Origin of the sequence: Citrobacter sp. BIDMC107 (genome assembly GCF_001037575.1) — a bacterium.
In the GTDB taxonomy this organism is placed as follows: domain Bacteria; phylum Pseudomonadota; class Gammaproteobacteria; order Enterobacterales; family Enterobacteriaceae; genus Citrobacter; species Citrobacter freundii.
Genome location: NZ_KQ089848.1, coordinates 2,635,127 through 2,692,797, shown reverse-complemented (window position 1 = coordinate 2,692,797; position 57,671 = coordinate 2,635,127). Strand labels below are relative to the sequence as shown.

Sequence of the window (57,671 nt, the reverse complement as noted above, 5' to 3'; positions counted from 1 at the left end):
CATCCCGCCATCGGCGCCGGTAAACAGACTACGCTTACCCTGAAGCAGGGATACGGATTTATCCGCGAGCATGACGACGATAAGGTGATGGTGGTGTGGGCCGGCCAGCCCTGATCCCAACAGGCTTCCCGCTGTGCATACGGCGGGAAGCCCAACACAAAATAAAAAACCAGCAAGGCAAACATCTGCAGCACAAAACATCAATCCGGTCCGCTTCCCCTGATTTGCACCCTGCCATGGGTAGCGCTATGGTTAGCCACTTTACTACTCAGTTCGACAGACCCCCTGCTATGACATTCTCACTTTTTGGCGACAAATTTACCCGCCATTCAGGCATCACCCGCCTGATGGAGGACCTCAACGACGGTTTACGCACCCCAGGCGCCATCATGCTCGGCGGTGGTAATCCGGCGCAAATTCCAGAGATGCAAAATTACTTCCAGTCTCTGCTGACAGATATGCTGGCAAACGGCAAAGCCACTGATGCGCTTTGCAATTATGACGGTCCGCAAGGGAAAACCGAGCTCCTGTCTGAGCTGGCGAAACTGCTACGTGAGAAGCAGGGTTGGGATATCGAGCCACAAAATATTGCACTGACAAATGGCAGTCAGAGCGCGTTTTTCTACTTATTCAATCTGTTCGCCGGACGCCGCGCTGACGGAACAACGCAAAAAGTGTTATTCCCATTAGCCCCGGAATACATTGGCTATGCCGATTCCGGGCTAGAAGAAGATCTTTTCGTCTCCGCACGTCCGAACATCGAACTGTTACCGGAAGGCCAGTTTAAGTATCACGTTGATTTTGAACACCTGCACATCGGTGAAGAGACGGGGATGATCTGCGTGTCACGCCCGACTAACCCGACAGGCAATGTGATCACAGACGACGAGCTGATGAAGCTGGACCGGCTGGCCAACCAGCATGGGATCCCGCTGGTGATTGATAACGCCTATGGCGTACCATTCCCTGGCATCATCTTTAGCGAAGCGCGTCCGCTGTGGAACCCCAACATTGTGCTGTGCATGAGCCTTTCCAAACTGGGTCTGCCAGGTTCCCGCTGCGGCATCATTATCGCCAATGAAAAAATCATCACTGCGATTACCAATATGAACGGCATCATCAGCCTTGCTCCTGGCGGGATGGGACCGGCGATGATGTGCGAGATGATTAAACGTAACGATCTACTGCGCCTGTCCGAAACGGTAATTAAACCGTTTTACTATCAGCGCGTTCAGGAGACGATTGCGATTATTCGCCGCTACTTGTCAGAAGATCGCTGCCTTATCCATAAACCAGAGGGCGCGATTTTTCTTTGGCTGTGGTTCAAAGATTTGCCCATCACGACTGAACTGCTGTATCAGCGCCTGAAAGCGCGTGGCGTACTGATGGTTCCCGGTGACTACTTCTTCCCGGGGCTGGATAAACCCTGGCCGCATACCCATCAGTGCATGCGGATGAACTACGTGCCAGAACCAGAGAAAATCGAAGCTGGTGTGAAGATTCTGGCTGAAGAGATCGAACTCGCCTGGCTGGAAGGCTAACGCAAACCCGACCCAAGTGCGGGTCGGGCTCACTTCACAACGGTTGTGAACGCAGACGCTGTCGCTGAATACTGACGGCATCAATACACTGCAACGCGCTGGTCGGGCAGGCTTCTACACACGCTGGCCCCGTCTCACGATGCCAGCACAAATCGCATTTTATCGCCTGCACCCGCGACGAACGGGCAACGACATTCATTGCCCCAAACGGGCAGGCCAGCATACAGCTTTTACAACCAATACAACGTGTCTGTTCAACGAAGATATGCCCATGTTCACGACGAATGGCGTGCGTTGGGCAAACATTCGCACAGGGAGCGTCTTCGCATTGATGGCAGGCGACCGCCGTTGTAAAGGCGTCATCTTTGATTACCCGAATCCGCGGTATAAACGCAGAAGAAGAGACCGACACACAGTCCTGGTTTTGCTGGTGCGCGACGACGCAGGCAACTTCGCAGGTACGACACCCAATACATTTTGCCGCATCCGCCATAATAAACGCGTTCATTGTCCCCTCCCTCTGCGTGAAAACCACAGAGTGCCAGAGAGGTCGCCCTTGTCGCTTTGATCGGACAGGGGAAACGGTTAAATATTGTCAGGTGCCTGAATAACTATGGATCTCTGCCTAATCGCGAACGGTAAAACCCAGCTCATTTGAAATCGCCTGCGCGGTTTCCCGTAGTGGCTTGAGTAGATTTTTTTCCCCTATCTGCTTAAGTCGCGAGGTAGAGAGTGAAATTGACACCGCGTACGGCACCCGACCATGAATATCAAACACCGGCACGGCAATACAGGAAACGCCCAGTTCGTTCTCTTCCCGATCCATCGCCATACTGCTTTCGCGGATCTGCGCCAATTCGTCGTACATCGCCGGTAAACCGGTAATGGTATTGCGGGTCAGGGGCTGAATAAGATCCTGATGGCTCTCCCAGTAGGCTTCCACATAATCCGCATGCCCAAACGCCATGTAAATTTTACCCATCGCCGAGCAATACAGCGGCATATGCTGACCGATATAAGCGCGGGTACGCAGCATGCCCGTCGTCGGTTCCAGCTTATAAATCAGAATCGCGTGGTCATCTTCACGGCTTGAGAAGTTGATGGTTTCACCGGTGGCGATATTCAGCGCTTCGAGGTGCGGCGCAGCAACATGGATGATGTTCAGTGACGACAACGCCTTCTGACCCACGGCAATAAATTTGGTGGTCAGGCGATAACTCCCTGCCGCTGGCGCGGGGGTGACATACCCACAGGATTGCAGCCCTTGCAGCAGTCGATGCACAGTACTTTTGTTCAGCCCTGCCAGTTCAGACAAATGCGCCAACGGGCAACCATTCGGATAGTTGCTCAGAATCTCAATCAACATCAAACCACGGAACAGGCTCTGACTTCCGGCCGGCCTCTCTTTGTCTTGCGTCATTTCACTCTCTTTTGTGCCCATCGCTTCCGCTCCCCTTTTCGTCGCGCTCTGATGGTAGCGCAAAGTGTGTTTCAGTTCACGATCTGAACCGAAAAAACACAACTATTTGATTTTGATGATTTTAAAAAATAGACCACCCCGTTGATCTGTCAAAATTTGATCGCTATATTTGAAATCAGATTTCGCATAGTGAAATTTAGAGATAAAAAAGCGATCAAATTTAAACAAGGAAACAGGAATGAAAGTCACTTTTGAGCAGTTGAAAGATGCGTTCAATCGGGTACTACTGGCACGCGGTATCGCCGTTGAAACCGCCGATGCCTGTGCCGAAATGTTTGCGCGCACCACCGAGTCCGGCGTGTATTCGCACGGCGTGAATCGTTTTCCTCGTTTTATTCAGCAATTAGATAACGGCGACATCATTCCTGAGGCCAAACCGCAACGCATTACTAGCCTGGGAGCGATTGAACAATGGGATGCCCAGCGTTCGATCGGGAATCTAACGGCGAAAAAGATGATGGACAGAGCCATTGAGCTGGCCTCCGATCACGGTATTGGCCTGGTCGCACTGCGTAACGCCAACCACTGGATGCGCGGCGGCAGCTATGGCTGGCAAGCAGCGGAGAAAGGCTACATTGGTATCTGCTGGACCAACTCGATTGCCGTCATGCCGCCGTGGGGTTCGAAAGAGTGTCGCATTGGTACTAACCCGTTGATCGTCGCCATCCCCTCATCGCCAATCACCATGGTTGATATGTCGATGTCGATGTTCTCCTACGGCATGCTGGAAGTGAATCGCCTGGCCGGTCGCGAACTGCCGGTAGATGGTGGCTTTGATGATGAAGGCAATCTCACTAAAGAGCCGGGCGTTATCGAAAAAAACCGCCGCATTTTACCAATGGGTTACTGGAAAGGTTCAGGTCTGTCGATTGTGCTGGATATGATCGCCACCCTGCTTTCAGACGGTTCTTCCGTGGCCGAGGTCACCCAGGACAACAGCGATGAATATGGCGTTTCACAGATTTTCATCGCCATTGAAGTAGACAAGCTGATCGATGGCGCCACCCGTGATGCCAAGCTACAGCGGATTATGGATTTCATCACCTCCGCCGAACGCGCCGATGAAAACACACCTGTCCGCCTGCCGGGCCACGAGTTTACAAAGCTGCTGGAAGAAAACCGCCGCAACGGTATCACCGTTGACGACAGCGTCTGGGCAAAAATTCAGGCGTTGTAAGGAGTCAGAGTATGATCTTTGGACATATCGCTCAGCCTAACCCATGTCGTTTACCCGCGGCGATTGAAAGGGCACTCGACTTTCTGCGCAGCACAGACTTCCGCAATCTGGAACCGGGCGTGGTAGAAATCGACGGTAAAAATATCTTCGCGCAGGTTATCGATTTAACCACGCGTGACGTTGCCGAAAATCGCCCGGAGGTGCATCGCCGCTACCTGGATATTCAATTTCTGGCCTGGGGCGAAGAGAAAATCGGGATCGCGATTGATACCGGGAATAACCAAATCAGCGAATCATTATTAGAACAGCGCGATATTATTTTTTATCACGCCAGCGAACATGAATCTTTCATTGAAATGATTCCGGGAAGCTACGCCATATTTTTCCCGCAGGATGTTCATCGCCCTGCATGTCATAAAACTGTCGCCACGCCGATCCGCAAAATAGTTGTGAAGGTTGCTATTTCAGTTTTATAAAAGGAGCACAACATGAGCGTTAATAATGCCGGTTATATTATCGGTGCGTACCCCTGTGCACCCTCATTTCACCAAAAGAGTGAAGAGGAAGAGAAGGAATTCTGGCGACAGCTCGCCGATACTCCGGATATTCTCGGTCTGGAGCAGCCCTGCCTTGAACATCTTCACCCGTTAGGCGACGAATGGTTATTACGTCATACGCCGGGCGACTGGCAAATCGTAGTCACCGCCATTATGGAAACCATGCGCCGTCGCGGCGCAAACCGCGCTTTTGGGCTGGCCTCCAGCGACGAAGAACAGCGTAAAGCCTGCGTGGCGTATTACCGTCATCTGCAGCAGAAAATCAACCATATCAATACGGCACACGCCGGAAAAGTGATTGCGTTGGAACTGCATGCCGCCCCCAATGCCAGCAACCCAAATGTTGCACAGGCCACCGACGCGTTTGCCCGTTCGCTGAAAGAAATTACCTCCTGGGACTGGTCCTGCGATCTGGTGCTGGAACATTGCGACGCCATGACCGGCATTGCGCCGCGCAAAGGCTTTCTGCCGTTAGACAATGTGCTGGAGGTCATTGCCGGGTATGACATCAGCGTGTGCATTAACTGGGCGCGATCGACCATTGAAGGGCAGAATCCCGCCCTGGCGCTGGCCCACACGCAGCAGGCCAAACGGGCTGGAAAACTGGGCGCGCTGATGTTCTCCGGTACCACGCTTGCGGGGGAATACGGCGAATGGCAGGACTTACACGCGCCGTTTGCCCCATTCTGCCCACAAAGCCTGATGACCACCGACCATGCCCGCGAACTATTCGCCTGCGCAGAAGCCGAACCATTGCAATTTGCCGGTATTAAATTGCTGGAAATAAATGCCAATGCAGATGTGAACCATCGCGTAGCAATATTGCGCGACGGTATCGCCGCATTAAATAAAGCAAAACTATAAAAATAAAATACTACTCTACGAGAATATTAATATGAACATGACCTCTCGCCCTACACTCAAAGATATACCCCGTCAGCGCTGGCTGCGGATTATTCCACCTATTCTCATCGCCTGTATTATTTCTTATATGGACCGCGTCAATATCGCTTTCGCGATGCCGGGCGGAATGGATGAGGAATTAGGTATTTCCGCCACCATGGCAGGACTGGCTGGCGGTATTTTCTTTATCGGTTATCTGTTTTTACAGGTTCCCGGCGGAAAAATTGCCGTTCACGGCAGCGGCAAGAAATTTATCGGCTGGTCGCTGGTTGCCTGGGCGGTTATTTCCGTCCTCACGGGGTTAATCACTAATCAGTACCAACTGCTGGTTCTGCGCTTTTTACTCGGCGTTGCCGAAGGCGGCATGCTGCCGGTGGTGCTGACGATGATCAGTAACTGGTTCCCCGACGCCGAGCGTGGTCGCGCCAATGCGATTGTGATTATGTTTGTGCCGATTGCCGGGATCATTACCGCCCCGCTCTCGGGCTGGATTATCACCGTTCTCGACTGGCGCTGGCTGTTCATCATTGAAGGTTTGCTTTCCGTCGTTGTACTGGTGTTGTGGGCCTATACCGTTTACGACCGTCCGCAGGAGGCGCGCTGGATCTCTGAGGCCGAGAAAAATTACCTGGTCGAAACGCTGGCCGCCGAGCAAAAAGCCATTGCCGGAACGGAAGTCAAAAATGCCTCTCTGGGCGCGGTGCTTTCCGATAAAACCATGTGGCAGCTCATCGCGCTGAACTTCTTCTATCAGACCGGGATTTACGGTTACACCCTGTGGCTGCCGACCATCCTCAAAGAGTTGACGCACAGCAGTATGGGACAGGTCGGTATGCTCGCCATTCTGCCGTACGTCGGGGCCATTGCCGGGATGTTCCTGTTCTCTTCTCTCTCTGACCGCACCGGCAAACGCAAGCTGTTCGTCTGCCTGCCGTTGATTGGCTTTGCCCTGTGCATGTTCCTTTCCGTGGCGCTGAAAAATAACGTCTGGCTGGCTTATGCCGCGCTGGTCGGCTGCGGCTTCTTCCTGCAATCGGCAGCGGGCGTGTTCTGGACCATTCCGGCGCGTTTGTTCAGTGCGGAAATGGCCGGTGGCGCGCGTGGAGTCATCAACGCGCTGGGCAACCTCGGCGGCTTCTGCGGTCCTTATGCGGTCGGCGTACTCATCACCCTGTATAGCAAAGATGCGGGGGTTTACTGCCTGGCTATCTCACTGGCTCTGGCCGCGCTGATGGCACTGCTGCTGCCAGCCAAATGCGACGCCGGTGCCGCTCCGCTAAAGACACTGAATCCACATAAACGTACAGCGTAAAACAATGCCCGGTGGCGCTGCGCTTACCGGGCCTACAGGTAGCAACCGTCGTAGGCCGGATAAGCGCAGCGCCATCCGGCAAAAATGAGATAACAAGATGAGTGAGAAAGAGACCTTCTGGCTGGGTATTGATTGTGGCGGTACGTATCTGAAAGCCGGGTTGTATGACGCCAAAGGTCATGAACATGGCATTAACCGGCAATCGTTGCAGACCGCATCGCCATTGCCCGGTTACGCCGAACGCGATATGCACCAGTTGTGGCAACAGTGTGTAGCCACGATCGCCGGGCTGTTAGCGCGCACCGGCGTCTGCGGCGATCAAATCAAAGGCGTCGGTATTTCCGCTCAGGGCAAAGGCCTGTTCCTTCTCGATAAGCAGGATAAACCGCTGGGCAATGCCATCCTCTCTTCCGACCGCCGGGCGATGGATATCGTTCAGCGCTGGCAGCAGGATGGGATCCCTGAGCAGCTCTACCCGGTCACCCGCCAGACATTGTGGACCGGGCATCCGGCATCATTGCTGCGCTGGGTGAAAGAGAATCAACCTCACCGTTACGCGCAAATTGGCTGCGTCATGATGGGCCATGACTATCTGCGCTGGTGCTTAACCGGCGTCAAAGGCTGTGAAGAGAGCAATATCTCCGAGTCGAACCTCTACAACATGACTTCGGGTCAGTACGACTCGCGCCTGACCCAGTGGCTGGGCATCAGTGAGATCGACAATGCGCTACCGCCGATTGTCGGCTCAGCAGAAATATGCGGGGAAATCACCGCTCAGACAGCCGCCATAACCGGTCTGGCGGCGGGCACGCCCGTCGTCGGCGGACTGTTTGATGTGGTTTCCACCGCACTCTGCGCCGGTATCGAAGATGAATACACCCTCAACGCGGTGATGGGTACCTGGGCCGTCACCAGCGGGATCGCTCACGGTCTGCGCGACCACGAGGCCCATCCCTATGTTTATGGGCGCTATGTCAACGACGGGCAGTACATCGTTCACGAAGCCAGCCCGACCTCTTCCGGCAATCTGGAATGGTTTACCGCCCAGTGGGGCGAACTCTCTTTTGCTGAGATCAATCAGGCCGTCGCCAGCTTACCGAAAGCCAGTAGCGAGCTTTTCTTCCTGCCCTTTTTGTACGGCAGCAACGCCGGGCTGGAGATGACCAGCGGCTTTTATGGCATGCAGGCAATACACACTCGCGCCCACTTATTACAGGCCATCTACGAAGGCGTGGTTTTTAGCCACATGACCCACCTCAACCGCATGCGCGAACGTTTTACGAAGGCGCATACCCTGCGCGTCACCGGCGGTCCGGCGCACTCCGACATCTGGATGCAAATGCTGGCAGACGTCAGCGGTTTACGTATCGAATTGCCACAGATTGAAGAGACCGGTTGCTTTGGCGCTGCGCTTGCCGCCCGCGTCGGCACCGGCGTTTATTCCAACTTCAGCGACGCCCAGCGCAGCCTACAGCACCCGGTACGCACGCTATTGCCGGACGCCGCCGCGCAGGCGAGCTACCAGCGTAAATACCGCCAATACCTGGATTTAATTACCGCACTACAGGGCTACCACGCCCGCATTAAGGAGCACGAATGATGAGTCGACCATTACTGCAACTGGCGCTCGACCACACCAGCCTTGAAGCCGCACAACGCGACGTCGCGCTGCTACAAGAGAACGTCGATATCGTTGAAGCGGGGACGATTCTCTGCTTAACCGAAGGGCTGAGCGCCGTGAAAGCACTGCGTGCCCAGTGCCCGAATAAAATCATCGTCGCCGACTGGAAAGTGGCCGATGCGGGCGAAACCCTCGCGCAGCAAGCCTTTGGAGCAGGTGCCAACTGGATGACCATTATCTGTGCTGCGCCGCTGGCGACGGTAGAGAAAGGTCATGGCATCGCGCAGTCCTGCGGCGGCGAAATTCAGATGGAGCTGTTCGGCAACTGGACGCTGGATGATGCCCGCGACTGGTATCGCGTTGGCGTTCGCCAGGCGATTTACCATCGTGGCCGCGATGCTCAGGCCAGCGGACAACAGTGGGGAGAAGCAGACCTGGCGCGTATGAAGGCGCTTTCTGATATTGGTCTGGAACTGTCGATTACCGGTGGGATCACGCCCGCCGATCTGTCGTTGTTTCGCGATATTAACGTCAAAGCTTTTATTGCCGGGCGCGCGCTGGCGGGAGCGCAAAACCCAGCGCAGGTTGCTGGCGAATTCCATGCGCAAATCGACGCCATCTGGGGAACACAGCATGCGTAATCATCCATTAGGTATCTATGAAAAAGCGCTGGCGAAAGACCTCTCCTGGCCGGAACGGCTGGTGCTGGCAAAAAGCTGCGGTTTTGATTTCGTCGAGATGTCGGTGGATGAAACCGATGAACGTCTGTCGCGTCTCGACTGGAGTCCGGCTCAGCGCGCATCGCTGGTGAGCGCGATGCTGGAAACCGGCGTGGCGATCCCATCAATGTGCTTGTCCGCCCACCGTCGTTTTCCCTTTGGCAGCCGCGATGAAGCCGTGCGTGAGCGGGCGCGAGAAATAATGACCAAAGCCATTCGTCTGGCGCGCGATCTGGGTATCCGCACTATTCAACTGGCAGGCTACGACGTCTATTACGAAGAACATGACGCAGGAACGCAGCAGCGCTTTGCCGAAGGACTGGCATGGGCAGTCGAGCAAGCCGCTGCCGCGCAGGTGATGCTGGCGGTAGAAATCATGGATACCGCATTTATGAACTCGATCAGCAAGTGGAAAAAGTGGGATGAAATGCTGTCATCGCCGTGGTTCACCGTTTATCCGGACGTGGGCAACCTCAGCGCCTGGGGGAATGACGTCACTGCCGAATTGACGCTCGGCATTGACCGCATCGCTGCTATCCACCTGAAAGACACGCTGCCGGTAACCGAAACTCATCCGGGCCAGTTTCGCGATGTGCCGTTTGGCGAAGGGTGCGTGGACTTTGTTGGCATCTTCAAAACGCTGCATCAGCTGAACTATCGCGGGTCGTTTCTGATTGAAATGTGGACTGAAAAAGCGAAAGAGCCGGTACTGGAAATTATCCAGGCACGGCGCTGGATAGAAGCACGCATGCAGGAAGGAGGATTTCCATGTTAGAACAACTGAAAGCCGAGGTGCTGGCGGCAAACCTGGAGCTCCCGGCTCATGGCTTAGTCACCTTTACCTGGGGCAACGTCAGCGCAGTGGATGAAACACGTAAACTGATGGTGATTAAGCCATCCGGCGTGGAATATGAGGTGATGACCGCCGACGACATGGTGGTAGTGGATATTGCCAGCGGCAACGTAGTGGAAGGCAACAAAAAACCGTCGTCCGACACACCAACCCATCTGGCACTGTATCGTCGTTATCCACAGATCGGCGGGATCGTCCATACCCATTCTCGCCACGCGACGATCTGGTCGCAGGCGGGTCTGGATCTCCCGGCATGGGGCACCACGCATGCCGATTATTTCTATGGTTCTATTCCGTGTACGCGTCTGATGACCGCTGAAGAGATCAACGGCGAATATGAATATCAAACCGGAGAGGTGATCATTCAGACCTTCGAGCAGCGCGATCTCAATCCGCTGCAGGTTCCAGCGGTATTGGTGCACTCCCACGGACCGTTCGCCTGGGGTAAAGACGCCGCAGACGCGGTGCATAACGCTGTGGTGCTCGAAGAGTGCGCCTACATGGGGCTGTTCTCTCGCCAGTTAGCCCCGCAATTGCCGGATATGCAGTCTGAGTTGCTGGATAAACATTATCTGCGCAAACACGGGGCAAATGCGTATTACGGACAATAACGGGTCAGGCGCTATTGATATGTTCTTTGCAATAGCGCCGTTTCCACGCCGCGGGCGTCAGGCTGGTGTGCTTGTGGAATATTTTGCGAAAATACCCCACATCATTAAATCCACATTTCATCGCCACTTCGGTTAGCGACAGCGAATCGCTGATTAACAGTTTTTCTGCCGCCCTTACCCGCTGACGGTGCAACGCTTCGGTTAGCGTCAGCCGGAAAGCCCCACGGAAAACACGCCCCAGATAGTCCGCATTGCAATGCAGCTCTTTCGCCAGAGTTGAAGCACTAATCGGCAGGTGGAACCGGGTGTGAATGATTTGCTGCGCTTTCCAGGCTAGCGCATTACCGGGGCTTTCGGCGAGGTGCTCGCTGGCAGCCGCAGAAATTTGCTGCAAAATTAGCAGCAGGATCAGTTCCAGCGCCATGCTGCGATGAATATTTTCCTGCTCGCGTAAGAACTGGCGAAACAGCGAAATAATATATTGGGGCTCGCCCACCTGGGTATGCTGAGGTATAGCAAGTAACGATCCTGCTATTGATGCTTCATTTTCTGCTGTCACCTCAAAGTGCAACCAGTAAAATTTCAAATCAGCCGGAAATTGCCCAACGCCAATATGCAAGCGCTGCGGCCACAGCAGCAAACTTTCTCCGGCATTCACGCAAAAAACTGTCTGACCTTCGCGAATTGTTAATGTCCCTTTTTCAACAAAGATAATTTCCCAGGATTGCAATCGTCGCGCAGGATGACTGCCCACGCCCCGGGAAATAAATAGCCCACCATTTTGCACTTTAATCGGAAGAGACATGGATAATTCGAGCATATATATTCAAATTCCCGCTTTCTACATTATTTAAACCGCTCTTTATCATTGATTATTTACGATAAATCCGCTTTCCGCCGGATCGAAATCACATTTTTATAATGAAGTCGGAATTGTCATCTTTTTATACTTTTCTCTTCCCTTGTTGACCCAAACATTTCGTGCAGAATAAATAACGTATTTTGCAAATTACAAACAAATAACCCGCAGCGTAGCGGGATACTTTCTGAACATCCTCTCCGGGAGTTATTTATGACTTCGGCTCCGATTACAACATCTGATTTGGCACAGCGCGCCCAGGACGACAAATTATCCCTGCGTGAAAAAATTGGTTATGGACTAGGCGATGCTGGCGGGACAGTAATTACCTGCCTGATCATGAACTTCCTGACATTTTTCTACACCGATGTCTTCGGGTTAACGCCTGCGCTGGTCGGCACATTATTTATTGCCCTGCGTGTATTTGACGCCATTTCCGACCCCATCATGGGTGTGCTAGCCGACCGTACGCAAAGCCGCTGGGGGCGCTTTCGCCCGTGGCAACTGTGGGTTGCGATTCCGATCGGTATTATTGGCGTGCTCACTTTTACCGTCCCGGACGCCAGCATGGGGGTCAAGATCGCCTGGGCATTCGGCACCTATCTCCTGCTCTCTGTCGGCTATACCGCCATCAACGTACCGTATTGTGCGCTGATCAACACCATGACGACCCGCCATAACGAGGTGATCGCCTGTCAGTCCTGGCGCTTTGTGCTGTGCGGCGTGGCGGGATTCCTGGTTTCCGTTGGTCTGCCGTGGATGGTGGATATTCTGGGTCAGGGCAATGCCGCACAGGGTTATCAGTTTGGCGTGGGCATCCTGTGTGCCATCGCGGTGGTGATGTTCCTGTGCTGTTTCTTCTGGGTTCGCGAGCGTGTACCGCTGGCGATGATGGGGAAATTTACCCTGCGTGAACACATTGGAGGGCTGCGCAAAAACGATCAGCTATTGTTGATGCTGGTAATGTCTTTCCTGCTGATCAACGTCTTTAATATTCGCGGCGGCGGGTACATGTATTTTATTACCTACGTGCTGGAAGGCAGCACCGCCTATACGTCGCTGTTTTTCACCATGGTCACTTTCGCGTCCATCATCGGTTCAGTGATCGTCAGCCCCCTGACCCGTCGCATCGATACCGTCAAACTCTATTACTACACCAATCTGGTGCTGACGGCCCTGGCGATACTGATGTGGTTCCTGCCAACCGGCCCGGCTTATCAGACGCTGTGGCTGGCAGTCATCCTCGGTAACGGCATTATTTTAGGCTTCACGCTGCCGTTGCACTTCTCACTGATGGCCTTCGCCGACGATTACGGCGAGTGGAAAACCGGCGTACGTTCCTCCGGCATGAATTTCGCCTTCAATCTGTTCTTCATCAAGCTGGCCTGGGCCTCAAGTGCGGGGATCATCAGCCTGCTGTTTATTTTTGTCGCCTATCAGCCAGGCGCTGGTAACCAAACCGCCAGCTCGCTGCAAGGAATTACCGCGATGGAGACGCTGCTTCCCGCGCTGTTCCACCTGCTGTTGGCGCTGTCTATCCGCATCTGCAAACTCAATAATCCGATGATGTCGCGCATTGCCACCGATCTGCGTCAGCGTCATGTACAGCCTTAAGGAGCACGAAATGAACGTACTGGAAGTCGACCTGCATAAGCTCACCGTCAGCGATCCGTTCCTCGGACAATATCAGCAGTTGGTGCGTGACGTGGTGATCCCCTATCAATGGGATGCGCTCAATGACCGCATTGCAGAGGCGGAACCAAGTCATGCGATAGAGAATTTCCGTATCGCCGCGGGCCTGCAGGATGGCGAATTTTACGGCATGGTTTTTCAGGATAGCGACGTAGCAAAGTGGCTGGAGGCCGTTGCCTGGTCCCTGTGCCAGAAACCCGATGCGGAACTTGAAAAAACGGCCGATGAAGTCATTGAACTGGTGGCGGCCGCCCAGTGTGAAGATGGCTATCTCAATACGTACTTCACAGTGAAAGCACCGGATGAACGCTGGACCAACCTCGCCGAGTGTCATGAGTTGTACTGTGCAGGTCATTTGATCGAAGCAGGCGTCGCGTTCTTTCAGGCGACGGGTAAACGCCGTCTGTTAGAGGTGGTGTGTCGCCTGGCAGATCACATCGACAGCGTATTTGGACTCAGGGAGAATCAACTGCGAGGCTACCCAGGACACCCGGAAATCGAACTGGCTTTAATGCGCTTATACGAAGTGACCCAGCAACCACGCTATATGGCGCTGGTAAATTACTTTGTGGAACAGCGCGGCGCACAGCCCCATTTCTATGACGAAGAGTACGAAAAGCGCGGCCAAACCTCTTACTGGCATACTTACGGTCCGGCATGGATGGTGAAGGATAAACCCTATAGCCAGGCTCATCAGCCCATTTCAGAACAGCAAACGGCGATCGGGCATGCGGTGCGCTTTGTCTACCTGATGACCGGCGTCGCTCATCTGGCACGCTTAAGCCAGGACGAAGGCAAGCGTCAGGATTGCCTGCGTCTGTGGAAAAACATGGCCCAGCGCCAGTTGTACATTACCGGCGGGATCGGTTCACAAAGCAGCGGCGAGGCGTTTAGCAGCGATTACGATCTGCCCAACGACTCCGTGTATGCGGAAAGCTGCGCCTCTATCGGCCTGATGATGTTCGCCCGCAGAATGCTGGAAATGGAAGCCGACAGCCAGTATGCCGACGTGATGGAGCGCGCCCTGTATAATACCGTATTGGGCGGGATGGCGCTCGATGGCAAGCACTTCTTCTATGTGAACCCGCTGGAAGTACATCCTAAATCATTAAAATTCAATCATATTTATGACCACGTGAAACCCGTTCGTCAGCGCTGGTTTGGCTGCGCCTGTTGCCCGCCGAATATCGCCCGCGTGCTAACCTCAATTGGCCACTACATCTATACACCGCGTCAGGACGCGCTGTATATCAATATGTACGTGGGCAATAGCATGGAGGTCCCTGTTGTAAACGGCTCGCTTAAACTGCGTATTAGCGGAGATTACCCATGGCATGAGCAGGTAAAAATCACCATCGAATCACCGCGGTCGGTTTATCACACTCTGGCTCTGCGCCTGCCAGACTGGTGCTCCGCGCCGCAGGTTTTGTTGAATGGTCAGCCGGTTGAGCAGGATATTCGCAAAGGCTATTTGCACATCAGTCGAATCTGGCAGGAAGGCGATACGCTCAGTTTGACCCTGCCAATGCCGGTGCGTCGGGTATACGGAAATCCATTAGTGCGTCATGTTGCCGGTAAGGTCGCCATTCAGCGTGGGCCACTGGTATATTGCCTGGAGCAGGCCGACAACGGCGAGGAATTGCATAATCTGTGGTTGCCAAAAGAGAGTGAGTTCAGAGTATTCGAAGGTAAGGGATTGTTCAGCCATAAAATGTTAATTCAGGCTGAAGGTGTGAAGCAAAGTGCAGTCGATGCAGCACAACAATCGTTGTGGCACTACGATGTTTCCCCAACTTCGCGTCATGCGCATACATTGACGTTTATTCCGTGGTTTAGCTGGGCAAACCGTGGTGAAGGCGAAATGCGTATCTGGATAAACGAGCAGTAATAATAAGGCGGATGGCGGCGGTTAGCCCCCATCCGTCAATGTCTCATGAAAAGATTGCCCTCCTCCCTGAGGACAAACGGGTGAGAATCAGAAACGCCAAGTCAGACCGGACATAAAGGTAAAGCTGTCATCGCGATCAACCATTGGGCTATTTTTAATGTCATCCGGCAGTGCGCTATAATTGGCGCTTGCCAGCAGCGTCAGGTTAGTGGTCAATGCGTATTTAGCGGACAGGCCAACATACGGTGTCCAGCTATCGCCTGGGGAATAGCTTGATAAGCCACTACGACGGGACTCATTACCCGATATGCCGTAGTAGTATTCATTGAAGTTTTCGTCATAGTAGAGCACGCCAATCGATGGCGTCAGCGTCAGCTTGCCCATCGGCATTGGACGGAACAGTGAAACTTCCCCTACCCAGCCATTACTGTTGTCCAGCACATCCGCAGCGGCGGAGACTTTCACGCTACCCCATCTTTCATGGTGATACCACGCGGCACCCGCCATTGCAGTTGCGTCACGCTTATCCAGCTTTTTCATCGCATGATCGTCATTATCGCCGGGATCAAACTCAAGCGGCATATAAGAGGCAGTAATACTAAATTCATTACTTTCACTCTTAGACAAAATATAACCTAGCGTTGTTTGCCTAAAATAAAATGATTCACTTTCGTAACTGACTAGCGGTACTGCGTGAACATTATCATTATACCCGCGATAAGGTGATTCATTATATACAGCACCAGCGCCAATAGAAAACTCTGCGGCAGTTGCACTCGCCATAAAAGAAAAGGCGAGCAGCGCCACAATATTGTGTTTAATTAACATGCCAACATTCCATTTTAAAATAAGCTACAAAACTGGTGCATAATAATGCTTACAATTTCATCGGTGCAAGGTTCATATTTATATAGTAATATATAAAAAATTATATATATTGGGCTTGGCGATGAATAAATTACAACTTAAACACCGGGAGTTGAAGATTATTTCGGTAATCGCTGCCAGTGAAAATATCAGTCATGCCGCGACTGTTCTCGGCATCGCACAGGCCAACGTCAGTAAATATCTTGCTGATTTTGAATCAAAAGTTGGATTAAAGGTGTTTGACCGCACCACCCGGCAACTGACCCTCACACCGTTTGGTATAGCGTTACTCCCTTACATCAATGACATGTTAGACAGAAACGAGCAGTTAAATAATTTCATTGCTGATTATAAGCACGAGAAACGTGGAAAAGTAACGGTATATGCACCAACCGGAATTATCGCTTACTTATCGCAACATGTTATTGCAAAAATTATGGATATTGGCGATATCAGTCTGGTGCTAAAAACCTATAACCTGGAACGTAAAGCCTTTTATGAAGGAGTCGAATTTCCAGATGACTGTGATGTTTTAATTACTTATGCACATCCAAAAGATGAATCTTTGGTCGCCAGTTTTATTACCAAATATGTGGTTACCGCTTTCGCCAGTAATCAATACCTGGCCCAACATCCCATCAGCACTCCTGAAGAACTTGAGCATCACTCCTGTATTCTGATTGATTCCATGATGATTGATGATGCTAACATTTGGCGATTCTCCTCCCCCGGAGGTAAAGAGATGCATGACTATCGCGTAACGGGTAATTATGTTTGCGACAATACGCAATCTGCGCTGTCGTTGGCGCGAAACCATCTGGGCATTGTTTTTGCACCGAAGGCGAGCGTACAAAAAGAAAGTCAGCCTAACGGGCTGGTTCCGTGTTTCTCCGGACAGCATGAATGGTGGCTGGATCTGGTGGCGATTTTCCGCAAACGTGAATATCAGCCATGGCGGGTACAGTTTATTCTTGATGAGATGTTGGCGGAGATTCGCCGGCAGCTTGCTCAGTCTCTGGATCAGCAGACTGAGCAAGCAAAATAGCCTGAGTTTAATGATCGAGATACAAGTAATGCACCCAACTGGTCATGCGCAACAAGACTTTGCGCATGACGGACACATGTTCGAAGTGGTCAGAATAAACCGCGACCTGCGCGTAGATCCCGTCAGGTAACGCGCTAACCTCCGCATTATCATTCAGCTCAATCGTGGCGATCACCCCTTCCGAACCGGGCGTAGAATTTAAGGATTGCAGCGCCCCATTCGACTGGTATGTCCCGCCCGGCACTGCCGGACTAATTGCAGCCAGTTTACCGCTGAATACCTTACCCGGCAGCGCGTTAAATACCACTTCCGCTTCATCGCCAGGTTCCAGACGCAGCAGCGAGTTCTGACGGAACTGGGCGATAATTTGCCTTTTTTGATCCGGGATGAATACCATCACCGGACGCATCGGCAGCGCGGCGGCATAGGTTCCCGGGCGCATCAGCACCTGCGTCACATAGCCATCGCTGGGCGCGCGAACCACCGTCTGGTCCAGGTTGAACTCCGCTTCTGCTAACTGCGCTTTCAGGCTGGCAATTTGCGAATTCTCGCCCAGTATCAGGCTGTCTAACTGACTCTGGATTTGCTGCTGCTCCGCGACGGAAGATTTCACCGACGCTTCCTGCGCCAGATAGTTTTGCCGCGCCGCATCGATATCGCGTTCAGAAAAAGGATTCACCTTCGCCTGACTACCCTGTGCATAGCGCTGGTAATCTTTTGCCAGTTTGTCACGCGTGGCCTTTGCCCGCTGCGTGTTGGCTATCATTTCGTCTAACTGCGCAACCAGAGCCTGCTCTTTATGCTGTGCGGTGACAATATAAGCTTTCAGGCGATCGACCCGTGCCTGATAACGCCCTGGATTAAGCTTAAACAGAACCTCGCCTTTTTTGATTAGCGTATTCTTCTTATCCGTCACTTCTGTCACTACACCCGTTACCTGCGGCACCACGGGAATAGAAATTACCGCCTTTTGTGCCTTAAATGTATACGGATGGTTATAATTCATCAGTAATATAAGCCCGCAAACAATGAATATACCGCCTAATGCTGCGGTAGGAACTGTCCATTTATTTACAGGAATTTTAAAAATTTTAAATATTGACCATGCACACGCCACATAGGTAAGAACAATTAGTAAATCCATCGATATTACTCCGCCGGAGAGGTCTTGGCCTCACCCAGTTTCTTTTCCAGATCCGCAACCCTTGCCTGAAGCTGGATCAGGGAAGAATCCGCGCTCTGCATACCCCATCCGCGCTCCGGACGATAAAGCGTTGCCCAGATCCATAAAAAGGGCCAAATAACATGTAAGGTAAACAAACTAACCCAACCCGCAACATGTATTGCGTCGGCATGAGGATGGTTACGTTTCTTTGCAATTAGATAGGGAATATCATGCAGAATAATAATCCCGTAAAAAATGACCAGGAATACAAAAATAAGCACTCCTAATGCAAAATAATTAAGGAACATATTTGCCTCAGGGATTTAAATTAAGGAATTCAGATGCAATTTGATTTAAACAATAGAGTTGATAATAGTATTGGAATGACCAGAGTGGATGCAATTTTCTTATTTATATAACGATATATGGGTTTCTATATAACTGCAGAATAAAGATTTGCCCGGTGCAAAACCGGGCAATCAGTGACGTGAAATTAAAACAGCCCCAGTGGTTTATCAGAGTAGCTCACCAGCAGGCACTTGGTTTGCTGATAATGTTCAAGCATCATCTTATGCGTCTCGCGCCCGATGCCCGACTGCTTATAGCCACCAAACGCCGCATGTGCCGGATACGCATGGTAACAGTTGGTCCAAACTCGCCCCGCCTGAATCCCACGTCCCATTTTGTACGCCAGATTTCCATTACGACTCCAGACGCCAGCGCCAAGCCCATATTGGGTGTCATTAGCGATTTCCAGCGCCTCTTCCATGGTTTTAAACGTTGTGACAGCCAGCACCGGCCCGAAGATCTCCTCCTGGAAAACCCGCATGTTGTTCTTACCAAACAGAATGGTTGGTTCGAGGTAGTACCCCTCTTTTAACTCGCCATCCAGCTGCTTGCGCCGCCCGCCGGTGAGAACATCTGCTCCTTCTTTCTTACCAATGTCGATGTAATTCAGAATAGTTTCCAGTTGACCATGCGACACCTGCGCGCCCATTTGCGTCACGCTGTCTAACGGGTTGCCGCTACGGATACTTTCCACCCGACGAATGGCTCTTTCCATAAAACGTTCATAAATGGATTCCTGAACCAGCGCACGACTCGGACAGGTACACACTTCGCCCTGGTTGAAGGCAAACAATGCAAAACCTTCCAGCGCTTTGTCAAAGAACGCATCTTCTTCATCCATCACGTCCGCGAAGAAGATATTGGGTGATTTCCCGCCCAGTTCCAGCGTGACAGGAATAATGTTCTGCGTGGCGTACTGCATGATCTGCTGCCCAACTTCCGTTGAGCCGGTAAACGCCACTTTCGCAATACGTTTTGACGTCGCCAGATACTCACCGATCTCCCCACCCGCGCCGTTTACCACGTTCACCACGCCAGGCGGGAGCAGATCGCCGATGACTTCCATCAGCAACAGCACGGACAGCGGCGTCAGGCGCGCGGGTTTCAGCACCACGCAGTTACCCGCCGCCAGCGCGGGTGCCATCTTCCAGCTGGCCATCAGCAGCGGGAAGTTCCACGGGATAATTTGCCCTACCACGCCAAGAGGTTCATGGAAGTGATAAGCCACGGTTTCGCTATCAACCTCGCTGATTCCCCCTTCCTGCGCACGAATACAGGAGGCAAAATAGCGGAAATGGTCAATTGCCAGCGGCACATCGGCCGCGCTGGTTTCGCGGATGGGTTTACCGTTATCCCAGGTTTCAGCCGTTGCCAGCAGCTCCAGATTTTGCTCCATACGATCGGCAATTTTGAACAAAATCGCCGCCCTGTCCTGCACGGAAGTCTGCGCCCATTTATCTTTTACTTTATGCGCGGCATCCAGTGCCAAATCGATGTCCTTTTTGCCGGAAGAGGCCACTTCGCACAGTAATTGCCCGGTTACCGGCGTCAGGTTTTGGTAATACTCGCCGTCCACCGGGGCGACCCAGTCACCACCGATAAAGTTATCGTATCGGGCTTTTAACTTCAGGGGGTAACCATACTCGCCGGGGTAAATACGCGTTGAAGGGGGGTTATTGGTCATGACCGTCTCCTTGCTGTAGGGGTACTACAAGGGTAGACGGGACTGGCGAATTATTCGCCAGCCTTTTACTGCTTTACGACAGGTATCACGAATTACATGGCAGCACGATAAATCGCCATGATTTCTTCATGTGTCGCCTGAATAGGGTTAGTGAAACCACAGGCATCTTTCAGGGCATTAGTCGCCAGAACGGCAAAATCTTCTTCCTTCACGTTCAGCTCACGCAGACCGGCCGGAATATTCACTTTCTGCGCCAGTTCGCGGATCGCTGCGATGCAGGCTTCTGCCCCTTGCTCTTCGTTGAGATCAGCAACGTTCACACCCATTGCCGAGGCGCAATCGCGCAGGCGGGCGGCAGCAACTTTACTATTAAATACCTGTACATGCGGCAGCAGTACGGCATTACATACTCCGTGTGGCAGATCGTAGAAGCCACCCAGTTGGTGCGCCATTGCATGCACGTAGCCAAGAGAGGCATTGTTAAAGGCCATACCTGCGAGGAACTGCGCATAGGCCATGGCTTCGCGCGCCTGAGCATTACTGCCCTCTTCAACGGCGACCGGCAGGTTTTGCGCAATCATGGTGACCGCTTTCAGCGCACATGCATCGGTAATCGGCGTGGCAGCAATCGACACGTAAGCTTCGATAGCGTGGGTTAACGCATCCATACCGGTAGCCGCCGTCAGAGACTTCGGCATGCCGACCATCAGCGAGGAGTCGTTAACCGACAGCAGCGGCGTAACGTGCTTATCGACAATCGCCATTTTAATGTGGCGTACTTCATCGGTGATGATGCAGAAGCGGGTCATTTCAGATGCTGTACCCGCCGTGGTGTTGATGGCGATCATCGGCAGCTGCGGTTTTGCAGAACGGTCTACACCTTCGTAATCGCGAATATCGCCACCGTTAGCCGCCACCAGCGCAATACCTTTTGCACAATCGTGTGGAGAACCGCCACCGAGAGAAATAACGCTATCACAGTCGTTTTCAGTCAACATTTGCAGGCCAGCGGCAACGTTGCTGGTCGTGGGATTAGGATGCGTACCGTCGTAAATTACGCTGAAAATATCACGTTCCTGTAATGCTTTTTGAATCTCGCCAGCCATACCTAATTTCGTTAGCATGGCATCCGTGACAATCAGCGTACGACGAAAACCATATTCCGCCATTGTATTCATTGCGTCTTTTAATGAATCAGCGCCGATTACATTCACGGAGGGAATAAAAAATGTTGAAGCAGCCATTGTACGATCCTTAATTACTCTAAAAGAGTCAGGAAGCATACGAGTGAAATATCCAACAGAATATGATCATGGTTGTTATTTTAATAACAACCACAATTAAAAAGCACATTAGGTTCATAATCTAATGTGCTTATTTCAATCAATATCTATTTTGTATTAATTCATTTAATTCCTGAATTAATTGTTTCATTACTTTTCGGGGAACAGCAATGCATCGCGTAATAAATGATCATTTCCCCGACGGCGAGTAAAACCAATGCGGTCAAAATATTCCAGAATCTGAATAGCCAATTTGCGCCCGATGTTAAGCCTGTCGCGAAAATCAGCGGCACATGTCGATCCCCTTTCCTGATCCAGTTCGCGGATCATATTGGCAAAGGCCACTATCCGATCGTTACGGTAATAACGATCTTTCACGATCGCGGTGATGATGCCTTGCTGCGCCGCTTGTCGTAACACCACACGCATCATTTGCTCATCCGTGCCCGTCTGTTTTGCCAGGTCGCGCACCCACCACGGCTCATCGCCAAAAAGCGGTTCTGCTTTTTGCCAGATAGCCTGCTGCTCATCGCTGAAACCGGCCTTGTGATCGGGCAAATGCAGCCAGCCATGATGACTATGGATGACGCCGCTCTCGCGCATCTTTTCAATCAGCAGCAGAACCAGCGCTTCATCTTCCATCGGCAAAGCCATCCGGCGCAGGCGTTCGCGCCCAGGTCCAGGCTCATCGCGGTGCTGGTCGTGGTAAGTCGCCAGCGTATCGAGGATTTTGCGCTGCCAGCGCGCTGCAACAGTGGCATCCAACAGACTGTATCCCGCCTGAATAAAACCATGCTGCTCGATCAACGGACGCATGCCGTTACCGTTGAGCTGACGCGCCCAGGCGAAGTCGGGAATATTTACCGCTCCACGCGTCAGGTGCAGCGCCAGAGCGTCACCATCACTCTGTGCGTTTTCCAACGCCGACAGCCACTGCAAATATTCCGGCTTACGCTTCCCGCGACGCGGCGGATTGAGCGTGACTACGCGCGCACCGGCCAGCGTCGTGCGAGCCGAAATATCACGCAGCACCAGACGGTCGTTATCGGCGAGCCAGAGTGGTGTATCAAACACCAGTTCCGCCAGCGTCCCTTCGAGCAGGGAAATACGCCCGGTGACGTGGCTGGCCGCGTGGTGAATATGCAACGGTTGCCACTGCATCAGCGGCGCGGCATGTTCTAAAGAAACAATCACGCGGGTAAACGCCTCTGGCGGCGCATCAGCAAGCAGCCAGTCGCCGCGGTTAAGTTCTTCTTTTTGCGCATCACCGGCAATATTTAGCGCAATACGTTGTCCCGCCTGCGCGCGATCGGTGGCCTGATTTTGTGCATGCAGGCTACGTACGCGCATCGGTTTGTTGACGCCCGTGAGCCACAGTGTGTCACCGACATTCACTTCACCGCTGAGCGCCGTCCCGGTCACCACCAGTCCCGCGCCTTTGACCGTAAAGGCACGGTCAATCGCCAGGCGGAAGCTGTGATCGCGGGCATGCTCACGCGACGTTAATTGCAGCAAATGTTCGCGCAGTTCCTCGATGCCACGGCCTTCACTGGCGGCAGTGACGAAAAGCACCGACTCCGCGAAACCATAATTCCCCAGCGCGGCCTGAATCTCCGCACGCACCTCTTCAATTCTTGCTTCGTCCACGCGGTCGGCTTTCGTAAGTGCCACGGTGATCTGCGGATTACCCGTCAGTTGCAGAATTTGCAAGTGCTCACGCGTTTGCGCCATCACGCCGTCATCACACGCCACCACCAGCAGCGCGTGATCAATCCCGCCAACACCCGCCAGCATGTTAGACAGAAACTTTTCGTGTCCGGGTACATCGATAAATCCCAGTATCCGCCCGTCCGGCTGCGGCCAGTAGGCATAGCCGAGATCGATGGTCATGCCGCGCTTTTTTTCTTCCGGCAGACGGTCGGCATTCACGCCGGTAATCGCCTGTAATAACGTTGTTTTTCCGTGGTCAACGTGTCCGGCGGTTGCAATAATCATTTCAGCATCATCTCCATAAACCGGGTCTCGTCTTCAAGGCAGCGCAGATCCAGCCACATGCGGCCATCATAAATCCGGCCAATGATCGGCACGGGCAGTGCACGCCAACGGGCGGCCAGTGCCTCGAGGCGGCTACCGCGCCCGTCATGGGGGGTAAAGGTTAATGCCGCGCTGGGCAGCCTATCAACCGGCAGCGAGCCGCTGCCAATTTGCGACAGGCAAGGCATGACGTTCAGGGCGAATTCGTCACCGTAATGCTCGGCAAGCCGTGCCTGTAAGTGTTGGGCCTGCGCGTGGACAGCCTCCTGCGAGCGAGTGAGCTGGCGTAACGTCGGCAACTTCTGCGCCAGCGCTTCCGGGTGCAGGTAGAGCCGCAGCGTCGCTTCCAGCGCAGCCAGTGTCATTTTATCAGCCCGTAATGCGCGTTTCAGCGGATGGCTCTGTAAGCGAGCGATCATCTCTTTTTTACCGACGATAATCCCGGCCTGCGGCCCACCCAGTAATTTATCGCCAGAGAAGCTCACCAGACTGACGCCAGCGGCAATCAGCTGTTGCGGCATCGGCTCCTGCGGTAATCCATACTGGCTGAGATCGACCAGTGAGCCGCTGCCGAGATCCGCCACCACTGGCACATCCACTTCCTTGCCAATAGCGGCCAGCTCAGCCTCATCCACCGACTTCGTAAAGCCTTCAATACTGTAATTACTGGTATGGACTTTCATCAGCAGAGCGGTATTTTCATTCACCGCCTGACGGTAATCTTTCGCATGGGTCCGGTTGGTGGTACCGACTTCGCGCAGAACACATCCGGCCTGGCACATCACGTCCGGAATACGAAACGCGCCGCCAATTTCCACCAGCTCACCGCGCGAAACGACCACCTCTTTGCCGTTGGCCGTGGCGGCCAGCATCAGTAAAACCGCTGCCGCATTGTTATTGACGATACAGGCGTCCTCCGCTCCCGTCAGACGGCAGAGTAAATCCGCCAGCGCCCGATCCCGATGTCCACGTCCGGCATCATCCAGGCTGTATTCCAGCGTCACTGGCGTGCGCATTGCTTGCACCACCGCCTCGATCGCTTCTTCGGCCTGCGACGCTCGCCCAAGGTTGGTATGCAGCACCGTTCCGGTCAGGTTAATCACCGGACGCAGCGCGCTTTGCGATTCTCGTTCCAGCCGGGCGCTGGCTTCTTGCGCCCAGTCCTCACACCATGCCGGGAGCGCGTGCGTGTCGCGAATCGCATCTCTGGCTTCGTCAAGCATATGACGCAGCAGGTCAACCACCCGGGTATGACCGTGAGATTCACGTAAGGCTGGGAAGGCGCTATCGCGCAATAAACGATCGATAGCGGGAAGCTGGCTGTAGAGTGAACGCATGTCGGTTGTCATGAAAGGGCCTGGCTGTTGGTGGCCCTCTCCACCGCGGAGAGGGCTATCGATATAGGAAGGATTGTACCGTGACTTTGCTCAGGCAGGTATTATCTGCATCAAGCCTTTGGCGGTTCTGTGCGGGCAAAACTTTCGCGTTGAAAAAGCGTTTCCACCAGTTTGACCAGACGTGGGCGGTCCACACACCAGCCGGGCGCGACCCGACGGAAATTGAGATAACCGACGGCACAGGCAATAGCGATGGTAGCCAGGTTAACCGTATCCGTTTTCAGCGTACCGTCCGCCAGATAGCCTTCCAGCATATCCAGACTGCGGGTGATCTTCTCCCGCTGGCGTAACAGTTCAGTTTCTGACTGCTGCGCGGCGGGGCGAGCCTGCTCGCGCACCGAGACTAATCCCGCATCCATAATACCGTCGGCCAACGCTTCCAGTTGACGAACTTTGAGTGCCGCTAACGGTTCACCCGGTAGCATGGCTGGCGCAATATCCAGCAGCTCGATGTATTCTGCGATGATCGGAGAGTCAAACCAGTACTCACCCTCATCGGTGACCAACGCGGGTACTTTTCCTAGCGGGTTATAACGCGCCACGCCGCTATCCGCGCTATAGGGAAGTTCATTCACAAATTCGAAGGTGATGCCCTTTTCCAGTAACAGAATAGAAATTTTACGCACAAAAGGGCTGGTATAGCTGCCAATGAGTTTCATGCCGGGTCCTTTTTGCCAACAAAAATATCAGTATGGCTCAGGTCGCCGTAAATGGCAGGTGATGACGGTCTCAATGATCCAAATAAAGGTAATGCATCCAGCTGGTCATGCGCAGCAGCACTTTACGCATCACTGAAACGTGAGCGAAATGGTCGGAATAGACCGCCACCTGAGCATAGATACCGTCCGGCAGCGCATCCACATCGGCATTAGGTTCCAACTCAATCGTAGCCAGCACGCCATCGGTACCCGGCACCACAGTTAAGGACTGTAATGCCCCCTGCGCCTGATAAGAACCGCCCGGCACAACCGGAAGAATGGAGGTCAACTTACCGGAGAAAACCTGACCAGGCAGCGCGTTGAAGACCACTTCCGCTTCATCACCCGGTTTAAGACGCAGCAACGAGTTCTGGCGGAATTGCGCCACAATTTGCCGTTTCTGTTCCGGAATAAATACCATCACCGGGCGCAGAGGTAGTGCGGCGGCGTAGGTCCCGGGCCGAATAAGCACCTGCGTAACATAGCCGTTGCTGGGGGCACGGACGATAGTCTGCTCAAGATTGTATTTGGCTTCAGCGAGCTGAGCACGCAAAGACGCAACCTGAGATTGCTCCCCGTTGACCATACTGTCTAACTGACTCTGAATCTGCGTCTGTTCGGCAACGGAACCTTTTACCAGCGCGTCCTGTGCCAGATAGTTCTGCCGGGCGTTGTCGATATCGCTTTCAGAGAAGGGATTAACTTTCGCCTGGCTGCCCTTCAAATAGCGTTGATAATCTTTATACAGACGATCGCGTTCAGCGGAAACGCGGGTAGTGTTGGCGACGGCTTCAGAAAGTTGGGCTTTCAGATTGTCGATGTTGTGTGTGGCGGTAACAAGATCAGCCTGCAGTCTGTCAACACGTGCCTGATAGCGGCCTGGATCGAGTTTAAATAACACTTCGCCTTTTTTAATCAACTGATTATTTTTATCCGTTACCTCACTAACAATTCCTGTGACTTGCGGAGTGATCGGAATTGAAATAACCGCTTTTTGCGCCGTAAAGGTATACGGGTGGTTATAGTTCATTAATAAGATCAGTCCCGCAACAATGAATACCCCACCTAATGCAGCAGTAGCGAGCGTCCATTGGTTTACCGGAATACGGAATATTTTAAAGATGGCCCAGGCAAAGGCCACATAGGTCAGGACTATCAACAAATCCATGATTAAATCTCCGGAAAGGTGGAGTTATCTGTTTTCTTCTCCCCATCCAGTCTTTTTTCCAACTGGGTGATGCGCGCTGCCAGTGCGGCAATCTCGGGGTCTGGGTCCTTTCCGTTCGACATGATGTGTGATTGCATGCCCCACCCCCGTTCAGGCTGGTAGAGCGCCGCCCAAATCCACAGGAACGGCCATATTGCATGGAGTGTAAACAGGCTAATCCAACCCGCCGTATGAATGGCATCAGCATGAGGATGGTTGCGTTTTTTAGCCATATTATAGGGAATATCGTGAATGGCGATGATTCCGTAAAACAGAACCAGAAAGACGAAGATCAGCACGCCCAGTGCGAAATAATTTAGAAACATACCTGCCTCGAATTCACGCTAATTAGAGTTTTTTTATGCCGGCAGCCGCATGCACCCAGGCTGATGTTTTGAACATAACTGCAGTTTGGGGTTTTCGCCATACCACAAAATAAATATTTTTTCTGGTGAGAAGTTGCTTTCTTTTGCAATAAAAATATCGGGGGGTAGAACCTGCTGTAGATCACATCCGAGCAAATGCAGATGAAAATACTTTGCGATCTGCATCACAAAGATTCAACAAACAGCAAAGGATAAAATGTGAATCAGTTCACATTTACCCCCCATTTTTGGCGAATTCTGATCCAGTGATGTTTTTTTGTACCGATATTTTGTGATTAAGATCACATTAACTAACGCCATACACCCTATATTTACGTGACGAATATCACATAAAAGGTCGTCGACTGGACAGTTGAACGATTCAGTGCCAGATTTCGCAGTATCTACAGGGTCCGGCTACCTCCTGCCGCTACATTAACAAACCTCGGGCTTTCAGCCTGCGCGATAGCAAACATAAGAAGGGGTGTTTTTATGTCATCCGATATTAAGATCAAGGTGCAAAGCTTTGGTCGATTCCTCAGCAACATGGTGATGCCAAATATCGGCGCGTTTATCGCGTGGGGTATTATCACCGCATTATTCATTCCGACAGGGTGGTTGCCGAACGAAACGCTGGCGAAGCTTGTCGGTCCTATGATCACCTATCTGCTGCCGCTACTGATCGGTTATACCGGTGGTAAGCTGGTTGGCGGCGAACGTGGCGGCGTGGTTGGTGCTATCACCACCATGGGCGTTATCGTCGGCGCAGATATGCCAATGTTCCTCGGCGCGATGATCGCAGGTCCGCTGGGCGGCTGGGCTATCAAACATTTCGACAACTGGGTAGACGGTAAGATCAAGTCCGGTTTTGAGATGCTGGTGAATAACTTCTCCGCAGGCATCATCGGGATGATCCTCGCCATTCTGGCATTCCTTGGCATTGGCCCATTGGTTGAAGCACTGTCCAAAATCCTGGCGGCAGGCGTTAACTTCATGGTTGTCCATGACATGCTGCCGCTGGCGTCTATCTTCGTTGAACCGGCGAAAATCCTGTTCCTCAACAACGCCATCAACCACGGTATTTTCTCACCGCTGGGTATTCAGCAGTCCCATGAGATGGGCAAATCCATCTTCTTCCTGATTGAAGCTAACCCGGGTCCGGGTATGGGCGTTCTGCTGGCATACATGTTCTTCGGTCGCGGCAGCGCTAAGCAGTCTGCGGGCGGCGCGGCAATCATTCACTTCCTGGGTGGTATCCACGAAATTTACTTCCCGTACGTGCTGATGAACCCACGTCTGATCCTGGCCGTTATCCTCGGCGGTATGACTGGCGTATTTACCCTGACTATCCTGAACGGCGGTCTGGTTTCTCCGGCCTCTCCGGGTTCTATCCTGGCCGTGCTGGCCATGACGCCGAAGGGCGCTTACTTCGCTAACATCGCTGCTATCTGTGCTGCTATGGCAGTCTCCTTTGTGGTTTCAGCCATTCTGCTAAAAACCAGCAAAGTGAAAGAAGATGATGACATTGATGCCGCAACCCGTCGTATGCACGACATGAAAGCGGAATCCAAAGGCGCATCTCCGCTGGCGGCTGGCGACGTGACCAACGACCTGAGCCATGTGCGTAAAATCATTGTTGCCTGCGATGCCGGTATGGGTTCCAGCGCCATGGGTGCGGGCGTACTGCGTAAGAAAGTGCAGGATGCAGGTCTGTCTCAGATTTCCGTCACTAACAGCGCGATTAACAATCTGCCGCCGGATGTGGATCTGGTCATTACCCACCGTGACCTGACCGAACGCGCGATGCGCCAGGTGCCTCAGGCACAGCACATTTCGCTGACCAACTTCCTCGACAGTGGCCTGTACTCCAACCTGACCGAACGTCTGGTCGCTGCACAGCGCCACAACGTGAACGAAGAGAAAGTCCGCGATCACCTGAAAGACAGCTTTGAAGAGGGTGATACTCACCTGTTCAAACTGGGTGCGGAGAATATCTTCCTCGGTCGTAAAGCCACTAACAAAGAGGAAGCAATTCGCTTTGCTGGTGAGCAACTGGTGAAAGGCGGTTACGTTGAGCCAGAATACGTCGAGGCGATGCTGGACCGCGAAAAACTGACTCCAACTTACCTCGGCGAGTCCATCGCAGTACCGCACGGGACGGTTGAAGCCAAAGACCGTGTGCTGAAAACCGGTGTGGTGTTCTGCCAGTACCCGGAAGGCGTTCGCTTCGGTGAAGAAGAAGACGATATTGCCCGCCTGGTGATTGGTATCGCAGCACGTAACAACGAGCACATCCAGGTGATTACCAGCCTGACCAACGCGCTGGATGACGAATCCGTGATCGAACGTCTGGCCCATACCACCAGCGTGGATGAAGTTCTGGAGCTGCTGGCGGGTAAAAAAGCTTAACGGTTAAGTATCTCCAAAATAGTTCGAGCTGCAGGAAGGCGACAACGCAGTGAATCCCCAGGAGCGTACATAAGTACGTGACTGGGGTGAGCGAGGAGAGCCAACGCATCTGCAGTTCGAAATATGAAGGCGATATCCTCTCCCTTGTGGAGAGGGTTAGGTTGAGGGAAAAGCCTCACCCCAGCCCTCTTGGGTAAAAACATTGATGAAGGTTAATACTATGAAAGCATTACATTTTGGCGCAGGTAATATCGGTCGTGGCTTTATCGGCAAACTGCTGGCGGACGCGGGGATACAGCTGACGTTCGCGGATGTAAATCAGGTCGTGCTCGATGCCCTGAATGCCCGTCATAGCTATCAGGTTCATGTCGTAGGTGAAAACGAACAGGTTGATACCGTCTCCGGCGTCAACGCCGTGAGCAGCATCGGCGATGATGTCGTCGACCTGATTGCCCATGTAGATTTAGTCACTACCGCCGTCGGTCCGGTCGTGCTTGAGCGTATCGCTCCGGCCATCGCCAAAGGGCTGGTTAAACGCAAGGCACAGGGCATAGCTACTCCGCTGAATATCATCGCCTGTGAAAACATGGTGCGCGGAACGACCCAGTTGAAAGGCCATGTAATGAACGCGCTGGCAGATGAAGACAAAGCCTGGGTTGAAGAACATGTTGGCTTCGTCGATTCCGCCGTGGACCGCATTGTTCCGCCTTCGGCTTCAGCAACCAATGACCCGCTGGAAGTTACCGTAGAAACCTTCAGTGAGTGGATTGTCGACAAAACACAGTTCAAAGGTGAACTACCAAATATTCCAGGAATGGAATTAACTGATAACCTAATGGCATTTGTCGAACGTAAACTCTTCACGCTGAACACCGGGCATGCTATAACCGCGTACCTCGGAAAATTGACCGGTCATCAGACCATCCGTGACGCGATTCTCGACGAGAAAATCCGCGCAGTGGTAAAAGGTGCGATGGAAGAGAGCGGCGCGGTACTGATCAAACGCTATGGTTTTGATGCAGCAAAACATGCGGCATACATTCAGAAAATCCTCGGTCGCTTTGAAAACCCGTATCTGAAAGATGACGTTGAGCGCGTGGGTCGTCAGCCGCTGCGTAAGCTGAGTGCGGGAGATCGCCTGATTAAACCGCTGCTGGGTACGCTGGAGTATGGTTTGCCGCATGCGAATCTGGTTATCGGTATTGCGGCAGCGATGCACTATCGCAGCGAAGAAGATCCGCAGGCACAGGAACTGGCCGCGCTGATTGACGAAAAAGGTCCGCAGGCCGCGCTGGCGCAAGTTTCCGGGCTGGATGCCAACAGCGATGTCGTGCTTGAGGCTGTTAACGCGTATAACGCAAAGAAATGATGCAGGACCTGGCGCAGGATATCCTGCGCCTAAATAATAGATTGTCAGATATGCAGGCAATAATGGAACAAACGCAGGCCTTTGAAAATCGTGTGCTTGAGCGTCTGAATGCTGGCAAAACCGTACGCAGCTTCCTCATCACCGCCGTAGAACTGCTCACCGAGGCGGTGAATATTCTTGTGCTTCAGGTATTTCGCAAAGACGACTATGCGGTGAAATATGCTGTAGAACCACTGCTTGACGGCGACGGTCCGCTGGGCGATCTTTCCGTTCGCCTGAAGCTCATCTACGGTCTGGGCGTACTCAGCCGGCCGGAGTATGAAGACGCCGAGCTTCTGATGGCGCTGCGGGAAGAGTTAAACCATGACGGCAATGAATATGCGTTCACCGACGATGAAATTCTTGGTCCGTTTGGCGAACTCCACTGCGTGACGGCACTCCCGCCGCCACCGCAGTTTGATACCTCAGACTCAGGTCTGCACGCGATGCAGATCCAGCGCTACCAGCAGATGGTGCGCTCCACGATGGTACTTTCCCTGACCGAGCTGATTTCTAAAATCAGCTTAAAAAAAGCCTTTCAAAAATAAGACGATGCTTGCTTATTTCTCTTCCTGCTGCGGTCGATAAAGCTGCCGATAATACGCCAGACGTTGCAGATACAACTGCGCATTCTCCTGCGGTATTTCAGAAGGGACAACGTTGCGTGGCGGTGTTTTATTCAGATACTCGCGAAAAGCCTGGCTTGAAGCCATAAAATCGACCGTCTTATCAATTAGAGCCGAAACGTTCTCACCTATTTTCGCCATAATCTTCCCTCCTCCATGTATTAACCGCGCTCAGCCTGCGCGGTTGATCATTTAAGTTTAGGATCGGTTTGGCAATTACATTAAGGAAAACGTGCTTCACTATGAACCCGCCAACAAAATGCGCCATGGTCGATCTTATCGCTTAAAATTCCTTATTAATCAAAATAGTAATATTTTCATTAGCTGAATAATACTTGCAACATTTGATTATTTATCTTCGATTAGTTGTGAATAATCCCGCTCTGCGCGCATACTATAGGATATTCATCCTATTTTTATCAGAAGCTATCCTATGAAAGAAGTCGAAAAAAACGAAATTAAACGCCTGAGCGATCGTCTGGACGCTATCCGCCACCAGCAGGCTGACCTGTCTCTGGTTGAAGCCGCCGACAAATATGCCGAGCTAGAGCAAGAGAAAGAAACTCTGGAAAACGAGATTGCACGTCTGCGTGAAGTCCATGGTCAGAAGCTGAGCAAAGAAGCGCAAAAGCTGACGAAACTCCCTTTCCGTCGTACCATCACCAAAAAAGAACAGGCCGACATGGGCAAGCTGAAGAAGAGCGTGCGCGGCCTGATTGTCGTTCACCCGATGACCGAGCTTGGCCGTGAAATGGGCCTGAAAGAGATGACGGGCTTCGCGAAGAGCGAGTTCTGATCTCCCACCGGGCAACATCCGCTTGCCCGGTCCTTCACTTCCCCTCGCAATTGGCCCTACCAATTTTAGCCAGATCATACCAGTACCTCACATTTCATTAAAATGTGAGTACAATACCGTTGCCAATAAATAACATTTGATTAACCATTCATTGTCATTACCCCTACACAACAATATTGGCAGGGCCACTTTTACACATAATGTGACGAAGATTTGAGCAAAGACTCATTCCATTATGTCGGCGGCCCCCAGGAGACCTGCAATGAATCTCTGGCAACAGAACTACGACCCGGCCGGTAACATCTGGCTTTCCAGTCTGATCGCATCGCTCCCCATCCTGTTCTTTTTCTTCGCCCTGATTAAGCTCAAGCTGAAAGGCTACGTTGCGGCGTCATGGACGGTGGTGATCGCTTTGTCGGTCGCCCTGCTGTTTTACAAAATGCCGGTCGATCACGCTCTGGCATCCGTAGTGTACGGTTTCTTCTACGGTCTGTGGCCAATTGCCTGGATCATTATCGCCGCGGTATTCGTCTATAAAATCTCGGTAAAAACCGGGCAGTTCGACATTATCCGCTCCTCGATACTCTCGATTACCCCAGACCAGCGTCTGCAAATGCTGATTGTCGGTTTCTCCTTTGGGGCATTCCTCGAAGGGGCGGCAGGCTTCGGTGCTCCGGTAGCGATTACCGCCGCACTGCTGGTTGGCCTTGGCTTTAACCCACTGTATGCGGCAGGTTTGTGCTTGATCGTAAACACCGCTCCAGTCGCTTTTGGGGCAATGGGCATTCCGATTCTGGTTGCCGGTCAGGTTACCGGGCTGGACAGCTTCGAGATTGGCCAGATGGTGGGCCGTCAACTGCCGTTCCTGACCATTATCGTGCTGTTCTGGATTATGGCGATTATGGATGGCTGGCGTGGCGTGAAAGAAACCTGGCCTGCGGTGATGGTCGCTGGCGGCTCGTTTGCTATCGCGCAGTATCTCAGCTCTAACTTTATCGGACCGGAACTGCCGGACATCATCTCTTCTCTGGTTTCCCTGGTCTGTCTGACGCTGTTCCTGAAGCGCTGGCAGCCGGTACGCATCTTCCGCTTTGGTGATATGGGCGCTTCGCAGGTCGATATGGATCTGTCGCGCACCCGCTACACCGCCGGGCAAATCATCCGCGCCTGGTCGCCGTTCCTGTTCCTGACAGCTACCGTCACGCTGTGGAGCATACCGCCGTTTAAAGCGCTGTTTGCACCAGGCGGCGCGATGTACCACTGGGTGGTCAATATTCCGGTTCCGTTCCTCGACAAGCTGGTTGCCCGTATGCCGCCGGTCGTACACGAAGCCACAGCCTACGCGGCGGTGTACAAATTTGACTGGTTCTCCGCGACCGGTACCGCAATACTGTTTGCCGCCCTGCTGTCCATCGTCTGGCTGAAGATGAAGCCGTCTGCTGCGCTTCAGACCTTTGGTAGCACGCTGAAAGATCTGGCGCTACCTATCTACTCCATCGGGATGGTGCTGGCATTCGCGTTTATCTCTAACTACTCCGGGCTTTCATCCACCCTGGCATTGGCCCTGGCTCACACCGGCAGCGCATTTACCTTCTTCTCGCCGTTCCTTGGCTGGCTGGGGGTATTCCTGACTGGATCCGACACCTCATCAAACGCACTGTTTGCCGCCCTACAGGCCACGGCCGCTCAGCAAATCGGTGTTTCGGATGTATTAATGGTGGCTGCAAATACCACCGGCGGCGTGACCGGAAAAATGATCTCTCCGCAATCTATCGCTATCGCCTGTGCGGCAGTGGGATTAGTGGGAAAAGAGTCTGACCTGTTCCGCTTTACCGTGAAGCACAGTCTGATTTTCACCTGCATGGTGGGTGTGATTACCACACTGCAGGCCTATGTCTTAACCTGGATGATTCCATGATAGTGATGCCCAGACGCCTGTCAGACGAAGTCGCATCTCGTGTGCGGGCGCTGATTGAAGAACAACAGCTGGAAGCGGGCATGAAGTTGCCCGCTGAGCGCCAGCTGGCCGTACAGCTCGGCGTATCGCGCAACTCGCTGCGCGAGGCGTTAGCAAAGCTGGTGAGTGAAGGCGTACTGATTAGCCGTCGTGGCGGTGGAACGTTTATTCGCTGGCAGCATGAGGCATGGTCTGAACAAAACATCGTGCAGCCGCTGAAAACCCTGCTGGCGGACGATCCTGATTACAGTTTCGATATTCTGGAAGCCCGCCACGCCATCGAAGCCAGCACCGCCTGGCACGCAGCTATGCGTGCCACTGCAGCCGATAAAGAGAAGATCAGGCTCTGTTTCGAGGCCACACAAAGCGAAGATCCAGATCTCGCCTCGCAGGCAGACGTTCGCTTTCATCTCGCCATTGCGGAGGCCTCACACAACGTGGTGCTGTTACAGACCATGCGCGGTTTCTTCGACGTATTGCAGTCTTCGGTGAAACAGAGCCGCCAGCGAATGTACCTCGTGCCGCCCGTATTTTCACAGCTGACGGCACAGCATCAGGCCGTACTGGATGCGATTGTTGCCGGAGATGCCGACGGCGCGCGTAAAGCGATGATGGCGCACCTCAGTTTTGTCCACACCACGATTAAACGATTTGATGAAGATCAGGCCCGCCAGGCGCGAATCACCCGCCTGCCCGGTGACCCTGGTGAGAATAGCAGGGAGAACAACACATGATTATTTCAGCAGCCAGCGACTATCGCGCCGCAGCCCAGCGCATCCTACCCCCCTTCTTGTTCCACTATATTGACGGTGGGGCGTATGCAGAGCACACTTTGCGCCGTAACGTGGCAGACCTGTCGGAGGTGGCCCTTCGCCAGCGCGTGCTGAAGAATATGTCCGACCTGAGCCTGGAGACAAAACTGTTCAACGAAACGCTCTCCATGCCGGTGGCCCTTGCACCTGTCGGTCTGTGCGGCATGTATGCGCGTCGGGGCGAAGTTCAGGCCGCCGCCGCCGCTGATGCCAAAGGCATTCCGTTTACGCTTTCCACAGTATCCGTATGCCCGATTGAAGAAGTCGCCCCGACTATCAAGCGTCCGATGTGGTTTCAGCTGTATGTTCTGCGCGATCGCGGCTTTATGCGTAACGCCCTGGAACGAGCCAAAGCGGCAGGTTGCTCCACGCTGGTCTTTACCGTCGATATGCCAACACCTGGCGCACGCTACCGTGACGCCCATTCCGGGATGAGCGGTCCAAATGCGGCACTGCGTCGCTACTGGCAGGCTGTCACCCATCCACAGTGGGCATGGGACGTTGGCCTGAACGGTCGCCCGCATGATTTAGGCAATATCTCGACCTATCTTGGCAAACCCACCGGCCTTGAAGACTACATCGGCTGGCTGGCGAATAATTTCGATCCGTCGATTTCCTGGAAAGACCTCGAGTGGATCCGCGAATTTTGGGATGGTCCGATGGTGATCAAAGGGATCCTCGATCCTGAAGATGCTCGCGACGCCGTACGCTTCGGCGCTGATGGCATCGTTGTCTCTAACCACGGTGGTCGCCAGTTAGACGGCGTGCTGTCTTCAGCTCGCGCGTTACCCGCTATTGCCGATGCGGTAAAAGGCGATATCACCATTCTGGCAGACAGCGGGATCCGCAACGGTCTGGACGTCGTACGCATGATTGCGCTGGGCGCGGATAGTGTTCTGCTGGGACGTGCTTATCTGTACGCGCTGGCAACCCACGGTCAGGCCGGGGTAGCGAATCTGCTGAATCTGATCGAGAAAGAGATGAAGGTGGCAATGACCCTGACCGGTGCAAAATCGATTAGCGAAATCAGTCATGATTCGCTGGTACAAGAACTGGGAAAAAGCCTGCCTGCTGCGCTGGCACCTCTGGTTCAGGGTAGCGCGGCGTAACAATATCCCCATAAAACCCACTTTCTGCATGGTCGGTCTGTTCTCAGCCCGACCATTTTTTATCCAAAAATAACGACCAGTTAACATTTATAACCAATATATTTGACAACTTTTTATCCACCTGTCAGATGTATATACAAGCTAATACAAGGGCGAAATATACAGATAACAACCATCATAACGGGCGAGGGTAACATGGCTTATTCCGGAAAAGTGAATATCCAGCAGGCGATAGATGACAGTCCTTTTTCGCGCTTCCACTGGGTCATTATTGTCCTGGGTTTTCTGGTCCTGGCCATCGACGGCTTCGATACGGCGGCGATGGGCTATATTGCGCCCACGCTCTCAGCCGACTGGGGCATCAAGAAACAGGATCTCGGACCGGTGTTAAGCGCCGCGCTATTGGGCCTGTCATTTGGTGCACTGCTGGCCGGGCCGATTTCCGATCGTATGGGCCGTAAACGCGTGCTGGTCTTTTCCTGTCTGTTTTTTGGCCTCGCCAGTCTGGGAACAGCCTATGCCCAGACGCTGAATATGCTCACATTTTGGCGCTTTCTCACCGGGCTGGGTCTTGGCGCGGCAATGCCCAATGCCATCACCCTGGTGTCAGAATTTGCACCAAAACGCTGTCGTTCAATGGCGATTAACACCATGTACTGCGGCTTTCCGTTAGGGGCAGCAGGCGGCGGGGTGATCTCCTCCTGGCTTATCCCCAACTACGGCTGGCACAGCGTCCTGCTTGCCGGTGCGATCGCCCCGCTGGCCCTCACCGTATTGTTGGTGCTGTTCCTGCCGGAGTCGGTGAAGTATCTGGTTCACCGCGGTAAAGGGGTTGCACAGGTTAAACGCATTGCTCAACGCTTTATGTCGGGAAGTCTGGAACAGGTTACCCAGTTTTATCTGGATGAAGACCGCGTCACGGTCAAAAAAGGCAGCGTGGCACAGCTATTCAGTATGCCCTGGCTGCCGGGCACGCTGATGCTCTGGATGACCTACTTTATGGGATTGGTTATCTATTACGTGCTGCTGAGCTGGATGCCAACGCTGATGCTGGGAATGGGCTATCCGCTGGCTGAATCCGCCTGGCTGACGTCACTGTTTACCTTCGGCGGTACTGCGGGGATCCTGCTGGCCGGTTGGTTAATGGATCGCTGGGAAGCACATAAAGTGGTGTCACTTGGCTTTATTCTGACGATGCTGTTTGCCCTCGCTCTCGGGTTTGAACATAACCATATCATCCTGTTCGGCGCACTGATCTTCCTGATGGGGATTACCATGAACGGCGCGCAGTCCGGGCTGCAGACGCTGGCCGCCACGTTTTATCCAACCCACTGCCGCGCAACGGGCATTGCCTGGATGCAGGGCGTGGGCCGCTTCGGTGGCGTAGCCGGAACGATGATGAGCGCCCAGTTGCTTTCCCTGCAATGGCAGGCAGACAGTATATTAATGTTCCTCAGCCTTCCGGCGCTGATTGCGGCTGCCGCAACGATTTACAAACTGCAACGCTATAAACCGCACGCGCTGACCGTCGCATAGTACCCGCTCTTTCTGCTATTCTGCCCCCCGTTATCAAGGGGGCAGTATGCTTAACATCGTTTTATTCGAACCAGAAATCCCGCCAAATACCGGCAATATTATCCGTCTTTGCGCCAACACCGGCTTTCGTCTGCATATTATTGAGCCAATGGGCTTTACCTGGGACGACAAGCGCCTGCGTCGCGCGGGGCTGGATTACCATGAGTTTACCGCCGTGCTGCGCCACCCTGATTACACCAGCTTCGTCGCCGCAGAAAACCCGCAACGTCTGTTTGCCCTGACCACCAAAGGTACGCCAGCGCATAGCGCGGTAAGCTATCAGGATGGGGATTATCTGATGTTTGGCCCGGAAACTCGCGGTCTGCCATCCAGCATCCTCGACGCGCTGCCAGCCGAACAAAAAATTCGAATTCCGATGATGCCGGACAGTCGCAGCATGAACCTGTCAAATGCGGTGTCGGTGGTGGTGTATGAGGCCTGGCGCCAGTTAGGTTATCCTGGCGCGGTATTGCGTAGTTGATTTTTGTCGGATGGCGGCTGACGCCTTATCCGACCTACGAGATTTGTAGGCCCGGTAAGCACTGCGCCGCCGGGCATAGCTCGAAATCAGATGCCATCGCCGTATTCGAAAGTATGATGTATCCCGTTGAAATGCTGATCCATATCCATAGACGGTTTATCGCTATCAGGCTTACCGACGATGCGTGCAGGTACGCCTGCCGCAGTGGTATGCGGGGGTACCGGTTGTAAAACCACGGAACCTGCGCCAATCTTCGCGCCGCGCCCGACTTCAATGTTGCCGAGAATTTTTGCTCCCGCGCCAATCATTACACCTTCACGAATTTTCGGATGACGATCGCCGCCGGCTTTACCGGTCCCGCCGAGCGTGACGGATTGCAGAATAGAGACATCATTTTCAATCACTGCCGTTTCACCGACCACAATGCCGGTTGCGTGATCGAGCATAATCCCACGGCCAATTTTTGCCGCCGGATGAATGTCTACCTGGAAGGTAACGGACACCTGATTTTGCAGGAAGATCGCCAGCGCCTGACGCCCCTGATGCCACAGCCAGTGACCGATACGGTAGGCCTGAAGCGCATGAAAACCCTTCAGGTACAGAAGTGGGGTGGAATATTTATCGACAGCCGGGTCACGCGTACGTACCGCCTGAATATCACAGGCCGCTGAGGCAATCATTTCAGGATCGGCGGCATAGGCCTCTTCCACGACTTCGCGAATCGCAATGGCGGGCATGATTGGAGAAGCGAGTTTATTCGCCAGCATATAGCTTAGCGCACTGCCGAGATTTTCATGTTTGAGCAGCGTTGCGTGGTAAAAACTGGCCAACATTGGCTCACATTCCGCCAGTGCCCGGGCTTCCGCTTTAATGTTTTTCCAGACGATATCCAGTTCTTCACACGGCATTGCGTACTCCAGAAGGTAGCAAAACGACCGACCCGTTCTTCGCGGGTCGGGTCGTTAGATTGAAACGGTTCCTTACGGCTAGTGGCTGCTTCGCTCGTCCTTGCGCGCACGACCTAATAACGTCAATGCTGCCTCGCGCGCGTTTTTTCCGCAATACAATACTTGATAAATTTCCTCGGTTATTGGCATCTCGACACCAAAACGGTGCGCCAATTCACGAACTTCTTTCGTATTGCGATAGCCTTCAACCACCTGACCAATCTTGTCCTGCGCGCCCTGCACGTCCATACCCTGGCCGAGCATCATGCCAAAACGACGGTTACGCGACTGGTTGTCGGTACAGGTCAGCACCAGATCGCCTAAACCCGCCATCCCCATAAAGGTGGCAGGATCGGCACCCAGCGCCGCGCCAAGGCGAGACATTTCGGTCAGTCCACGGGTGATCAATGCGGTACGCGCATTCGCGCCAAAACCGATGCCGTCAGACATCCCCGCACCAATCGCAATGACGTTTTTCACCGCGCCGCCAAGCTGCACGCCAATGAAATCCGGGTTGCTGTAAACGCGAAAGCTTTTGCCGCAGTGCAGCAACTGCTGGAGATCGTCAGCAAAGGCGTCGTCCGTCGAGGCCAGAGAAATCGCCGTCGGCATGCCCGCAGCCAGCTCTTTGGCGAACGTCGGGCCGGAAATAACCGCCAGTGGAATTGAGTCCCCCAGCGCTTCACGCGCGACGTCCTGCAGCAGACGCCCCGTTTCCGCCTCCAGACCTTTTGTCGCCCAGACCAGTCGTGCGTCAGGACGCATCAATGGTTTGATGTTTCGCAGCACTTCGCCAAAGACGTGGCTCGGCACCACCACCAGAATATTACGACTGGCGGCCAGCGCAGTGGCTAAATCACTTTCCAGGCGCAGTGTGTCAGGAAAAGGCACATCAGGAAGGAACGCGACGTTGCAGCGATCGTGCTCAAGGGTCGCGATATGTTTCGGATCATGGCCCCACAGGACAACCTGATGGCCATTTCTTGCCAGGGTGATGGCAAGAGCGGTGCCGTACGAGCCGGCACCAATCACAGTCATTGAAGCATTACTTTGGTTCATCAGGCATCCTGATGTTCTTCAGTACCTTCGCCAGCCTGCTGCTGTAAATAGTTCATGAACAGCGCATCAAAGTTGACCGGCGCAAGGTTCAGTTGCGGGAACGTACCGCGTGATACCAGGCTGGTGATGCATTCACGGGCATACGGGAACAGAATGTTCGGGCAGTATGCGCCCAGGCAATGCGCCATCTGAGTCCCTTCGATACCACTGATGGAGAAAATACCGCCCTGCTGAACTTCGCACAGGAACGCAGTTTCTTCACCAAGAGAAGCCGTTACAGTGACACGCAGCACTACTTCATACACGTCATCTGCCAGTTGGGTAGATGCGGTATCAAGATCAAGTTTAACCTCTGGCTGCCAATCTTTCTGGAAAACATGCGGTGCATTTGGCGCTTCGAAAGACACATCCTTGGTATAGATACGTTGGATCTGGAAAGCCATTTCAGTGTTATTTTGTTCTGACATGTTTAGAAAACCCTTAGTGTTGTCCTTTAAATACTTTCAGTACGCCTTATTGCAGCAGGGGATCCAGTCCACCACGCGCATCCAACGCATACAAGTCGTCACAACCGCCAATGTGCTGTGCATCAATAAAAATCTGCGGAACCGTCGTACGGCCACTGCGCTTGATCATCTCTTCACGCTTTACGGCATCGCCGTCAATCGGAAGCTCCTGGAAACTCACACCCTTGCTGTTCAACAGCGCTTTTGCGCGATGGCAAAACGGGCAGGTTGCTTTGGTGTAGATCTCAATATTGGCCATGACTTATCTCCAGTGTTCTTTTTACCCTGCGGCATGAAAGAAGACGGGTAAATTACTTGCCGCGAACCAGTGGCAGATTCTCACCACTCCAGCCCGCTACGCCGTCTTTCAGTACGGATACCTGCTCAAAACCGGCTTTAATCAGCGCAGTTGCTGAATCCTGGCACTGCATGCCTGAACCATCAACCACAATCACAGGTTTGTTTTTGTGTTTTTCAAGTTCGCCAAAATTGTTGGCTTTGATTTCGCTCGGCAGCAGGTTAGTGGAGCCTGCGATATGGCCTTTGCGGAAGTCGTCGCGCTGGCGTAAATCCACAACAACGGCGTCTTCTTTGTTGATGAGACGTGTAGCTTCGCCGCGAGTAATCACCTTCACTTTTGAGGTCAGGCTCTTAAACGTGGTAAATAATACAGCCGCCAGTAACGCAATCCAGGCGATACTCAAGACAGGGTGGCGACTAACAAATTGCATAATTTCTTGCATGGGGGGTAACAACTCCCGACTCAGTGATTAAAAAAACCAGGAAAGGAGTATACCTGCGCGTTGGCGCAAATACAGCCAGAGCGTGCATTGGATTGCATTTTTGCGGGGCGCTACGGAAAAAAAAATGTAAATCGGTGTTCCCCCTGGCACGCGATCCCCCATTATTTGATCTTCGGGGGCTACTTTATCGATTCAGCTGTAGTAAAATTACGCAATTATTTTTTATCTCTTGAGTGTGAGGTTGTCGCAATGTCGGTTTCTAAAAAACCTATGGTACTGGTGATTCTGGATGGCTACGGCTATCGCGAAGACAGCCAGGATAACGCCATTTTTAGTGCTAAAACCCCGGTAATGGATGCGCTGTGGGCAAAACGTCCGCATACCCTGATTGATGCGTCTGGTCTGGAAGTCGGCCTGCCCGATCGCCAGATGGGCAACTCCGAAGTGGGTCACGTCAACCTGGGCGCGGGCCGTATCGTGTATCAGGAACTTACCCGTCTGGACGTTGAAATCAAAGAACGTACTTTCTTCGCTAACCCGGTGTTGACCGATGCGGTCGACCAGGCAAAAAATGCCGGGAAAGCGGTACACATCATGGGTCTGCTCTCTGCTGGCGGCGTTCACAGCCACGAAGATCACATCATGGCGATGGTAGAAATGGCCGCTGAACGCGGCGCTGAAAAAATCTATCTGCACGCTTTCCTTGATGGTCGTGATACCCCGCCGCGCAGCGCTGAACATTCACTGCAGAAATTTGAAGAGAAATTTGCCGCGCTGGGCACAGGCCGCGTAGCGTCCATCATCGGTCGTTACTACGCTATGGACCGCGACAACCGTTGGGATCGCGTAGAACAGGCTTACGATCTGATGACGCTGGCGAAGGGCGAGTTCCAGTTCGCTACGGCGGTTGAAGGTCTGCAGGCTGCTTATGCCCGCGACGAGAACGACGAATTCGTCAAAGCAACCGTGATCCGTGCCGAAGGTCAGGCAGATGCTGCTATGGAAGATGGCGATACGCTGATTTTCATGAACTTCCGTGCTGACCGTGCGCGTGAAATCACCCGTGCGTTTGTTAACGCTGATTTCGACGGCTTCGCCCGTAAGAAAGTCGTTAACCTCAACTTTGTGATGCTGACCGAATACGCGGCAGACATCAAAACTGCGGTTGCTTACCCACCAGCATCTCTGGCCAACACCTTTGGTGAGTGGATGGCGAAGAACGAAAAAACGCAGCTGCGTATTTCCGAAACTGAAAAATATGCGCACGTGACCTTCTTCTTCAACGGCGGCGTAGAAGAGCCGTTCAAAGGCGAAGACCGCATCCTGATCAACTCTCCGAAAGTTGCGACCTACGATCTGCAGCCGGAAATGAGCTCTGCTGAACTGACTGAGAAGCTGGTTGCAGCGATTGAGAGCGGTAAATACGACACCATCATTTGTAACTACCCGAACGGCGACATGGTTGGTCACACCGGGGTGATGGAAGCAGCGGTTAAAGCGGTTGAAGCGCTGGATCACTGCGTTGAGCAGGTGACTAAAGCGGTTGAGTCCGTTGGCGGCCAGTTGCTGATCACCGCAGACCACGGTAACGCAGAGCAGATGCGCGATCCGTCCACCGGTCAGGCACATACTGCACATACCAACCTGCCCGTTCCGCTGATTTATGTCGGTGGTAAGAACGTCAAAGCAGTCGAAGGCGGCAAACTTTCTGATATCGCCCCAACGATGCTGACGCTGATGGGTATGGAAATCCCGCAAGAGATGACTGGTAAGCCGCTGTTCATCGTGGAATAATCCCTCCCCATGAGGGGAAAGGCGATTAATACCATCACTCGGGCCGTGAAACCGCGTAAGTTTTCAGTCAGGCCCTTGTTCTACGCCAGCGCGCTTAGCGCTGGCGTATTGCTGTGCGCCTTTTCCGCCCACGCGGACGAACGCGACCAGCTCAAATCTATTCAGGCCGATATCGCGGCAAAAGAACGCGCGGTACGCCAACAGCAACAACAACGTTCCACTCTCCTCGCTCAGCTTAAAGCTCAGGAACAAGCCATCGCCGTTGCCGCAAGGCAGTTACGCGAAACGCAGAACTCACTGGCACAACTGAACGCGCAAATCGCAGAGATGAACGCAGCACTCGCGAAGCTGGAAAAGCAACGAGCAGCGCAAGAGCGCAGTCTGGCAGCCCAGTTAGACGCCGCGTTTCGCCAGGGTGAACACACCGGTATTCAGCTCATCCTTAGCGGCGAAGAAAGCCAGCGCGGACAGCGCCTGCAAGCCTATTTCGGCTACCTGAACCAGGCGAGGCAAGAAACTATCGCGCAGCTGAAACAAACCCGCGAAGAAGTCGACTCGCAAAAAGCCGAGCTGGAAGATAAGCAAAGCGAACAGCAGACGCTACTGTACGAACAGCGCGCTCAGCAGGCTAAGCTGGAGCAGGCGCGTAACGAACGCCAGAAAACACTGGCGGGTCTTGAGTCCTCGATTCAACAGGGCCAGCAGCAACTGGGCGAAATGCGCGCTAACGAATCCCGTCTGCGCAACAGCATTGCTCGCGCCGAAGCTGCGGCCAAAGCGCGCGCGGAACGTGAAGCGCGCGAGGCGCAGGCCGTACGTGATAAGCAGAAGGATGCGTCACGAAAAGGCTCGACCTACAAGCCGACCGAAAGCGAAAAATCACTGATGTCCCGTACCGGCGGCCTGGGTTCGCCGCGCGGCCAGGCATTCTGGCCCGTTCGTGGCCCAACACTGCATCGTTATGGCGAACAGCTGCAGGGTGAGCTACGTTGGAAGGGTATGGTTATTGGCGCATCCGAAGGCACCGAAGTTAAAGCCATTGCCGATGGTCGCGTCATTCTGGCGGACTGGTTGCAGGGCTATGGCCTGGTGGTCGTCGTTGAGCACGGTAAAGGCGATATGAGCCTGTACGGTTATAACCAGAGCGCACTGGTCAGCGTCGGTACGCAGGTTCGCGCCGGGCAGCCTATAGCACTAGTGGGTAGCAGCGGCGGTCAGGGCAGGCCGGCACTCTATTTCGAAATTCGTCGCCAGGGTCAGGCGGTCAATCCACAGCCGTGGTTGGGAAGATAAGTTTTGCCACAACAATTTCGTCGTCTACTACTCTCTCTCGCCAGCCTGCTGGCCTTCGCAACACCTGTTTTTGCTGGCAAACTCGCCATCGTCATTGATGATTTCGGCTATCGCCCACACACTGAAAACCAGGTACTGGCGATGCCTTCTACCATCTCCGTTGCCGTTCTGCCTAACGCCCCACATGCACGTGAAATGGCAATCAAAGCGCATAACAGCGGGCATGAAGTATTAATCCATCTGCCAATGGCGCCGCTGAGCAAGCAGCCGTTAGAGAAAGATACATTACGCCCTGAAATGAGCAGCGAAGAGATTGAGCGAATTATTCGCGACGCGGTAAGCAAAGTACCGAATGCGGTCGGTCTGAACAACCATATGGGCAGCGCGATGACCTCCAGTCTGTTTGGCATGCAGAAGGTGATGCAGGCGCTGGAGCGATACGATCTCTACTTCCTGGACAGCATGACCATTGGTAACAGCCAGGCAATGCGCGCAGCGTCAGGGACCGGTGTGAAAGTCATCAAACGCAAAGTCTTCCTGGATGACACGCAAAACGAAGCCGATATTCGCCGTCAGTTTAATCGTGCCGTCGAGCTGGCGCGCCGCAACGGTTCCGCAATCGCCATTGGCCATCCTCACCCGTCTACGGTTCGTGTCCTGCAGCAGATGCTGTATAGCCTGCCAGCCGACATCACGTTGGTTCGCCCAAGCAGCCTGCTCAATGAACCGCAGGTGGATACCTCCAGACCAAACCTCACGCCACCGAAGAACGGTATACCTGATGCGCCGCGTAATCCTTTCCGCGGGGTGAAATTATGCAAACCGAAGCAGCCGTTAGAGCCAGTGTACGCCAGCCGCTTCTTCAGCGTGCTCGGCGAAAGCATTACCCAAAGCACGCTGGTGCAGTATATGCGCCTGCAGTGGCAGGGCTGGCAATAATCAGTCTTTGCTATCCAGCGTTAAATGAGCCAGGCGGCGCGGCGTCAGTGCTTTATCGCGCCACTGGCTAAAGCGGATGGCCCACAACAGCACCTGATAACCCAGCTTAACGCTGCAAATATTGCTTACCATACGCTTGAACATACCTGACACGAATACTTCAGCAATCATGCGCTGGCGGATTTTCTCGTCCGGTTCTTTACGGATGCAATGACAAACGCGTAGCGCTTCATAAATCACCTGCTGTTTGAATTCCGGGTAAATGGGAATGCGCCCGGCGTAATCATGATTCATCTTATCCAGCAGACGGGTAATTTTGATGTAGTGGCGCTGGTAAGCGAGATTTTTCAGCCCGGTGCGCGGCAGACGGCTAACAGATGCGCCGTGCAGGAAGTATTTATACAGAGGGATTTCCGTGTAACGCGCGCGCTTCGCATTAAACATAAACTCCGTCGTCCAGATAATATCCTGGTGATGCAGGCCAGACAGGAAGGTCAGCCCCGCGTCGCGGATAGTCTGATGACGATAAACGCCCATCCAGACAACGTGTCGCCAACGGCGGCTGGCTAACGCTTTGCGTAACCAGTCTGGCCCGGTCATCACGCCGGTAGAACGAATACGATCGGTAGGAATGGATGCCCAGGTGTGGCCGGTTTCCGCAATACACCAATCAGCGTTGCACTGCGCAACATCCAGGTTGTCTTTCAGCGCCATAGTCATCAGCGTTTCATACATTTCCGGATAGGCAATATCATCGCCGTCTACGTACGCGATGTACTCCCCCCTGGCGACTTTCATCCCGGTATTGCGCGCCGCCGAAACGCCCCCATTGCGCTGGTGCAGCAGATGAACGTGTGGATAACGATCCGCATAAGACTGAGCAAGCTCCGCAGAGTTATCCGTAGAGCCATCATTAACAATGATGATCTCCAGGTTCTTCCAGGTTTGCGCAATCAGCGAATCCATACACGCAATGAACGGTTCACCCGTGTTGTAAAGCGGCATAATGACGCTCAGGAGACCAGGGATATAGGTCATATCAAATCCAGCCAGACAATAGAGTAATCGGCACTTTTTAGCATATTAAGCGGTAGATTTTCAGAAAAAATTATTAATTCTTTAGCGGAAAATGCGCCGGGCGGGAGAGATTGTGCAGGCAAAAAACGCCCCGGATGATTAATGATGATCAACATCCGGGGACAACACACAGAATCCACAGGGTGGATATGGTTAATCCCAGCTCAGGATCACTTTCCCTGACTGGCCTGAACGCATCGCGTCAAAGCCCTGCTGGAATTCATCGATAGAGAATCGATGGGTGATGATCGGCGACAAATCCAGACCAGACTGGATCAGTGCAGCCATTTTGTACCATGTCTCAAACATCTCACGACCGTAGATACCTTTAATAAACAGTCCTTTAAAGATAACTTTCGTCCAGTCGATGGACATATCAGATGGCGGAATACCCAGCATAGCAATACGGCCACCGTGATTCATGGTGTCCAGCATAGCGCGAAACGCTGGCGGCGCCCCGGACATCTCCAGGCCCACATCAAACCCTTCGGTCATACCCAGTTCAGCCATCACGTCGGTCAGATTCTCTTTCGATACGTTGACCGCGCGAGTGATACCCATTTTGCGCGCCAGCTCAAGGCGATACTCATTAACGTCGGTGATCACCACGTGGCGTGCGCCAACGTGCTTCGCGACCGCCGCCGCCATAATACCGATTGGACCCGCACCGGACACCAGTACATCTTCCCCAACCAGATCGAACGACAGCGCCGTGTGCACTGCATTACCGAACGGATCGAAGATAGACGCCAGGTCGTCGGAGATATTGTCCGGGATTTTAAATGCGTTAAATGCCGGGATCACCAGGTACTCCGCAAAGCAGCCCGGACGGTTTACACCGACACCGGTCGTATTGCGGCACAGGTGAGTACGTCCACCGCGGCAGTTACGGCAATGTCCGCAGGTGATATGACCTTCGCCTGAAACGCGATCGCCGATTTTAAAGCCTTTAACTTCCTGACCGATGCCAACAACTTCGCCGACATATTCATGCCCAACGACCATCGGTACTGGGATGGTTTTTTGCGACCATTCATCCCAGTTATAAATGTGAACGTCAGTCCCGCAGATGGCTGTTTTACGGATTTTAATCAGCAAATCGTTATGACCGACTTCCGGTTCAGGAACGTCAGTCATCCAAATGCCCTCTTCCGCTTTCAGTTTGGATAACGCTTTCATTTCACATCCTCAGGCAATAACGCCCAGTTGTTTACCAATGCGTGTGAACGCCTCAACAGCACGCGTAATCTGCTCAGGGGTATGCGCCGCAGACATCTGGGTACGGATACGCGCCTGGCCTTTTGGAACCACCGGATAGAAGAATCCGGTAACGTAAATCCCCTCTTTTTGCAGTTCACGAGCAAAGTCCTGCGCGATCACTGCATCACCCAACATCACCGGGATAATCGCGTGATCGGCACCGGCTAAAGTAAAGCCTGCGGCAGACATTTGCTCGCGGAACTGACGTGCGTTCGCCCACAGGCGGTCGCGCAGGTCGCTGCCTGCTTCAACCATTTCCAGCACTTTAATGGAGGCCGCAACAATCGCTGGCGCCAGTGAGTTGGAGAACAGATAAGGACGGGAACGCTGACGCAGCCACTCAACAACTTCTTTACGCGCTGCGGTGTAACCACCGGATGCGCCGCCGAGTGCTTTACCCAGCGTACCGGTGATGATGTCCACGCGACCCATCACGTCACAGTATTCATGGGAGCCACGACCATTTTCGCCGACAAAACCGACGGCATGGGAATCATCAACCATGACCAGCGCGTCGTATTTATCCGCCAGATCGCAAACGCCTTTCAGGTTAGCGATCACACCATCCATAGAGAACACGCCATCAGTGGCGATCAGGATATGACGAGCGCCCGCTTCACGTGCTTCTTTCAGGCGAGCTTCCAGTTCCACCATATCGTTGTTGGCGTAACGGAAACGTTTTGCTTTACACAGACGAACGCCATCTATGATAGAAGCGTGGTTCAGGGCATCGGAAATAATTGCGTCTTCTGCGCCCAGCAGCGTTTCAAACAGGCCGCCATTGGCGTCGAAGCAGGAAGAGTAAAGGATGGCATCTTCCATACCGAGGAATGCCGCCAGTTTTTGCTCCAGTTGCTTATGGCTATCCTGGGTACCGCAAATAAAGCGAACCGAAGCCATACCAAATCCGTGAGAATCCATACCCGCTTTTGCTGCTGCAATCAGTTCCGGATGATTAGCCAGTCCCAGATAGTTGTTCGCACAAAAGTTAATAACGTGGCTTCCGTCCGCCACGGTGATATCCGCCTGCTGGGCAGATGTAATAATGCGCTCTTCTTTAAACAATCCTTCCGCACGTGCGGTGTCGAGATCGTTGGTTAACTGTTTGTAAAAATCCCCACGCATTTCAATTCTCCAGACTGGGCAAATTTCAGCACATATTACCCAAAGCTATACGTTGATACGAGATGACGCATCATCACTTCTTCAAAATGAAGCATAAATCACGTGTACCCGCACGGCTTATCGGTGAATGGCTGAAGCCTGAGCCATGTAGTGATATGATAGAAAGTATTCGTGTCTGAGATTGTCTCTGACTCCATAATTCGAAGGTTACATTTATGATCATCGTTACCGGCGGCGCGGGCTTTATCGGCAGCAACATCGTTAAGTCCCTGAATGATAAAGGCATCACCGACATCCTGGTGGTGGACAACCTGAAAGACGGCACCAAGTTCGTTAACCTGGTGGATCTGAATATTGCTGACTACATGGACAAGGAAGACTTCCTGATCCAGATTATGGCCGGGGAAGATTTCGGCGATATCGAAGCTATTTTCCACGAAGGCGCATGCTCTTCCACCACCGAGTGGGACGGCAAGTATATGATGGACAACAACTATCAATACTCTAAAGAGCTGCTGCACTACTGCCTGGAGCGTGAAATCCCGTTCCTGTACGCGTCCTCTGCCGCCACCTATGGCGGTCGCACTTCTGATTTCATCGAATCCCGTGAATATGAGAAACCGCTGAACGTCTATGGCTACTCAAAATTCCTGTTCGACGAGTACGTGCGTCAGATCCTGCCGGAAGCCAACTCTCAGATTGTTGGCTTCCGCTATTTCAACGTCTACGGACCGCGTGAAGGCCATAAAGGCAGCATGGCGAGCGTCGCTTTCCACCTCAATACTCAGCTTAACAATGGCGAAACACCAAAACTGTTCGAAGGCAGCGAAAACTTCAAACGTGATTTCGTTTACGTTGGCGATGTGGCTGCAGTGAACCTGTGGTTCCTGGAAAACGGGGTATCCGGCATCTTTAACCTCGGTACTGGTCGTGCGGAATCTTTCCAGGCCGTTGCTGACGCAACGCTGGCGTACCACAAAAAAGGCAGCATTGAGTACATTCCATTCCCGGAAAAACTGAAAGGCCGCTACCAGGCGTTTACTCAGGCAGACCTGACCAACCTGCGCGCCGCGGGCTATGACAAGCCGTTTAAGACCGTTGCTGAAGGCGTAACGGAATATATGGCCTGGCTGAACCGCGACGCATAAGGCAGGCAATCTATGAGGATTCTGGTGGTTGGCCCGTCTTGGGTGGGCGACATGATGATGTCGCAAAGTCTCTATCGCACGCTCAAGGCGCGCTATCCCCAGGCGATAATCGACGTGATGGCACCTGCATGGTGCCGTCCGCTGTTATCGCGGATGCCGGAAGTCAATGAAGCGATCGCGATGCCGCTTGGGCATGGCGCTCTGGAAATTGGTGAACGGCGTAAGCTCGGTCATAGCCTGCGTGAGAAGCGCTATGACCGCGCTTATGTGCTGCCTAACTCGTTTAAATCCGCGTTGGTGCCCTTTTTTGCAGGTATTCCGCATCGTACCGGTTGGCGTGGTGAAATGCGCTACGGCCTGCTCAACGATGCGCGCGTGCTGGATAAAGACGCATGGCCGCTGATGGTCGAACGCTATGTGGCCCTGGCCTACGATAAAGGCGTGATGCTGTCGGCTAAAGATTTGCCGCAACCTCTGCTGTGGCCACAGTTGCAGGTCAGCGAAGGTGAAAAGTCTCTGACCTGTAGCCAGTTCTCCCTTTCTGCCGAACGCCCCATCATCGGTTTTTGCCCGGGTGCGGAATTTGGTCCGGCGAAACGCTGGCCACACTACCATTATGCTGAACTGGCAAAACAGCTGATCGACGAAGGTCATCAGATTGTGCTGTTTGGCTCGGCAAAAGATCATGAAGCCGGAAATGAAATCCTGGCAACGTTAAGCGTTGAGCAGCAGGCCTGGTGTCGTAATCTGGCGGGCGAAACGCAGCTGGAGCAGGCCGTTATTCTGCTCGCCGCCTGCAAAGCGGTCGTCACCAACGACTCTGGATTAATGCACGTTGCCGCAGCGTTGAATCGACCTCTGGTAGCATTGTATGGCCCAAGTAGTCCGGACTTTACCCCGCCGTTGTCGCACAAAGCGCGGGTCATTCGTCTGATTACGGGCTATCACAAAGTGCGCAAGGGCGATGCGGCTGAAGGCTATCACCAAAGCCTGATTGACATCACACCCCAGCGTGTACTGGAAGAACTCAACGACCTGTTGTTACAAGAGGAAGCCTGACGGATGCGGGTTCTGATCGTTAAAACGTCTTCTATGGGCGATGTTCTGCATACGTTGCCCGCATTAACCGATGCGCAGCAGGCTATTCCGGGTATTCAATTTGATTGGGTGGTGGAAGAAGGATTCGCGCAGATCCCTTCCTGGCATGCAGCCGTTGACCGGGTCATCCCAGTGGCGATTCGCCGCTGGCGTAAAGCCTGGTTTTCAGCGCCGATTAAAGCCGAGCGTAAAGCGTTTCGCGATGCCGTACGTTTGCAGCAGTATGACGCGATAATTGATGCGCAGGGTCTGGTTAAGAGTGCGGCGTTGGTGACGCGTCTGGCACGTGGCGTCAAGCATGGTATGGACTGGAGTACGGCCCGCGAGCCGCTGGCTAGCCTGTTTTATAATCACAAACATCACATTGCGAAACAGCAGCATGCGGTAGAACGTACGCGTGAATTGTTCGCCAAAAGTCTGGGATATGCCAAACCGCAGTCGCAGGGTGATTACGCTATCGCTCAGCATTTTGTGAATGAATGTAATGCTGATACAGGCCACTATGCTGTATTTCTGCACGCCACTACACGTGATGATAAGCACTGGCCTGAAGCCAACTGGCGGGAGCTGATTGGGCTGTTAAATAATACGGGCATCCGTATTAAACTCCCCTGGGGCGCCCCTCATGAAGAAGAGCGCGCCAAAAGGCTGGCGGAAGGTTTTCCTTACGTCGATGTCCTGCCGCGGATGAGTCTGGAAGAGGTTGCTCGCATCCTGGCGGGAGCAAAATTTGTGGTGTCGGTTGATACAGGTCTCAGCCATTTAACCGCCGCATTGGATCGCCCCAATATTACGTTATATGGCCCGACAGACCCGGGATTGATTGGTGGATATGGGAAGAATCAATACACACAGCAGAGCCATTCCGGAAAATTGCAGGATCTGGACGCAAGCTTAGTCAACGTATCGCTAATTGATAATAATTTGCTTTAAGGAAGGTGCGAACAAGTTCCTGATATGAGATCATCATATTCATCCGGAGCGCATCCCAGAGGGACATCATGAGCCATCAACTCACCTTCGCCGATAGTGAATTCAGCACTAAGCGCCGTCAGACCCGAAAAGAGATTTTCCTCTCCCGCATGGAGCAGATTCTGCCATGGCAGAATATGACCGCTGTCATCGAGCCGTTTTATCCCAAGGCGGGCAATGGCCGACGGCCCTATCCGCTGGAGACCATGCTGCGTATTCACTGCATGCAGCATTGGTACAACCTGAGCGACGGTGCCATGGAAGATGCCCTGTACGAAATCGCCTCCATGCGCCTGTTTGCCCGATTATCCCTGGATAGCGCCCTGCCGGATCGCACCACCATCATGAATTTCCGCCACCTGCTCGAGCAGCATCAACTGGCCCGTCAATTGTTCAAGACCATCAATCGCTGGCTGGCCGAAGCAGGCGTCATGATGACCCAAGGCACTTTGGTGGATGCCACCATCATTGAGGCACCCAGCTCTACCAGGAACAAAGAGCAGCAACGCGATCCGGAGATGCATCAGACCAAGAAAGGCAATCAGTGGCACTTTGGCATGAAGGCCCACATTGGTGTCGATGCCAAAAGTGGCCTGACCCACAGCCTGGTCACCACCGCGGCCAACGAGCATGACCTCAATCAGCTGGGTAATCTGCTTCATGGAGAGGAGCAATTTGTCTCAGCCGATGCCGGCTACCAAGGAGCGCCACAGCGCGAGGAGCTGGCCGAGGTGGATGTGGACTGGCTGATCGCCGAGCGTCCCGGCAAGGTAAAAACCTTGAAGCAGCATCCGCGCAAGAACAAAACGGCCATCAACATCGAATACATGAAAGCCAGCATCCGTGCCAGGGTGGAGCACCCGTTTCGCATCATCAAGCGGCAGTTCGGCTTCGTGAAAGCCAGATACAAGGGGCTGCTGAAAAACGATAACCAACTGGCGATGTTATTCACCCTGGCCAACCTGTTTCGGGTGGACCAAATGATACGTCAGTGGGAGAGATCTCAGTAAAAACCGGAAATAACGCCAGAAATGGTGGAAAAAATAGCCTAAATAGGCTGATTCGATGTGTTTGCGGGAAAAAAATCGGCCCAGATCCGCGAAATTTTAATCAGCGAGTCAGCTTGGGAAGAAATGACCTGCTTATTCGCACCTTCCCTAAATGACATTCAGAATGCACTTGCATGCTGCGATACGAAAATCGTTAAGAAGAAAATAATTCTGAAGATGAAATACCCCCATATCGATCGTTCTATTTCTGAAACAAGATATAAGATACTATCTGCTTGTAAAAGCTTATTCTTGCGAAAGGGATTTTAACATGTTTGAAAAAGTTGACCGGGTTCTTATTTGCAAGCTGAAGTTTTATGGGGATGTTCTGCTAACTACACCTGTTATTGCCAGCATTCGGGCTCGTTATCCGCAAGCTAAGATCGATCTGCTACTCTATAAAGATACCAAAGCAATCTTAGCCGCCCATAAAGATATTAATAATTTTTATCTGATTGAGAAAAAGCAAGGCCTGCTGTCAACAGTGAAAAATTACCTTTCAGTGCGTAAACAACTGAAGAAAAATCACTACGACCTGATCGTTAACCTCACCGAACAATGGCCGATCGGCGCTCTTATAGCCTCTTTACGTTGCCCTTCAATTGCTTTTGAGCGCGAAAAAGATCTGTGGAATCGACTTTTTACGCGAGTAACGCCATTCATTGGAACGCATATTGTTGAACAAAATTTATCTATTCTAAAAGGTATCGGGTTTAGCGAAACAGAACTGAAGAAAGAGATGTCTCTTTGTTATCGCCCTGACGACTATCAACATTTAGTTACCCAACTCCCGGCATTGCCTTCACAAAAATATGTCGTTATTCAACCCACTGCCAGACAAGAGTTTAAATGCTGGGATGATGATAAATTCACGCATGTTATAGACCACCTGCATCAACGAGGTCTGCACGTCTATCTTACCTGTGGGCCAACGCTAGGTGAGCAGCAGCAGGTTCAGCGCATTGCTGAACTGTGTCAATCTTCCCCTGACCTGACGCTGGCAGGTAAAACCACCTTTTTGCAGTTGGCTGCATTGATCGATCATGCAGTTCTGTACATTGGCGTCGATTCTGCTCCTATGCATATGGCAGCGGCGCTAAAGACACCACAGGTCTGCCTGTTTGGCGCCACCAATTATCAACAGTGGAAGCCATGGTCGGATAAAGCCTTATTGATTTGGGCTGGCGATTATCATCCGATGCCATCTCGGGATGAACTCGACAGATCAAAAAAATATCTCACATGGATACCGGAGCAAGCCGTGATTGACGCTATCGATACGGTACTTCATGATAGTGACAATATAAAAGGTAATGAGAAAACATAAATGGACAACAAAAATAACATTATTAATATTGCTTACTGTACAGATGCTAATTATCTGGAATATGTAGCAGTGTCCATTATGTCTGTCATAATGAACAACCCGGAACAGGACCTGTCATTTTTTGTCTTTGTCTATGACGTTACTGACGAAGAAATCAATAAACTGCGTTCAACCAGTGATAAAATTCAGGTTATCAATATCGATAAAGAAGAGATTGAAAAGTATAACAGTGACTTTGCAATCAAACATCTGAACCGTTCGACCTATATGCGTCTGGCCGTACCGCGCTTACTTAAAGATAAAGTTGAGCATTTTATCTACCTGGATGCAGATACCCTGTGTTTTGATAAGCTCAATGACATTAACAGCATTGATATCAGCAACGTCATTTGTGCAGTCAGCCACGATTCTCTCGATATTCATGATACAAAAAATGCCAAACGCTTGGGCCTGAGTACTGGTCATTATTTCAATGCTGGTTTTTTGTATATTAACATTGAAAACTGGATCAAGTTTGATATTGAAAATAAAGCAAACACCGTGTTATTTGAACAAGGTAAAGCCTTGCCTTACTTTGACCAGGATGCACTGAATATCGCAATGGATGGTAACGTTAAGTTTATTGATAACCGGTGGAATTTTTTGTTCAACTGGTTTACCGATCAACAAAAAGAGATATTCTTCTACCAAAAAGATATTCTGCCAAGAATTATCCACTTCACTGGTGGAAGGAAGCCCTGGTATAAAGAGCATACCGGGCTTTCACAGCAACTTTATCTTTTCTACCATCATTTCACACCATGGCGAAACACAGAAATGCGTTCTTATGCTCCACGTATGAGACCTACTGATTATCGGGTCTATTCACGCCAGGAAGCTAAAAAAGGGAAGTATTGCGCCTCGATCAAATGGTATTTGAAATACCTTAAGACTAAATTACGTTAATAAAAAACTCCCTTACGGGAGTTTTTTTACTTACTTTTTAATTTTTCCCGCAAATAACCAATATAGCTTATTACCGAGGCGAAATACTTCCCTTGTAATCTTTCATGGCGTGATTTCTTTTTATATTGTTTTGGCGTTCTGGCGGGTAACAATGGAACATCTGCCCAAGGCGAAGCCTTCCAGGCGTCAACAAAAAACTGTGCTGAAGGATAATTTGCCCATGAATTCCAGGGTTTAGTCACGCCAACATAGTGAATTAGAACAGTATCAGGTGTAATATATTCTTTATATTTCGCAAGATCTCTGCTTTTTAATTCTTGCTTAATTCCATAGATAGCATTGAACCTTCGCTCCAGAAAAAGTACTTTTTTAAAGAAAAGAATATTCAAGACATCCTGATCCGGGAATGAAAGTTTATTATTTTTGTCTAATAAGATATCAAAAGCTGCATTGATAAAATTCTGCTCTTTCCACTTTTTTAGGTTTGCAAATATGACACCTGAATTGAAATAATCTTTATTTATCTCAATATCTCTGGCAGGGCTATCATCCACATCGGTAATTACCGCTGCAACATATTCTCCAAGATCAATCTGCGTGAGTTCAAAAAGTGAACCTTTACACATTACATCCGCATCAATGTATAAAAGTGAATCAATTTTCTCACCAAGATATTCAAAGGCAATAAACCTGAAGTACATTGCGTGTGACCAGGCGTGACCACTTGGCAAAACTTTTAACCCATTAGCATCCATAACATAAATTGAGATGTTTGTGGAAAATTGCTCTGCTAATTTAGCTATCCGCTGCTGGTAATCAGCATCAATGTAGTCAGTAAAAAGATGAAAATGGATATTTAAATCTTTATTATTCAATAGTACCGATGTCATCGAAATTGCAGCACCAAACATAAAATTCCTGTCAACACCCCAGGCGATGTTAAGTTGTATTTTCTGTTCGGTCGGCGCTTGATTAAACTCAAGTATCTTTTTTATAGACTGATGACAATCAAAGTTCATTCGCTACACCTATTTAATCGATTATCAATAAGTTACTGTTTCTATATTCAATATGCTTTTGAATTGTGTAACTTATTTTTTATATACATTACATGACTAAGTACCGAGCGAATATATTTACGCTGCACTCTTTCATGCCGTGACTTACGTTTATACAACTTTGCCGTATTTGCATTTAACAAGGCTTGTTCCGCCCATGCGGATTTTTTATATGCTTCGATGAAGTATTTAGCTACCGGATATTTAGCCCATGTATGCCATGGTTTAGTGACACCGACGTAATGTATTAAAACAGTATCCTCAGTAATATAATCCTGGTATATTTTATCGTTTTTATTTTTTAGTTCCTGATCTACACCATAAATGCAGTTAAAATCTCGTCTCAGGAAAATCACATTACCAACGAACAATATATTTAGGACATCTTGGTCAAAATACAGAAGTTCCTTTTGGCGTTTATCTAAGATAGAAAAAGCCTTCGTCAATAACTGCTGCTCACGCCAAACTTCCAGATTCGCAAACACCACTCCGGAGTTAAAGTACCCATTACTCAGTTCAGGAATACCGAGCCTATTGCCGGACTTAGTACGTACTTCATCAATATCATTGATAACAGCGGCATATTCTCCACAGAAATTAATCTCGGTAAGCTCGCGAAGAGAGCCTTTGCAAATAACATCTGCATCAAGATACAGTACGGAGCTTAACTCTGTGCTTAAATATTCAAATGCGAAATAACGATAGTACATTGCATAAGTCCATGCTTTTGTACTCGGCAGTTCACGAAACGCCGCGTTATCGAACACAAGAACCGTCACAGTCGTACTATACATTTGGGTCAGGCGTTTTACACTCTTCAGATAATCGTCATCTATATAGTCTGTTACTATA

The 57,671-nt window shown here is 52.1% G+C and carries 55 protein-coding genes (2 of these 55 running past the window's edge); 31 read left to right on the top strand and 24 right to left on the bottom strand.

Annotated elements, in window-relative coordinates:
- Both malS and avtA read left to right on the top strand, forming a co-directional pair.
- Positions 1-114 carry the final stretch of an alpha-amylase gene (gene malS, locus SK39_RS12525; RefSeq protein WP_048217061.1) on the top strand. 1,917 nt of this gene lie to the left of the window's left edge, so only the last 114 of its 2,031 coding nucleotides appear in the window; the start codon falls outside the window, past its left edge; it ends in the stop codon at positions 112-114.
- Between the two features lie 176 nt (positions 115-290).
- Positions 291-1,541, top strand: coding sequence for a valine--pyruvate transaminase (avtA, locus tag SK39_RS12520; protein ID WP_048217060.1), 1,251 nt, complete (start codon positions 291-293; stop codon positions 1,539-1,541).
- A 34-nt stretch (positions 1,542-1,575) separates the two neighbouring features.
- On the opposite strand, the gene SK39_RS12515 is transcribed toward avtA, so the two are convergent.
- Both SK39_RS12515 and yiaJ read right to left on the bottom strand, forming a co-directional pair.
- Positions 1,576-2,049 (bottom strand): 4Fe-4S dicluster domain-containing protein, encoded by a 474-nt coding sequence (locus SK39_RS12515; protein WP_048217059.1) that lies wholly within the window; start codon positions 2,047-2,049, stop codon positions 1,576-1,578.
- Between the two features lie 117 nt (positions 2,050-2,166).
- Positions 2,167-2,982, bottom strand: coding sequence for an IclR family transcriptional regulator YiaJ (gene yiaJ, locus SK39_RS12510; protein ID WP_003024237.1), 816 nt, complete (start codon positions 2,980-2,982; stop codon positions 2,167-2,169).
- Positions 2,983-3,199: 217 nt separating this feature from the next.
- Between yiaJ and yiaK the strand changes: the two genes are divergently transcribed.
- From yiaK to araD, 8 genes are all read left to right on the top strand, one after another.
- Positions 3,200-4,198, top strand: coding sequence for a 3-dehydro-L-gulonate 2-dehydrogenase (gene yiaK, locus SK39_RS12505; RefSeq protein WP_003024235.1), 999 nt, complete (start codon positions 3,200-3,202; stop codon positions 4,196-4,198).
- Positions 4,199-4,209: 11 nt separating this feature from the next.
- Positions 4,210-4,674: a YhcH/YjgK/YiaL family protein gene (locus tag SK39_RS12500; protein WP_003024232.1), complete on the top strand. Its 465-nt coding sequence runs from the start codon at positions 4,210-4,212 to the stop codon at positions 4,672-4,674.
- 12 nt (positions 4,675-4,686) lie between these two features.
- On the top strand, positions 4,687-5,619 hold the full coding sequence (locus tag SK39_RS12495) for a DUF4862 family protein (RefSeq protein WP_048217058.1): 933 nt from the start codon (positions 4,687-4,689) through the stop codon (positions 5,617-5,619).
- 31 nt (positions 5,620-5,650) lie between these two features.
- Positions 5,651-6,970 (top strand): MFS transporter, encoded by a 1,320-nt coding sequence (locus tag SK39_RS12490; RefSeq protein WP_003837687.1) that lies wholly within the window; start codon positions 5,651-5,653, stop codon positions 6,968-6,970.
- Between the two features lie 97 nt (positions 6,971-7,067).
- Positions 7,068-8,570, top strand: a complete 1,503-nt coding sequence (locus tag SK39_RS12485; RefSeq protein WP_046671009.1) for an FGGY-family carbohydrate kinase — start codon at positions 7,068-7,070, stop codon at positions 8,568-8,570.
- Positions 8,570-9,232, top strand: a complete 663-nt coding sequence (gene ulaD / locus SK39_RS12480; RefSeq protein ID WP_003837682.1) for a 3-keto-L-gulonate-6-phosphate decarboxylase UlaD — start codon at positions 8,570-8,572, stop codon at positions 9,230-9,232. Before SK39_RS12485 ends, ulaD begins: the two co-directional genes overlap by 1 nt.
- Positions 9,225-10,085 carry an L-ribulose-5-phosphate 3-epimerase gene (locus SK39_RS12475; RefSeq protein ID WP_046671010.1) on the top strand — a complete coding sequence of 287 codons (861 nt, stop codon included), beginning with the start codon at positions 9,225-9,227 and terminating at the stop codon, positions 10,083-10,085. Before ulaD ends, SK39_RS12475 begins: the two co-directional genes overlap by 8 nt.
- A complete protein-coding gene (araD, locus tag SK39_RS12470) occupies positions 10,079-10,774 on the top strand; it encodes an L-ribulose-5-phosphate 4-epimerase (RefSeq protein WP_046671011.1) in 696 nt (231 codons plus the stop codon). The genes SK39_RS12475 and araD overlap by 7 nt, the downstream gene beginning before the upstream one ends.
- Positions 10,775-10,778: 4 nt before the next feature.
- On the opposite strand, the gene SK39_RS12465 is transcribed toward araD, so the two are convergent.
- Positions 10,779-11,594 (bottom strand): helix-turn-helix domain-containing protein, encoded by an 816-nt coding sequence (locus SK39_RS12465; protein WP_048217057.1) that lies wholly within the window; start codon positions 11,592-11,594, stop codon positions 10,779-10,781.
- A 252-nt stretch (positions 11,595-11,846) separates the two neighbouring features.
- Here SK39_RS12465 and SK39_RS12460 point away from each other — a divergent pair, with 252 nt between their 5' ends.
- Together SK39_RS12460 and SK39_RS12455 are read left to right on the top strand one after the other, a co-directional pair.
- A complete protein-coding gene (locus SK39_RS12460) occupies positions 11,847-13,247 on the top strand; it encodes an MFS transporter (RefSeq protein ID WP_003837680.1) in 1,401 nt (466 codons plus the stop codon).
- Positions 13,248-13,257: 10 nt separating this feature from the next.
- Positions 13,258-15,213: a glycoside hydrolase family 127 protein gene (locus tag SK39_RS12455; RefSeq protein ID WP_048217056.1), complete on the top strand. Its 1,956-nt coding sequence runs from the start codon at positions 13,258-13,260 to the stop codon at positions 15,211-15,213.
- Between the two features lie 87 nt (positions 15,214-15,300).
- Here the strand turns inward: SK39_RS12455 and SK39_RS12450 are convergent, their stop codons facing one another.
- Positions 15,301-16,041, bottom strand: a complete 741-nt coding sequence (locus tag SK39_RS12450) for a MipA/OmpV family protein (RefSeq protein WP_003024206.1) — start codon at positions 16,039-16,041, stop codon at positions 15,301-15,303.
- A gap of 121 nt (positions 16,042-16,162) precedes the next feature.
- Here SK39_RS12450 and SK39_RS12445 point away from each other — a divergent pair, with 121 nt between their 5' ends.
- Positions 16,163-17,125 carry a LysR family transcriptional regulator gene (locus SK39_RS12445; protein WP_003844559.1) on the top strand — a complete coding sequence of 321 codons (963 nt, stop codon included), beginning with the start codon at positions 16,163-16,165 and terminating at the stop codon, positions 17,123-17,125.
- Between the two features lie 7 nt (positions 17,126-17,132).
- Here SK39_RS12445 and SK39_RS12440 read toward each other — a convergent pair whose 3' ends face one another.
- The 9 genes from SK39_RS12440 to SK39_RS12400 form a co-directional block, all read right to left on the bottom strand.
- A complete protein-coding gene (locus SK39_RS12440; protein WP_048217055.1) occupies positions 17,133-18,269 on the bottom strand; it encodes an HlyD family secretion protein in 1,137 nt (378 codons plus the stop codon).
- A gap of 5 nt (positions 18,270-18,274) precedes the next feature.
- Entirely contained in the window at positions 18,275-18,598 is a 324-nt protein-coding gene (locus SK39_RS12435) for a DUF3302 domain-containing protein (protein WP_003024200.1), read from the bottom strand.
- Positions 18,599-18,783: 185 nt separating this feature from the next.
- Positions 18,784-20,322, bottom strand: coding sequence for an aldehyde dehydrogenase AldB (gene aldB, locus SK39_RS12430; RefSeq protein WP_003837670.1), 1,539 nt, complete (start codon positions 20,320-20,322; stop codon positions 18,784-18,786).
- 92 nt (positions 20,323-20,414) lie between these two features.
- Entirely contained in the window at positions 20,415-21,566 is a 1,152-nt protein-coding gene (gene yiaY / locus SK39_RS12425; RefSeq protein ID WP_032937192.1) for an L-threonine dehydrogenase, read from the bottom strand.
- 189 nt (positions 21,567-21,755) lie between these two features.
- A complete protein-coding gene (gene selB, locus SK39_RS12420; RefSeq protein ID WP_032937191.1) occupies positions 21,756-23,600 on the bottom strand; it encodes a selenocysteine-specific translation elongation factor in 1,845 nt (614 codons plus the stop codon).
- Positions 23,597-24,988 (bottom strand): L-seryl-tRNA(Sec) selenium transferase, encoded by a 1,392-nt coding sequence (gene selA / locus SK39_RS12415; RefSeq protein ID WP_003837664.1) that lies wholly within the window; start codon positions 24,986-24,988, stop codon positions 23,597-23,599. The genes selB and selA overlap by 4 nt, the downstream gene beginning before the upstream one ends.
- 98 nt (positions 24,989-25,086) lie before the next feature.
- Complete coding sequence (locus tag SK39_RS12410; protein WP_003024191.1) at positions 25,087-25,695, bottom strand: glutathione S-transferase; 609 nt, start codon at positions 25,693-25,695, stop codon at positions 25,087-25,089.
- 70 nt (positions 25,696-25,765) lie between these two features.
- Positions 25,766-26,902 (bottom strand): HlyD family secretion protein, encoded by a 1,137-nt coding sequence (locus tag SK39_RS12405; RefSeq protein WP_032937190.1) that lies wholly within the window; start codon positions 26,900-26,902, stop codon positions 25,766-25,768.
- Between the two features lie 2 nt (positions 26,903-26,904).
- The gene (locus SK39_RS12400) at positions 26,905-27,267 is read right to left on the bottom strand and encodes a DUF3302 domain-containing protein (protein WP_032937189.1); all 363 of its coding nucleotides are present in this window, start codon (positions 27,265-27,267) and stop codon (positions 26,905-26,907) included.
- Positions 27,268-27,798: 531 nt separating this feature from the next.
- Here SK39_RS12400 and mtlA point away from each other — a divergent pair.
- From mtlA to mtlR, 3 genes are all read left to right on the top strand, one after another.
- Positions 27,799-29,715 (top strand): PTS mannitol transporter subunit IICBA, encoded by a 1,917-nt coding sequence (gene mtlA / locus SK39_RS12395; RefSeq protein WP_003024181.1) that lies wholly within the window; start codon positions 27,799-27,801, stop codon positions 29,713-29,715.
- Between the two features lie 220 nt (positions 29,716-29,935).
- On the top strand, positions 29,936-31,084 hold the full coding sequence (gene mtlD / locus SK39_RS12390; protein WP_003024180.1) for a mannitol-1-phosphate 5-dehydrogenase: 1,149 nt from the start codon (positions 29,936-29,938) through the stop codon (positions 31,082-31,084).
- Complete coding sequence (gene mtlR / locus SK39_RS12385; RefSeq protein ID WP_003024179.1) at positions 31,084-31,671, top strand: mannitol operon repressor MtlR; 588 nt, start codon at positions 31,084-31,086, stop codon at positions 31,669-31,671. The genes mtlD and mtlR overlap by 1 nt, the downstream gene beginning before the upstream one ends.
- 12 nt (positions 31,672-31,683) lie before the next feature.
- Here mtlR and SK39_RS12380 read toward each other — a convergent pair whose 3' ends face one another.
- Positions 31,684-31,890, bottom strand: a complete 207-nt coding sequence (locus tag SK39_RS12380) for a hypothetical protein (protein WP_003024176.1) — start codon at positions 31,888-31,890, stop codon at positions 31,684-31,686.
- Between the two features lie 292 nt (positions 31,891-32,182).
- Between SK39_RS12380 and SK39_RS12375 the strand changes: the two genes are divergently transcribed.
- From SK39_RS12375 to trmL, 6 genes are all read left to right on the top strand, one after another.
- A complete protein-coding gene (locus tag SK39_RS12375) occupies positions 32,183-32,545 on the top strand; it encodes a YibL family ribosome-associated protein (protein WP_003024174.1) in 363 nt (120 codons plus the stop codon).
- Between the two features lie 262 nt (positions 32,546-32,807).
- On the top strand, positions 32,808-34,463 hold the full coding sequence (lldP, locus tag SK39_RS12370) for an L-lactate permease (RefSeq protein ID WP_003837651.1): 1,656 nt from the start codon (positions 32,808-32,810) through the stop codon (positions 34,461-34,463).
- Positions 34,460-35,236, top strand: a complete 777-nt coding sequence (lldR, locus tag SK39_RS12365) for a transcriptional regulator LldR (protein WP_003024170.1) — start codon at positions 34,460-34,462, stop codon at positions 35,234-35,236. The genes lldP and lldR overlap by 4 nt, the downstream gene beginning before the upstream one ends.
- Entirely contained in the window at positions 35,233-36,423 is a 1,191-nt protein-coding gene (gene lldD, locus SK39_RS12360; RefSeq protein WP_003837647.1) for an FMN-dependent L-lactate dehydrogenase LldD, read from the top strand. Before lldR ends, lldD begins: the two co-directional genes overlap by 4 nt.
- 195 nt (positions 36,424-36,618) lie before the next feature.
- A complete protein-coding gene (locus tag SK39_RS12355) occupies positions 36,619-37,959 on the top strand; it encodes an MFS transporter (protein ID WP_003837645.1) in 1,341 nt (446 codons plus the stop codon).
- A 46-nt stretch (positions 37,960-38,005) separates the two neighbouring features.
- A complete protein-coding gene (trmL, locus tag SK39_RS12350) occupies positions 38,006-38,479 on the top strand; it encodes a tRNA (uridine(34)/cytosine(34)/5-carboxymethylaminomethyluridine(34)-2'-O)-methyltransferase TrmL (protein WP_003844544.1) in 474 nt (157 codons plus the stop codon).
- Between the two features lie 86 nt (positions 38,480-38,565).
- Here the strand turns inward: trmL and cysE are convergent, their stop codons facing one another.
- The 5 genes from cysE to SK39_RS12325 form a co-directional block, all read right to left on the bottom strand.
- A complete protein-coding gene (gene cysE, locus SK39_RS12345; RefSeq protein WP_003024160.1) occupies positions 38,566-39,387 on the bottom strand; it encodes a serine O-acetyltransferase in 822 nt (273 codons plus the stop codon).
- Between the two features lie 78 nt (positions 39,388-39,465).
- The gene (gene gpsA, locus SK39_RS12340) at positions 39,466-40,485 is read right to left on the bottom strand and encodes an NAD(P)H-dependent glycerol-3-phosphate dehydrogenase (protein WP_003844543.1); all 1,020 of its coding nucleotides are present in this window, start codon (positions 40,483-40,485) and stop codon (positions 39,466-39,468) included.
- Positions 40,485-40,952: a protein-export chaperone SecB gene (secB, locus tag SK39_RS12335; RefSeq protein ID WP_003024155.1), complete on the bottom strand. Its 468-nt coding sequence runs from the start codon at positions 40,950-40,952 to the stop codon at positions 40,485-40,487. The genes gpsA and secB overlap by 1 nt, the downstream gene beginning before the upstream one ends.
- A gap of 46 nt (positions 40,953-40,998) precedes the next feature.
- A complete protein-coding gene (gene grxC, locus SK39_RS12330) occupies positions 40,999-41,250 on the bottom strand; it encodes a glutaredoxin 3 (protein WP_003844542.1) in 252 nt (83 codons plus the stop codon).
- 52 nt (positions 41,251-41,302) lie between these two features.
- Positions 41,303-41,734: a rhodanese-like domain-containing protein gene (locus tag SK39_RS12325; protein WP_003024148.1), complete on the bottom strand. Its 432-nt coding sequence runs from the start codon at positions 41,732-41,734 to the stop codon at positions 41,303-41,305.
- Between the two features lie 249 nt (positions 41,735-41,983).
- Here SK39_RS12325 and gpmM point away from each other — a divergent pair, with 249 nt between their 5' ends.
- The 3 genes from gpmM to SK39_RS12310 are packed head-to-tail and all read left to right on the top strand — an operon-like array spanning position 41,984 to position 45,760.
- The gene (gpmM, locus tag SK39_RS12320; RefSeq protein WP_048217054.1) at positions 41,984-43,528 is read left to right on the top strand and encodes a 2,3-bisphosphoglycerate-independent phosphoglycerate mutase; all 1,545 of its coding nucleotides are present in this window, start codon (positions 41,984-41,986) and stop codon (positions 43,526-43,528) included.
- Positions 43,529-43,561: 33 nt separating this feature from the next.
- On the top strand, positions 43,562-44,821 hold the full coding sequence (envC, locus tag SK39_RS12315) for a murein hydrolase activator EnvC (RefSeq protein WP_230122419.1): 1,260 nt from the start codon (positions 43,562-43,564) through the stop codon (positions 44,819-44,821).
- A gap of 3 nt (positions 44,822-44,824) precedes the next feature.
- Positions 44,825-45,760 carry a divergent polysaccharide deacetylase family protein gene (locus SK39_RS12310; RefSeq protein ID WP_048217053.1) on the top strand — a complete coding sequence of 312 codons (936 nt, stop codon included), beginning with the start codon at positions 44,825-44,827 and terminating at the stop codon, positions 45,758-45,760.
- Here SK39_RS12310 and SK39_RS12305 read toward each other — a convergent pair whose 3' ends face one another.
- From SK39_RS12305 to kbl, 3 genes are all read right to left on the bottom strand, one after another.
- Complete coding sequence (locus tag SK39_RS12305) at positions 45,761-46,798, bottom strand: glycosyltransferase (protein ID WP_003844540.1); 1,038 nt, start codon at positions 46,796-46,798, stop codon at positions 45,761-45,763.
- Between the two features lie 192 nt (positions 46,799-46,990).
- Positions 46,991-48,016, bottom strand: coding sequence for an L-threonine 3-dehydrogenase (tdh, locus tag SK39_RS12300; protein ID WP_003024132.1), 1,026 nt, complete (start codon positions 48,014-48,016; stop codon positions 46,991-46,993).
- 9 nt (positions 48,017-48,025) lie between these two features.
- Positions 48,026-49,222, bottom strand: a complete 1,197-nt coding sequence (gene kbl / locus SK39_RS12295) for a glycine C-acetyltransferase (protein ID WP_003837635.1) — start codon at positions 49,220-49,222, stop codon at positions 48,026-48,028.
- Positions 49,223-49,437: 215 nt separating this feature from the next.
- Here kbl and rfaD point away from each other — a divergent pair, with 215 nt between their 5' ends.
- The 6 genes from rfaD (at position 49,438) to SK39_RS12260 (ending at position 55,761) form a co-directional block, all read left to right on the top strand.
- Entirely contained in the window at positions 49,438-50,370 is a 933-nt protein-coding gene (gene rfaD, locus SK39_RS12290; RefSeq protein WP_003827312.1) for an ADP-glyceromanno-heptose 6-epimerase, read from the top strand.
- Between the two features lie 12 nt (positions 50,371-50,382).
- Positions 50,383-51,429, top strand: a complete 1,047-nt coding sequence (gene rfaF / locus SK39_RS12285) for an ADP-heptose--LPS heptosyltransferase RfaF (RefSeq protein WP_003837632.1) — start codon at positions 50,383-50,385, stop codon at positions 51,427-51,429.
- A 3-nt stretch (positions 51,430-51,432) separates the two neighbouring features.
- Entirely contained in the window at positions 51,433-52,401 is a 969-nt protein-coding gene (gene rfaC, locus SK39_RS12280; RefSeq protein ID WP_044700445.1) for a lipopolysaccharide heptosyltransferase RfaC, read from the top strand.
- A 68-nt stretch (positions 52,402-52,469) separates the two neighbouring features.
- On the top strand, positions 52,470-53,450 hold the full coding sequence (locus tag SK39_RS12275; protein ID WP_032637327.1) for an IS5-like element ISKpn26 family transposase: 981 nt from the start codon (positions 52,470-52,472) through the stop codon (positions 53,448-53,450).
- A gap of 310 nt (positions 53,451-53,760) precedes the next feature.
- The gene (gene rfaQ, locus SK39_RS12265; protein WP_032937173.1) at positions 53,761-54,816 is read left to right on the top strand and encodes a lipopolysaccharide core heptosyltransferase RfaQ; all 1,056 of its coding nucleotides are present in this window, start codon (positions 53,761-53,763) and stop codon (positions 54,814-54,816) included.
- A complete protein-coding gene (locus SK39_RS12260) occupies positions 54,817-55,761 on the top strand; it encodes a glycosyltransferase family 8 protein (RefSeq protein WP_032937171.1) in 945 nt (314 codons plus the stop codon).
- A gap of 26 nt (positions 55,762-55,787) precedes the next feature.
- On the opposite strand, the gene SK39_RS12255 is transcribed toward SK39_RS12260, so the two are convergent.
- Positions 55,788-56,780: a glycosyltransferase family 8 protein gene (locus SK39_RS12255; protein WP_032937170.1), complete on the bottom strand. Its 993-nt coding sequence runs from the start codon at positions 56,778-56,780 to the stop codon at positions 55,788-55,790.
- 47 nt (positions 56,781-56,827) lie between these two features.
- Positions 56,828-57,671, bottom strand: the 3' portion of a protein-coding gene (locus SK39_RS12250) for a glycosyltransferase (protein WP_053069596.1). It continues 170 nt past the right edge of the window; only the last 844 of its 1,014 coding nucleotides appear in the window; its start codon lies beyond the right edge, outside the window; the stop codon is at positions 56,828-56,830.

Coding starts and splice junctions, on each gene's coding strand:
- avtA (WP_048217060.1), top strand. CDS start 291: ATGACATTCTCACTTTTTGGCGACAAATTTACCCGCCATTCAGGCATC.
- SK39_RS12515 (WP_048217059.1), bottom strand. CDS start 2,049: ATGAACGCGTTTATTATGGCGGATGCGGCAAAATGTATTGGGTGTCGT.
- yiaJ (WP_003024237.1), bottom strand. CDS start 2,982: ATGGGCACAAAAGAGAGTGAAATGACGCAAGACAAAGAGAGGCCGGCC.
- yiaK (WP_003024235.1), top strand. CDS start 3,200: ATGAAAGTCACTTTTGAGCAGTTGAAAGATGCGTTCAATCGGGTACTA.
- SK39_RS12500 (WP_003024232.1), top strand. CDS start 4,210: ATGATCTTTGGACATATCGCTCAGCCTAACCCATGTCGTTTACCCGCG.
- SK39_RS12495 (WP_048217058.1), top strand. CDS start 4,687: ATGAGCGTTAATAATGCCGGTTATATTATCGGTGCGTACCCCTGTGCA.
- SK39_RS12490 (WP_003837687.1), top strand. CDS start 5,651: ATGAACATGACCTCTCGCCCTACACTCAAAGATATACCCCGTCAGCGC.
- SK39_RS12485 (WP_046671009.1), top strand. CDS start 7,068: ATGAGTGAGAAAGAGACCTTCTGGCTGGGTATTGATTGTGGCGGTACG.
- ulaD (WP_003837682.1), top strand. CDS start 8,570: ATGAGTCGACCATTACTGCAACTGGCGCTCGACCACACCAGCCTTGAA.
- SK39_RS12475 (WP_046671010.1), top strand. CDS start 9,225: ATGCGTAATCATCCATTAGGTATCTATGAAAAAGCGCTGGCGAAAGAC.
- araD (WP_046671011.1), top strand. CDS start 10,079: ATGTTAGAACAACTGAAAGCCGAGGTGCTGGCGGCAAACCTGGAGCTC.
- SK39_RS12465 (WP_048217057.1), bottom strand. CDS start 11,594: ATGCTCGAATTATCCATGTCTCTTCCGATTAAAGTGCAAAATGGTGGG.
- SK39_RS12460 (WP_003837680.1), top strand. CDS start 11,847: ATGACTTCGGCTCCGATTACAACATCTGATTTGGCACAGCGCGCCCAG.
- SK39_RS12455 (WP_048217056.1), top strand. CDS start 13,258: ATGAACGTACTGGAAGTCGACCTGCATAAGCTCACCGTCAGCGATCCG.
- SK39_RS12450 (WP_003024206.1), bottom strand. CDS start 16,041: ATGTTAATTAAACACAATATTGTGGCGCTGCTCGCCTTTTCTTTTATG.
- SK39_RS12445 (WP_003844559.1), top strand. CDS start 16,163: ATGAATAAATTACAACTTAAACACCGGGAGTTGAAGATTATTTCGGTA.
- SK39_RS12440 (WP_048217055.1), bottom strand. CDS start 18,269: ATGGATTTACTAATTGTTCTTACCTATGTGGCGTGTGCATGGTCAATA.
- SK39_RS12435 (WP_003024200.1), bottom strand. CDS start 18,598: ATGTTCCTTAATTATTTTGCATTAGGAGTGCTTATTTTTGTATTCCTG.
- aldB (WP_003837670.1), bottom strand. CDS start 20,322: ATGACCAATAACCCCCCTTCAACGCGTATTTACCCCGGCGAGTATGGT.
- yiaY (WP_032937192.1), bottom strand. CDS start 21,566: ATGGCTGCTTCAACATTTTTTATTCCCTCCGTGAATGTAATCGGCGCT.
- selB (WP_032937191.1), bottom strand. CDS start 23,600: ATGATTATTGCAACCGCCGGACACGTTGACCACGGAAAAACAACGTTA.
- selA (WP_003837664.1), bottom strand. CDS start 24,988: ATGACAACCGACATGCGTTCACTCTACAGCCAGCTTCCCGCTATCGAT.
- SK39_RS12410 (WP_003024191.1), bottom strand. CDS start 25,695: ATGAAACTCATTGGCAGCTATACCAGCCCTTTTGTGCGTAAAATTTCT.
- SK39_RS12405 (WP_032937190.1), bottom strand. CDS start 26,902: ATGGATTTGTTGATAGTCCTGACCTATGTGGCCTTTGCCTGGGCCATC.
- SK39_RS12400 (WP_032937189.1), bottom strand. CDS start 27,267: ATGTTTCTAAATTATTTCGCACTGGGCGTGCTGATCTTCGTCTTTCTG.
- mtlA (WP_003024181.1), top strand. CDS start 27,799: ATGTCATCCGATATTAAGATCAAGGTGCAAAGCTTTGGTCGATTCCTC.
- mtlD (WP_003024180.1), top strand. CDS start 29,936: ATGAAAGCATTACATTTTGGCGCAGGTAATATCGGTCGTGGCTTTATC.
- mtlR (WP_003024179.1), top strand. CDS start 31,084: ATGCAGGACCTGGCGCAGGATATCCTGCGCCTAAATAATAGATTGTCA.
- SK39_RS12380 (WP_003024176.1), bottom strand. CDS start 31,890: ATGGCGAAAATAGGTGAGAACGTTTCGGCTCTAATTGATAAGACGGTC.
- SK39_RS12375 (WP_003024174.1), top strand. CDS start 32,183: ATGAAAGAAGTCGAAAAAAACGAAATTAAACGCCTGAGCGATCGTCTG.
- lldP (WP_003837651.1), top strand. CDS start 32,808: ATGAATCTCTGGCAACAGAACTACGACCCGGCCGGTAACATCTGGCTT.
- lldR (WP_003024170.1), top strand. CDS start 34,460: ATGATAGTGATGCCCAGACGCCTGTCAGACGAAGTCGCATCTCGTGTG.
- lldD (WP_003837647.1), top strand. CDS start 35,233: ATGATTATTTCAGCAGCCAGCGACTATCGCGCCGCAGCCCAGCGCATC.
- SK39_RS12355 (WP_003837645.1), top strand. CDS start 36,619: ATGGCTTATTCCGGAAAAGTGAATATCCAGCAGGCGATAGATGACAGT.
- trmL (WP_003844544.1), top strand. CDS start 38,006: ATGCTTAACATCGTTTTATTCGAACCAGAAATCCCGCCAAATACCGGC.
- cysE (WP_003024160.1), bottom strand. CDS start 39,387: ATGCCGTGTGAAGAACTGGATATCGTCTGGAAAAACATTAAAGCGGAA.
- gpsA (WP_003844543.1), bottom strand. CDS start 40,485: ATGAACCAAAGTAATGCTTCAATGACTGTGATTGGTGCCGGCTCGTAC.
- secB (WP_003024155.1), bottom strand. CDS start 40,952: ATGTCAGAACAAAATAACACTGAAATGGCTTTCCAGATCCAACGTATC.
- grxC (WP_003844542.1), bottom strand. CDS start 41,250: ATGGCCAATATTGAGATCTACACCAAAGCAACCTGCCCGTTTTGCCAT.
- SK39_RS12325 (WP_003024148.1), bottom strand. CDS start 41,734: ATGCAAGAAATTATGCAATTTGTTAGTCGCCACCCTGTCTTGAGTATC.
- gpmM (WP_048217054.1), top strand. CDS start 41,984: ATGTCGGTTTCTAAAAAACCTATGGTACTGGTGATTCTGGATGGCTAC.
- SK39_RS12305 (WP_003844540.1), bottom strand. CDS start 46,798: ATGACCTATATCCCTGGTCTCCTGAGCGTCATTATGCCGCTTTACAAC.
- tdh (WP_003024132.1), bottom strand. CDS start 48,016: ATGAAAGCGTTATCCAAACTGAAAGCGGAAGAGGGCATTTGGATGACT.
- kbl (WP_003837635.1), bottom strand. CDS start 49,222: ATGCGTGGGGATTTTTACAAACAGTTAACCAACGATCTCGACACCGCA.
- rfaD (WP_003827312.1), top strand. CDS start 49,438: ATGATCATCGTTACCGGCGGCGCGGGCTTTATCGGCAGCAACATCGTT.
- rfaF (WP_003837632.1), top strand. CDS start 50,383: ATGAGGATTCTGGTGGTTGGCCCGTCTTGGGTGGGCGACATGATGATG.
- rfaC (WP_044700445.1), top strand. CDS start 51,433: ATGCGGGTTCTGATCGTTAAAACGTCTTCTATGGGCGATGTTCTGCAT.
- SK39_RS12275 (WP_032637327.1), top strand. CDS start 52,470: ATGAGCCATCAACTCACCTTCGCCGATAGTGAATTCAGCACTAAGCGC.
- rfaQ (WP_032937173.1), top strand. CDS start 53,761: ATGTTTGAAAAAGTTGACCGGGTTCTTATTTGCAAGCTGAAGTTTTAT.
- SK39_RS12260 (WP_032937171.1), top strand. CDS start 54,817: ATGGACAACAAAAATAACATTATTAATATTGCTTACTGTACAGATGCT.
- SK39_RS12255 (WP_032937170.1), bottom strand. CDS start 56,780: ATGAACTTTGATTGTCATCAGTCTATAAAAAAGATACTTGAGTTTAAT.